Annotated in this window: 46 protein-coding genes and 1 riboswitch (1 of these 47 cut by a window edge); of the genes, 24 read left to right on the top strand and 22 right to left on the bottom strand. The window is 65.8% G+C overall.

The window, feature by feature from the left end:
* Window positions 1-1977: the 5' portion of an NADP-dependent malic enzyme gene (locus tag QMB55_RS02070; RefSeq protein ID WP_497587048.1), read on the bottom strand. 297 nt of this gene lie to the left of the window's left edge; the window shows 1977 of its 2274 coding nt (coding positions 1-1977); its start codon is at window positions 1975-1977; its stop codon lies beyond the left edge, outside the window.
* A gap of 287 nt (window positions 1978-2264) precedes the next feature.
* Here QMB55_RS02070 and QMB55_RS02075 point away from each other — a divergent pair, with 287 nt between their 5' ends.
* Window positions 2265-3971, top strand: coding sequence for a diphosphate--fructose-6-phosphate 1-phosphotransferase (locus QMB55_RS02075; protein ID WP_497587004.1), 1707 nt, complete (start codon window positions 2265-2267; stop codon window positions 3969-3971).
* Window positions 3972-4061: 90 nt separating this feature from the next.
* On the top strand, window positions 4062-4637 hold the full coding sequence (locus tag QMB55_RS02080) for a DUF4337 domain-containing protein (protein ID WP_497587005.1): 576 nt from the start codon (window positions 4062-4064) through the stop codon (window positions 4635-4637).
* A 61-nt stretch (window positions 4638-4698) separates the two neighbouring features.
* Here the strand turns inward: QMB55_RS02080 and QMB55_RS02085 are convergent, their stop codons facing one another.
* From QMB55_RS02085 to QMB55_RS02095, 3 genes are read right to left on the bottom strand one after another with little or no spacing between them, the layout of a single operon-like run.
* A complete protein-coding gene (locus QMB55_RS02085) occupies window positions 4699-5139 on the bottom strand; it encodes a surface-adhesin E family protein (protein WP_497587006.1) in 441 nt (146 codons plus the stop codon).
* A gap of 50 nt (window positions 5140-5189) precedes the next feature.
* On the bottom strand, window positions 5190-6164 hold the full coding sequence (locus QMB55_RS02090) for a CapA family protein (protein WP_497587007.1): 975 nt from the start codon (window positions 6162-6164) through the stop codon (window positions 5190-5192).
* A 35-nt stretch (window positions 6165-6199) separates the two neighbouring features.
* Window positions 6200-6595: a hypothetical protein gene (locus QMB55_RS02095; RefSeq protein WP_497587008.1), complete on the bottom strand. Its 396-nt coding sequence runs from the start codon at window positions 6593-6595 to the stop codon at window positions 6200-6202.
* A 219-nt stretch (window positions 6596-6814) separates the two neighbouring features.
* Between QMB55_RS02095 and QMB55_RS02100 the strand changes: the two genes are divergently transcribed.
* Window positions 6815-7042: a hypothetical protein gene (locus tag QMB55_RS02100; protein ID WP_497587009.1), complete on the top strand. Its 228-nt coding sequence runs from the start codon at window positions 6815-6817 to the stop codon at window positions 7040-7042.
* Between the two features lie 72 nt (window positions 7043-7114).
* Window positions 7115-8065 carry an AraC family transcriptional regulator gene (locus QMB55_RS02105; RefSeq protein WP_497587010.1) on the top strand — a complete coding sequence of 317 codons (951 nt, stop codon included), beginning with the start codon at window positions 7115-7117 and terminating at the stop codon, window positions 8063-8065.
* A gap of 114 nt (window positions 8066-8179) precedes the next feature.
* On the opposite strand, the gene QMB55_RS02110 is transcribed toward QMB55_RS02105, so the two are convergent.
* Both QMB55_RS02110 and QMB55_RS02115 read right to left on the bottom strand, forming a co-directional pair.
* Entirely contained in the window at window positions 8180-8554 is a 375-nt protein-coding gene (locus QMB55_RS02110) for a c-type cytochrome domain-containing protein (RefSeq protein WP_497587011.1), read from the bottom strand.
* 100 nt (window positions 8555-8654) lie between these two features.
* Entirely contained in the window at window positions 8655-9116 is a 462-nt protein-coding gene (locus QMB55_RS02115; RefSeq protein WP_497587012.1) for an Lrp/AsnC family transcriptional regulator, read from the bottom strand.
* A 172-nt stretch (window positions 9117-9288) separates the two neighbouring features.
* Here QMB55_RS02115 and leuA point away from each other — a divergent pair, with 172 nt between their 5' ends.
* From leuA to hprK, 15 genes are all read left to right on the top strand, one after another.
* Window positions 9289-10950 carry a 2-isopropylmalate synthase gene (gene leuA, locus QMB55_RS02120; protein ID WP_497587013.1) on the top strand — a complete coding sequence of 554 codons (1662 nt, stop codon included), beginning with the start codon at window positions 9289-9291 and terminating at the stop codon, window positions 10948-10950.
* A 113-nt stretch (window positions 10951-11063) separates the two neighbouring features.
* A complete protein-coding gene (locus tag QMB55_RS02125) occupies window positions 11064-11699 on the top strand; it encodes a riboflavin synthase (protein ID WP_497587014.1) in 636 nt (211 codons plus the stop codon).
* Between the two features lies 1 nt (window position 11700).
* Window positions 11701-12828, top strand: a complete 1128-nt coding sequence (gene ribBA, locus QMB55_RS02130) for a bifunctional 3,4-dihydroxy-2-butanone-4-phosphate synthase/GTP cyclohydrolase II (protein ID WP_497587015.1) — start codon at window positions 11701-11703, stop codon at window positions 12826-12828.
* A 23-nt stretch (window positions 12829-12851) separates the two neighbouring features.
* Complete coding sequence (gene ribH, locus QMB55_RS02135) at window positions 12852-13334, top strand: 6,7-dimethyl-8-ribityllumazine synthase (RefSeq protein WP_497587016.1); 483 nt, start codon at window positions 12852-12854, stop codon at window positions 13332-13334.
* Window positions 13331-13828, top strand: a complete 498-nt coding sequence (nusB, locus tag QMB55_RS02140) for a transcription antitermination factor NusB (RefSeq protein WP_497587017.1) — start codon at window positions 13331-13333, stop codon at window positions 13826-13828. The genes ribH and nusB overlap by 4 nt, the downstream gene beginning before the upstream one ends.
* 108 nt (window positions 13829-13936) lie before the next feature.
* Window positions 13937-14911 carry a thiamine-phosphate kinase gene (gene thiL, locus QMB55_RS02145; protein WP_497587018.1) on the top strand — a complete coding sequence of 325 codons (975 nt, stop codon included), beginning with the start codon at window positions 13937-13939 and terminating at the stop codon, window positions 14909-14911.
* Window positions 14895-15392 carry a phosphatidylglycerophosphatase A family protein gene (locus tag QMB55_RS02150; RefSeq protein ID WP_497587019.1) on the top strand — a complete coding sequence of 166 codons (498 nt, stop codon included), beginning with the start codon at window positions 14895-14897 and terminating at the stop codon, window positions 15390-15392. The genes thiL and QMB55_RS02150 overlap by 17 nt, the downstream gene beginning before the upstream one ends.
* A complete protein-coding gene (locus QMB55_RS02155) occupies window positions 15389-15898 on the top strand; it encodes a CinA family protein (RefSeq protein WP_497587020.1) in 510 nt (169 codons plus the stop codon). Before QMB55_RS02150 ends, QMB55_RS02155 begins: the two co-directional genes overlap by 4 nt.
* A gap of 130 nt (window positions 15899-16028) precedes the next feature.
* Complete coding sequence (recA, locus tag QMB55_RS02160; protein WP_497587021.1) at window positions 16029-17048, top strand: recombinase RecA; 1020 nt, start codon at window positions 16029-16031, stop codon at window positions 17046-17048.
* A 22-nt stretch (window positions 17049-17070) separates the two neighbouring features.
* Window positions 17071-17517: a recombination regulator RecX gene (gene recX / locus QMB55_RS02165; RefSeq protein WP_497587022.1), complete on the top strand. Its 447-nt coding sequence runs from the start codon at window positions 17071-17073 to the stop codon at window positions 17515-17517.
* A 3-nt stretch (window positions 17518-17520) separates the two neighbouring features.
* On the top strand, window positions 17521-18273 hold the full coding sequence (gene lptB / locus QMB55_RS02170; protein ID WP_497587023.1) for an LPS export ABC transporter ATP-binding protein: 753 nt from the start codon (window positions 17521-17523) through the stop codon (window positions 18271-18273).
* Window positions 18274-18348: 75 nt separating this feature from the next.
* Window positions 18349-19764: an RNA polymerase factor sigma-54 gene (locus QMB55_RS02175; protein WP_497587024.1), complete on the top strand. Its 1416-nt coding sequence runs from the start codon at window positions 18349-18351 to the stop codon at window positions 19762-19764.
* A gap of 129 nt (window positions 19765-19893) precedes the next feature.
* On the top strand, window positions 19894-20217 hold the full coding sequence (hpf, locus tag QMB55_RS02180; RefSeq protein WP_497587025.1) for a ribosome hibernation-promoting factor, HPF/YfiA family: 324 nt from the start codon (window positions 19894-19896) through the stop codon (window positions 20215-20217).
* A 73-nt stretch (window positions 20218-20290) separates the two neighbouring features.
* Window positions 20291-20737, top strand: coding sequence for a PTS IIA-like nitrogen regulatory protein PtsN (gene ptsN, locus QMB55_RS02185; RefSeq protein WP_497587026.1), 447 nt, complete (start codon window positions 20291-20293; stop codon window positions 20735-20737).
* A gap of 16 nt (window positions 20738-20753) precedes the next feature.
* The gene (hprK, locus tag QMB55_RS02190; protein ID WP_497587027.1) at window positions 20754-21698 is read left to right on the top strand and encodes an HPr(Ser) kinase/phosphatase; all 945 of its coding nucleotides are present in this window, start codon (window positions 20754-20756) and stop codon (window positions 21696-21698) included.
* Window positions 21699-21707: 9 nt separating this feature from the next.
* On the opposite strand, the gene QMB55_RS02195 is transcribed toward hprK, so the two are convergent.
* The 3 genes from QMB55_RS02195 to QMB55_RS02205 form a co-directional block, all read right to left on the bottom strand.
* On the bottom strand, window positions 21708-22676 hold the full coding sequence (locus tag QMB55_RS02195) for an FHA domain-containing protein (protein WP_497587028.1): 969 nt from the start codon (window positions 22674-22676) through the stop codon (window positions 21708-21710).
* A 149-nt stretch (window positions 22677-22825) separates the two neighbouring features.
* Entirely contained in the window at window positions 22826-23776 is a 951-nt protein-coding gene (gene ttcA, locus QMB55_RS02200) for a tRNA 2-thiocytidine(32) synthetase TtcA (protein WP_497587029.1), read from the bottom strand.
* Between the two features lie 17 nt (window positions 23777-23793).
* Window positions 23794-24537, bottom strand: coding sequence for a pteridine reductase (locus QMB55_RS02205; RefSeq protein ID WP_497587030.1), 744 nt, complete (start codon window positions 24535-24537; stop codon window positions 23794-23796).
* Window positions 24538-24650: 113 nt separating this feature from the next.
* On the opposite strand from QMB55_RS02205, the gene QMB55_RS02210 reads away from it, so the two are divergent.
* From QMB55_RS02210 to QMB55_RS02220, 3 genes are all read left to right on the top strand, one after another.
* The gene (locus QMB55_RS02210) at window positions 24651-25688 is read left to right on the top strand and encodes a DUF6929 family protein (protein WP_497587031.1); all 1038 of its coding nucleotides are present in this window, start codon (window positions 24651-24653) and stop codon (window positions 25686-25688) included.
* Window positions 25666-26556, top strand: a complete 891-nt coding sequence (locus QMB55_RS02215) for a hypothetical protein (protein ID WP_497587032.1) — start codon at window positions 25666-25668, stop codon at window positions 26554-26556. Before QMB55_RS02210 ends, QMB55_RS02215 begins: the two co-directional genes overlap by 23 nt.
* 147 nt (window positions 26557-26703) lie before the next feature.
* A complete protein-coding gene (locus QMB55_RS02220; RefSeq protein WP_497587049.1) occupies window positions 26704-27576 on the top strand; it encodes a DUF6929 family protein in 873 nt (290 codons plus the stop codon).
* Here QMB55_RS02220 and QMB55_RS02225 read toward each other — a convergent pair.
* The 9 genes from QMB55_RS02225 to bamE form a co-directional block, all read right to left on the bottom strand.
* On the bottom strand, window positions 27566-28723 hold the full coding sequence (locus tag QMB55_RS02225; RefSeq protein WP_497587033.1) for a hypothetical protein: 1158 nt from the start codon (window positions 28721-28723) through the stop codon (window positions 27566-27568). The genes QMB55_RS02220 and QMB55_RS02225 overlap by 11 nt on opposite strands.
* A gap of 22 nt (window positions 28724-28745) precedes the next feature.
* The gene (locus QMB55_RS02230) at window positions 28746-29003 is read right to left on the bottom strand and encodes a DUF2249 domain-containing protein (RefSeq protein WP_497587034.1); all 258 of its coding nucleotides are present in this window, start codon (window positions 29001-29003) and stop codon (window positions 28746-28748) included.
* Between the two features lie 160 nt (window positions 29004-29163).
* Window positions 29164-29646, bottom strand: a complete 483-nt coding sequence (locus tag QMB55_RS02235) for a bacteriohemerythrin (protein WP_497587035.1) — start codon at window positions 29644-29646, stop codon at window positions 29164-29166.
* A gap of 140 nt (window positions 29647-29786) precedes the next feature.
* Window positions 29787-30827, bottom strand: a complete 1041-nt coding sequence (gene murB / locus QMB55_RS02240; RefSeq protein WP_497587036.1) for a UDP-N-acetylmuramate dehydrogenase — start codon at window positions 30825-30827, stop codon at window positions 29787-29789.
* 136 nt (window positions 30828-30963) lie between these two features.
* Window positions 30964-34764, bottom strand: a complete 3801-nt coding sequence (gene metH / locus QMB55_RS02245) for a methionine synthase (RefSeq protein WP_497587037.1) — start codon at window positions 34762-34764, stop codon at window positions 30964-30966.
* 79 nt (window positions 34765-34843) lie between these two features.
* Window positions 34844-34921: riboswitch (SAM riboswitch) on the bottom strand.
* A 102-nt stretch (window positions 34922-35023) separates the two neighbouring features.
* Complete coding sequence (locus QMB55_RS02250) at window positions 35024-36301, bottom strand: TRAP transporter large permease subunit (protein ID WP_497587038.1); 1278 nt, start codon at window positions 36299-36301, stop codon at window positions 35024-35026.
* Between the two features lie 17 nt (window positions 36302-36318).
* Entirely contained in the window at window positions 36319-36858 is a 540-nt protein-coding gene (locus tag QMB55_RS02255) for a TRAP transporter small permease (protein WP_497587039.1), read from the bottom strand.
* A 75-nt stretch (window positions 36859-36933) separates the two neighbouring features.
* Window positions 36934-37962, bottom strand: a complete 1029-nt coding sequence (locus QMB55_RS02260) for a TRAP transporter substrate-binding protein (protein WP_497587040.1) — start codon at window positions 37960-37962, stop codon at window positions 36934-36936.
* 160 nt (window positions 37963-38122) lie between these two features.
* On the bottom strand, window positions 38123-38611 hold the full coding sequence (bamE, locus tag QMB55_RS02265) for an outer membrane protein assembly factor BamE domain-containing protein (RefSeq protein ID WP_497587041.1): 489 nt from the start codon (window positions 38609-38611) through the stop codon (window positions 38123-38125).
* Between the two features lie 188 nt (window positions 38612-38799).
* Between bamE and QMB55_RS02270 the strand changes: the two genes are divergently transcribed.
* The gene (locus QMB55_RS02270; protein ID WP_497587042.1) at window positions 38800-39681 is read left to right on the top strand and encodes an HDOD domain-containing protein; all 882 of its coding nucleotides are present in this window, start codon (window positions 38800-38802) and stop codon (window positions 39679-39681) included.
* 9 nt (window positions 39682-39690) lie between these two features.
* On the opposite strand, the gene recQ is transcribed toward QMB55_RS02270, so the two are convergent.
* The 4 genes from recQ to QMB55_RS02290 form a co-directional block, all read right to left on the bottom strand.
* The gene (recQ, locus tag QMB55_RS02275) at window positions 39691-41508 is read right to left on the bottom strand and encodes a DNA helicase RecQ (RefSeq protein ID WP_497587043.1); all 1818 of its coding nucleotides are present in this window, start codon (window positions 41506-41508) and stop codon (window positions 39691-39693) included.
* A gap of 145 nt (window positions 41509-41653) precedes the next feature.
* Entirely contained in the window at window positions 41654-43066 is a 1413-nt protein-coding gene (locus QMB55_RS02280) for a sigma 54-interacting transcriptional regulator (RefSeq protein WP_497587044.1), read from the bottom strand.
* Complete coding sequence (locus tag QMB55_RS02285) at window positions 43063-43611, bottom strand: hypothetical protein (RefSeq protein ID WP_497587045.1); 549 nt, start codon at window positions 43609-43611, stop codon at window positions 43063-43065. Before QMB55_RS02285 ends, QMB55_RS02280 begins: the two co-directional genes overlap by 4 nt.
* Window positions 43608-45032 (bottom strand): sensor histidine kinase, encoded by a 1425-nt coding sequence (locus QMB55_RS02290; protein WP_497587046.1) that lies wholly within the window; start codon window positions 45030-45032, stop codon window positions 43608-43610. The genes QMB55_RS02285 and QMB55_RS02290 overlap by 4 nt, the downstream gene beginning before the upstream one ends.
* 390 nt (window positions 45033-45422) lie before the next feature.
* On the opposite strand from QMB55_RS02290, the gene QMB55_RS02295 reads away from it, so the two are divergent.
* Window positions 45423-45691, top strand: a 269-nt coding sequence (locus QMB55_RS02295; protein ID WP_497587047.1) for a hypothetical protein, incomplete at its 3' end; no start/stop codon positions are given.

Consider the following 45691-nt stretch of genomic DNA (forward strand, 5'->3'; position numbering starts at 1 on the left):
CGCCAGGGCCCGGAACAAGCGCGTCGCCTCGGCCATCTTGCGCGCCGACGGCGACTGCGAGATGCCAAAGTTGGAGTGCGAGAGCATCGCCACCCTGGGTTCGATGCCAAAACGACGCACTTCCTCCGACGCCATCAGGGCGATTTCGGCCAACTGTTCGGCGTCGGGATTCTCGTTGACGTGCGTGTCACAGATGAACACCGCGCGTCCGGGCAGAATGAGGTGGTTCATCGCCGCCAGCGTTTTGCGCCCCGGGGCCTTGCCGATGATGTCCTCGACTTGGTTCAGATGGTGGTCGTAACGCCCGGAAAGGCCGCAGATCATGCCATCGGCGTAACCAAGACGAACCAGCATGGCGCCGATCACGGTGCTGTCGTTACGCAGGCTGTCGCGCGCAATGTCGGTGGTCACGCCGCGCCGCTGCATCAGCGCATGGTAAGCCTTCCAGGCTTCCTCATAGCGATCGTCGTGCGCCGGATCGACCACCTCGATGTGCTTGCCGATCTTGAGCGGCGAGCCGATGCGTTCGAGGCGCTCGCGGATCACCTCGGGGCGCCCGACCAGGATCGGCAGCGTCAGCTTTTCGTCGAGGATGATCTGCACCGCGCGCAGGACGCGCTCGTCCTCGCCTTCGGTGTAAACGATGCGCGTCGGCTTGCCGTTGCGCGCCGCGAAGAACACCGAACGCATGCCGACGCCGGTGCGGTAGATGAAGCCTTGCAGCTTCTCGCGGTAGGCGTCCATGTCCAGGATCGGGCGCTTGGCGACGCCCGAGTCCATCGCTGCCTGTGCCACCGCCGGCGCAATGACCAGGATCAGGCGCGGATCGAAAGGCTTGGGAATCAGGTACTCGGGACCGAAGGACAGCGTCTGCCCGGGATAGGCCAGCGCCACTTCGCTCGTCACCACCTCGTGCGCCATCGCGGCAATGGCACGCACGCAGGCAAGCTTCATCTCTTCAGTGATGCGCGTCGCGCCGACGTCGAGCGCGCCGCGGAAGATGAAGGGGAAGCAGAGGACGTTGTTGACCTGGTTGGCGTAGTCCGAACGGCCGGTGGCCATGATCACGTCCGGGCGCACCTGGCGCGCCAGCTCGGGCATGATCTCGGGGGTCGGGTTTGAGAGCGCGAAGACGATGGGCTTGGACGCCATCTTGGCGAGCATCTCGGCTTTCAGCACGCCGGCGGCCGAGAGGCCGAGGAAGATGTCCGCACCGTCGATCGCGTCGGCCAGCGTACGGGCGTCGGTTTCGCGCGCGTACGCGGCCTTGGTCGGCTCCATGTTGGCTTCGCGGCCGACGTAGATCACGCCGCGCGAGTCGCAGACCATCACGTTTTCGCGCCGCACCCCGAGGTCGCACCACAGGTTGAGGCAGGAAATCGCCGCCGCGCCAGCGCCCGAGCAGACCACCTTGACCTGGGCGATGTCCTTGCCCACCACTTGCAGCGCGTTGAGCATCGCCGCAGCCGAAATGATCGCCGTGCCGTGCTGGTCGTCGTGAAAGACCGGGATCGACATCCGCTCCTTGAGCTTGCTCTCGATGTAGAAGCACTCGGGGGCCTTGATGTCTTCGAGGTTCACCCCGCCGAGCGTGGGCTCGAGCGCGGCGATCATGTCGATCAGTTTGTCGGGGTCGTTCTCGGCCAGTTCGATGTCGAACACATCGATGCCGGCGAACTTCTTGAACAGGCAGCCTTTGCCTTCCATCACCGGCTTGCCGGCCAGCGGACCGATGTTGCCGAGACCGAGAACGGCAGTGCCGTTGGTGACCACGCCGACGAGGTTGGCGCGCGAGGTGTAGAGCGCGGCGTTGTTCGGGTCTTCGACGATCGCTTCGCAGGCAAACGCGACGCCGGGCGAGTAGGCCAGTGCCAGGTCGTGCTGGTTGATCAGTGCCTTGGTCGGGCGAACCGAAATCTTGCCGGGCGTCGGGAGGCGGTGATACTCAAGTGCGGCCTCGCGGAGATCGTTGTCCATTTCTTCCATCTGTATTCCTGCTCCTTTGCTGTCTTTTGGCGTGAAAAAATCCAAAATTTTTCAGTCGAGGTAACCAACCAGTATATAGCAAGACCATGGGGGATTAAACTTTGTTCCAGCAAATCTGTCGTACTACCCTTGATGCTGCGGGTCCCGGGGGCTTCGGGTAAAATCGCTCCTCGCTTTGCCGGCCCCGCCCGCCAGCCCGACTGCAGCGGCCCGCCGCCGGCCTCCGCCGGAATCTCCGGCCGCACCGTTTTCCTCCATCTCACCGCAAGGATTTCGTCATGAGCGTCCTGACCGAACAACTGCAAGCCATGGAAGCGCACAACGCGCTTTTCGAAACCGCCGTCCGCGCGCTGCCGCTCCCGACCTGCCCGGCCTTCGGCAACAATGCCGCACCGCAACCGGTCCGCTTCGCGGCCAGCGGCCGCGTGCTCTCGACCCAGGACAGCGCCAGCGTCGCACAAAGCTTCCCCCACTCGGTCAAGGCTTCGGGCAACGCCGTGCTGACCTCGTCCGGTACGAATGCTGCCGCGGTGCAAGGCAAGCGCGTCGCCGTGCTGTTCTCGGGCGGCCCGGCGTCGGGCGGCCACAACGTCGTCGTCGGCTTGAAGCGTGCGCTCGGCGCCGGCAACACCCTGTTCGGCGTCAAGCCGGGGCCAAAGGGCCTGCTCAAGGGCAACCTGTTCGAGATCACCGACGCCGACGTGGCCAAGATCGTTAACACCGGTGGCTTCGACTTCCTCGGCACCGACCGCACCAAGATCAAGACCGACGAGCAGTTCCAGCAGGTCAAGGACACCTGCGTCAAACACAACCTCGACGCCATCGTCATCATCGGCGGCGACGACTCGAACACCAACGCCGCCGTGCTTGCCGAGTACCTGTACACGGGCGTGAAACCCGACGGCTCGGGCGTGCAGGTCATCGGCGTGCCGAAGACGATCGACGGCGACCTGCAGATCGGCGACCTGCTGCCGATCTCCTTCGGCTTTGACACCGCGACGCGCATCTACGCCGAGATGGTCGGCAACATCCTGCAGGACACCCGCTCGTCGCTCAAATACTGGCACTTCGTCAAGCTGATGGGCCGCTCGGCCTCGCACGTCACGCTCGAAGTCGCGCTGCAGACCAAGCCTGCGCTGACCGTCGTCTCGGAAGAAGTCGCCGAGCAGAAGAAATCGCTGGCGACCATCGTCGAAGAGATCGCGCAGACCGTGCTCCAGCGCGCCCAGAAGGGCATGCATCACGGCGTGGTGCTGATCCCGGAGGGGCTGATCGAGTTCATCCCCGAGATGAACACCCTGATCGCCGAACTCAACGACGCGCTGGCGCACCACGCCGACGCCTTCGCCGCCCAGGCCGACGCCGACAAGGCGGCCTTCATCGCCGGCAAGCTCTCGTCCGCCAACGCCGCGCTGCTCGGCTCGCTGCCCGCCTACGTGGTCAAGATGCTGCTCGCCGACCGCGACTCGCACGGCAACCTGCAGGTGTCGCTGATCCCGACCGAGCAACTGCTGGTCGACATGGTCAAGGCACGCCTGAAGCAGATCGACGCCAAGATCCCGTTCGCCACGCATTGCCACTTCCTCGGCTACGAGGGACGCTGCGGCGCGCCGACGCTGTTCGACGCCGCCTACACCTACAACCTGGGCCTCACCGCCGGCTCGCTGATCCTCGACGGGCGCACCGGCTACATGGCCACCGTCACCGGGCTCACCGCCGGCGGCACGCCGCAGGCGATCCCGCTCACCGGCCTGCTCAACATCGAGCGCCGGCACGGCAAGGACGAGTTCGTGATCGAGAAGGCGCTGGTCAAGATGGACGCCCCCGCCATGCGCTACTTCGCCAGCCGCCGCGCCGACTGGGCCGCCGCCGACCGGTTCGCCTCGCCCGGCCCGCGCCAGCTGTGGGGCCCGGCCGCGCAGCAGCAGCCGATCAGCGTCGCCCTGAACTCCGGCGCCGACACGCTGTCTTTCCGCATCGGCTAAGCGCCGCGCTGTCCGTACCCGGCCGCCTGCGGGCGGCCTTTTCATGCGCTTTCACCCCCTCTGAAAAATCATCCCCAGGAGAATTCCACGATGTCCGGTCACGGCTTTCATGTTCACGGCCCGCACGATCACGAAGTCGAGCATGTCGCCCACCACGGTGGCGACGGCTTCACCTCGCGCCTGGCGGTCCTGACCGCCGTCCTGTCGACCATCGGCGCCCTGTTCGGCTACATGGGCGGCCACTCGCAGAACAACGCCCTGCTCTACAAGAACGAGGCGGCGATCCAGAAGACCTCGGCCGCCAACCAGTGGAACTACTACCAGGCCAAAAGCAACAAGCAGAACCTGGCCGAACTCTCGATCACCCTGACCAGCGGCGAAACGCAGGAGAAATACCGCCAGGAAGTCGCGCGCTACAAGGACGAGAAGGCCGAGATCAAGGTCGAGGCGGAAAAGCTCGAAGCCCAGGCCAAGGCCGCCGACGCCAAGAGCGAACTGGAAATGCACGTGCACGAGCGCTGGGCGCTGGCTACCACGCTGCTGCAGATCGCCATCGCCATGTCGGCGATCACCCTGCTCACTCGCAAACGCTGGTTGCTGGTCGGCGTTTATGGCGCGGCGGCGATCGGGGTCGGCGTTGGCGTCATGGGCTACCTGCACCTCTAGCCGCCAGCGCTCACGACACAGCGGTCGCCCGACGGGCGGCCGCTTTTTTATGCGCGAGCGCTCAGGGCTTGCCCGCGTCTGGCGATGCGGGCGGCGCGCCAGGCTCGCGACAGGCGATCCGCCACAGCTTGCCTTCCATCGAGTCGTCGGAAACGCGGTACCACACCGCAACTTCGTCGCTGTCCTTGAGCACGATATCGCCGTCGCCGAGAACGCCGGCGTGGGAGCGCGAACCGAGGTAGCGCTCGAGCTTCTCGGCGCAGTGGTAGGCCGCACGCACCACGGTCGAGCGGTACGGCGGATGGTCGTCACCGGTTTGCGGCTCGGGCCAGCGTACCAGATGCTCGAGCACGCCGATGTCACCCTCGCGTTGCAGGCTGTCGCGGCGCACGTAAACCCGCATCCCGTCGTCGAAACGTTCGATCTCCTCCCAGGCCGCGAAAGCTGGGGCCGCGGCCGAGACGGCGCAGACGGCGAAGAGCAAAGGACGCAAGCGACTCATGACCACCCTCGACAAACGAAACGGGCGCCGATTGTAGCGCGAGCGCCCGTTCACGGATTGACGCACAGGCGGACCTCAGCGTCACCGCGCGCGCCGCAAGGCGTGCGTGCGCCTGAAAGCGGATACGGCGTGCCGGCCTCGTCGATCTGCGCCGCGCGCGTCTCCCAGGCCACGACACCGGCGCGGTCGAGCGTCAGGCGCAGTAGCCAGCCGCGCTTTTCCGACGGCTTGTCGAAACCATCGAAGACGAAGTTGCCGAGGCTGTAGATGATCGGCCGGCCGCGGTACAGTTCGGCGCCCTGGGTCACATGCGGATGGCCGCCGACGACAGCATCGGCACCGGCGTCGATCATTGCCTGTGCCAAGCTGCGCTGGCGCGCGTCCGGGTTCGGCTCGCCCTCCCAACCCCAGTGCATGAAGGGGATCACCAGATCGGCACCGGCCGCGCGTGCCGCACGGATGGCGCCGATGACATGGCTGTCCTCGCTCCAGGCGGCGCCCGGCCAATCCGGCCCGGCCTCGAAGGAACGCGGCTTGTACTCGTTGTAGCCGAGGACCGCGATGCGCAGCCCCTGGCGCTCGATCCACAGCGGCTGATGCGCGGCCGCGAGGTCGCGACCGCCGCCGAAATACGGGATGCCGGCAGCATCGAGGCGATCCATGGTCTCGACAAAGGCCGTCCGGCCGAAGTCGCCCGAGTGATTATTGGCCAGCGACACCGCGTCGAGGCGACCGCGCAACACCTCGAGCACACGCGGATGCGCGCGAAAGGCGAAAATCTTGTTGTCCAGGGCGACGCCGCCCGTGGCAACCGGACATTCGAGGTTGCCAATCGTGAAGTCGGCGTTACGCAACTCGGCCGCAAACGGCGCCAGCGGATCGCCACCAGCGGCGATGGTGCGCCCCGGCCCGTCGTCGAGCATCACGTCGCCGACGAAAACCAAACGCAGGGCCTCGGCCTGCACCGCGAAACTCAACGCGAATCCGGCGGCGAATCCTGCCAAGCGCGTAGCCAGACGCACCATTCCACGCGCCTTCCAGCACCGCTGCAACCCCCGTCTCATGCGCCGTTCCGAGCCTCGGCCGCGCACCAGTACTGGAGCTCGCCGTCGCGCACCGGTTCATAAACGTACTGCAGGCCGGTAAAGCCGTACGCTGCGCCGCGCCGGGGCTGGGGCGGCGGATAGGGAAAAGTCGCCTGGTGCAGCAACAGCGGCCCGCCGTCGCGGTCGGCGTAGGTGTAGATCTTGACCGCGGCGAGGTCCGCCGGCCGGGTCTGCAGCACCACGCGCAACTGGAAGTAGCTGCCGATCACCGTGCCGCGCACGCGCAGCGGATCGTCGGTCGGCGCGGCACGCAGCACCTTCGTCTCGCCGCCGTAGGTGTAGTGGCAAATCACGTCGGCCCGCGCCGGCGCGCCCGCCAAGCCGGCCAAGAGGGCAAGGAGGCCTGCCACGGCCCGCCAAGGAGGAAGGAATCGCACGCTGAACTCGCTGATCGGTCGAAAAGTCGCGAGTATCGCCGCTCACCGCCCCGCTCGCAACGCCGCGCGTCGCCGAGCGTGCGCAGATCGCTACAAACGCTTACAGACGGCGGTCACCGCCGTCCCCCGTCGATGCGTTAGTAGACCTGAGCAGCGCCGTCGGCCTGCCGCTTCGCACCACGGAACATCGCCATGAAACGCTTCATCCTCCTTGCCGCGCCCCTGACAGCCCTGGCCCTCAGCGGCTGCGTCGTCACCTCGGGCTACGTGGCGTACGAACAACCCTATTACGTGCGCCCCTACTACGACCGGCCTCCCCCGGTGTATTACGCCCCGCCGCCCCGTGTTTACTACGCGCCGCCTCCGGCGGTGATCATCGCCCCGCCGCCCCGGCCATACCCGCATCGGCACTGGCGCTGAACTGGGTTGCGCGGCGCCCCGGCGGTCGTCGCGCAGAGTAAACTGGCGCCCTCGCCCTCCCATGCCAGCGCCATGACCGACCATCCACCGGACAACGCCTCACGCCGCGAGTACCAGCGCCGCATCAACCGCGCCCAGGACTACATCGAACAGCACCTCGGCACGCCCTTGACCTTGGCCGAGATCGCCCGCGCCGCCTGCTTTTCCCCCTATCACTTTCACCGCCTCTACACGGCGCTGACCGGGGAGCCGCTGCACGCCTTCATCCGTCGGGTGCGCCTTGAACGCGCCGCCAATCTGCTGCGTCAGCACCCCGAACGCTCGATCACCGACATCGCCCTGCACTGCGGCTTCGCCTCCTCAGCCGCCTTCGCGCGCGCTTTCCGCGCCGCAAGCGGCTGCTCGGCGAGCGAATACCGCAAACACAGTCAAACGGAACGCAAGGGCGGACAAAAGCCGATTCTCTTTTCGACCTACGCTACCGACCTTGTCTTGCCACCGAGGATCCCGCCCATGTCGGCCACGCCGCCCATTCAGCCGCTTTCCCTCAACGTCCGGCCCCTGGCCTCACGCACACTCGCCTACGTTCGCCACGTCGGCCCCTACGCCAGCGACTGCGCCCTTTTTGAGCGCCTGTTCGGCGAAGTTCTGGCCTGGGCCGGGCCGCGCGGGCTGCTGGCCGGACAGCCCGAATTCATCGCCACGTTTCACGACAACCCGGAAATCACCGCCGCCGACAAGCTGCGCCTCAGTGTCGGGGTGACCGTTCCGCCCACCACGCCCGCGCACGGCCGAATCAACCTGCTCGAACTCGCGGCTGGAAACTACGTCTGCGCCCGTTTCGAACTCGACCCGCCGCAATACCCGGCGGCGTGGCGCTACGTGTGTGCGGAATGGTTGCCGCAGAGCGGCTGGCAGCCGGCCGACTTCGGCCTGTGCCACGAAAGCTACCTGAACGATCCCAAGGCCCACCCCGAAGGCAAGCACGTGGTTGAGATTCGCGTCCCCGTTCAGCCGCTGTGAGATTGTGGCCAGGCGGACGCCCGGCCCGCGCGCGAGGCCGAAAGCCCGCCTGGAACACGGCGAGCCTCAGCACTGCGGCGGCTTCGCAAGCCCAGGCTCGCGAAGGGAGTAGGATCAGTTGTTCTTGGCGCCCTGATCGACCCAGGCGCGCAGGATCGCAATCTTGTCCTTGGGGAGTTCGGCCTTGCCGTGCGGCATCTTGATTGCCGGGTTGGCACGCCCTTCGACCAGCATGATCAGCACGCTCGACAGGCTGTCGCCCGGTTTGACGATACTGCCGTAGCGGGTGCCCTTCATCAGGGCGTCGTAGCCGCTCATGTCCAGGCCGCTGGCCAGGGTGCCCTGCCCGCCCGACGCATGGCATTCGAGGCAGTACTGCTTGATGATTGGCTCGACGTCGGCCTTGAAGCCGACCTGCCGCGGACCGCAGGCGACAACCAGCAGCAGTGCGGTCGCCACCAGGCCGGACGTCAGAACAGCGCTTTTCATCTTGCCACTCCTGAAGTGAAGGTCCGGCACCCGTCCTCAACGGTCGGTGCCGCCCTCCATACTAGCCCGCACCTATCGTCTTGTCATCCCGCCGGCCGGCTTACACCGGCAGTGAGGTGCGGTCCACCACGTGACGCAGAACGAAGCTCGAATGCACGCCGGTCACCCCTTCGATGCGGGTGATCCGGTTGAGCAGCAGAGTCTGGAAGGCATCCATGTCCTCGACCACCACCTTGAGCTGGTAGTCCGCGTCCTGGCCGGTGATCAGCAGGCATTCGAGCACTTCGGGCAAAGATAGGACTTCCTGTTCGAAGCGCTGGAAACGCTCGGGCGTGTGCTCGTCCATCGAGATGTGGATCAACGCCATCAGCGTGTAGCCCAAGGCCTTGGCATTCACCAGGGCGCGATAACCGGTCAGGATCCCGGCCTCTTCGAGCGCGCGCACACGGCGCAAACACGGCGAGGGCGAAAGGCCGATGCGGTCGGCCAGATCCTGGTTGCTGATCCGAGCGTTCTCCTGCAGTACGCGCAGGATCATGCGATCGTAGCGGTCAAGTTCCATCAAATTGCCCTCGTTCTAGTATTGATGCAACAAAATATTACGACTAACAAATTATAAGCAATTTTATTGCTCAAAAACCAATAAACGCAACAAAAAACGCAATCTACTGCCTTGCGCTTTTCGTTAAGATTTCCCCAATATCATCGCACAGCCCGCCCGCCAGGAGTCAGTCATGATGCTCAGCACCCCGTCGACCAAGTACGTTGCCTTCCCGCCGGTCAAGCTCGAAGACCGCCAGTGGCCCAGCCGCACGATCACCCGTGCGCCGGCCTGGATGAGCACCGACCTGCGCGACGGCAATCAGGCGCTGTTCGAACCGATGAACGGCGAACGCAAGATGCGCCTGTTCAAGACGCTTTGCGCCGCCGGCTTCAAGGAGATCGAGGTCGCCTTCCCCTCGGCCTCGCAGACCGACTTCGACTTCGTGCGCAAGCTGATCGAGGAAAAACACATCCCCGACGACGTCAGCATCGAGGTTCTCGCCCCGGCGCGCGAAGCGCTGATCCGGCGCACCATCGAATCTCTCGCCGGCGCGCGCCGCGCCATTGTGCACATCTACAACGCCACTTCCAAGCCTTTCCGCGAAATCGTTTTCGGCATGAGCCGCGCCGAAGTGGTGCGCATGGCGGTGGACGCAGTCAAACTGGTCCGCGAACTGACCGACGCGCGGCCTGAAACCGAGTGGGTCCTCGAGTACAGCCCGGAGACCTTCACCGCCACAGAACTCGATTTCGCACTCGAGGTCTGCAACGCCGTCACCGAGGCCTGGGGCGCGACGCCCGAGCGCAAGATCATCCTCAACCTGCCGACCACTGTCGAGGTGGCGACGCCCAACATTTACGCCGACCAGATCGAGTGGATGCACCGCCACCTTGCCAAACGCGACTCGATCCTGATCAGCTTGCACCCGCACAACGACCGCGGTACCGCGGTCGCCGCCGCCGGACACGGGCGGATGGGCGGCGACGACCGCGGCGAAGGCGGGCTGTGCGGCCCCGGCGTGCGCCCCGGTAACGTTGACCTCGTCACCTTGGCGCTCAACCTCTACACCCAGGGCGTTCACCCCGGCCTCGATTTCTCCGACATCAACGCCGTCGCCCGCTGCTACGAGCACTGCACGCAGTTGCCCATCCACCCGCGCCACCCCTACGTCGGCGACCTCGTGTTCACCGCTTTTTCGGGCTCGCACCAGGACGCGATCAAAAAGGGCTTCGCGGTGCAGCAACCGGAAGCGCACTGGAACATGCCTTACCTGCCGATCGACCCCGCTGACCTCGGCCGCGCCTACGACTCGGTGATCCGCATCAACAGCCAGTCGGGCAAAGGCGGCATCGCCTACCTGCTCGAGACCGAATACGGCATCGTCATGCCGCGTCGCCTCCAGGTCGAATTCTCCGGCATTGTCCAACGCCATACCGACGCCCATGGCGGCGAGATCGACGCCGCCAGCATCTGGACCCTGTTCTCCGGGGCCTACCTCGAGACCGCAGCCCCGCTCGCCTACCTCGAACACCAACTGTTCGACGCCGACGGCAAACAGGGCGTCCGCCTGAGCGTGCGTCACCAGGGCGAAATTCGCACGCTCGACGGGGTTGGCAACGGCCCGATCGACGCCGCCGTGCATGCCATCAGCCAGCTCGGCATCCCGCTGCACGTGCGCAGCTACGAGGAACGTTCAATGGGCAAAGGCGAGGACGCCCGCGCTTGCGCCTTTGTCGAAGTGGCGCAGAACGGCGGCGACCGCGAGTGCTACGGCATCGGTATCGACGCCAACATCGTCACCGCCTCGCTGCGCGCGCTGGTCAGCGGTGTCAATCGCCTGGCCTCGCTGTAAACGAAGGCGCCGCCCCCGCGGGTGGCGGTAACCGACGCAGCGTCAAGCCGGCGGGCCGGCGGCCGACGTGGTAGAATCTGCCCCTTCCCGCAGCCATCCGATTGATCTTCAATATGTTCTCCGGAATCATCGGCGCGGTGGGGCGGATCGACGCCCTGACGCCGCGCAACGACGGCACCCCGACCGTCCGCCTCTCGGTCGCTGCCGGCGACCTTGACCTCACCGACGTCGCCCTGGGCGACTCGATCGCCTGCAACGGCGTCTGCCTGACCGTCGTCGACCAGAATGCCACGCACTTCTGCGTCGACGTTTCGCCCGAGACGCTGGCCTGCACCGTCGGCCTCGACGCCCCCGGCCCGATCAACCTGGAAAAGGCACTGCGCCTGGCCGACCGGCTCGGCGGCCACCTCGTCTCCGGCCACGTCGACGGGGTCGGCGAAGTGCTGCGTTTCGACCCGCTGGGCGACAACCGCATCCTGGTCGTCCGCGCCCCGCAACCGCTCGCCCGCTACATCGCGCGCAAGGGCTCGATCACCGTCAACGGCGTCAGCCTGACGACCAACACCGTCGACGGCGCCGACTTCTCGATCAACCTGATTCCGCACACGCTCGCGGCGACGACGCTCGGCGCCCTGCAACCCGGGCATCGCGTCAATCTGGAGATTGACCTGATCGCGCGCTACGTCGAACGCATGCTCTCGGCCGACCAGGCCCAAACCGAAGCTTCCGAAGCCCACGAGGCCCCCTGACATGGCACCCAACCCCCGCTCTTCTGACATCGCCTCGATCGAGGAAATCATCATCGAAATGCGCGCCGGGCGCATGGTCATCCTGGTCGACGAAGAAGACCGCGAAAATGAGGGCGACCTCGTCCTGCCGGCCGAACACGTCACGTCCGAGGCGATCAACTTCATGGTCACCCACGCGCGCGGTCTGGTCTGCCTGACCATCACCGAAGCGCGGGCCAAGCAGATCGGCCTCACCCCGATGGCGCGCGCCAACAACAGCCCCTACAGCACCGCCTTCACGGTCTCGATCGAAGCTGCCGAAGGTGTCACCACCGGCATCTCGGCACAGGACCGGGCGCGTACGATCGAAGTTGCCGTGTCGCGCGAGGCGCGCCCCGAAGACATCGTCCAGCCCGGCCACATCTTCCCCATCGTCGCCCGTCCGGGCGGCGTGCTGGTCCGCGCCGGCCACACCGAAGCCGGTTGCGACCTCGCCCAGATGGCCGGCCTTGAGCCTTCATCGGTGATCTGCGAGATCCTCAAGGAAGACGGGACGATGGCCCGCCTGCCCGATCTGATCGAATTCGCCAAGAAACACGGCCTCAAGATCGGCACCATCGCCGACCTGATCCACTACCGCAGCCGCCACGAATCGCTCGTCGAACGCACGCTGGCCAAGCCGGTGACCACCGCGCACGGCGAATTCACCCTGCACGCCTACACCGACCGCAGCACCGGCGATGTGCACCTCGCGCTGACGCGCGGCGAAATCACCCCGGACACGGAAACGCTGGTGCGCGTGCATGAACCGGTCTCGCTGATCGACTTCCTCGACCGCCAGAGCGCCCGTCACACTTTCTCGCTCGACCAGGCGCAGGCGGCGATCGCCCAAGCCGGCAAAGGCGTCATCGTCATGCTGCGCAGCCACGGCGGTTGCGACGACGTGCTCGCCGCGCTGCGCACCGACCCGCCGGCCCAGCGCCCGGCCGCCAAGTGGGACCCGCGCCTGTACGGCATCGGCGCCCAGATTCTGCGCGACCTCGGCGTGCGCAAGATGAAACTGCTCGCCAGCCCGCGCCGCATGCCCAGCGTCGCCGGCTTCGACCTCGAAGTCACCGGCCACATCGCCTCCCCGGCCGATCTCGCCTGATCCACTTTTTCACGAGCGCCCTCATGCCCCGTTTCGACCCCATCCACGAATACCCCCGCGACCTCGACGGTGAAGCCCTCAGCGTCGGCATCGTCATGAGCCGCTTCAACCCTGACATCTGCGAAGGCCTGCTTGCCGCCTGCGTGGCCGAACTGCAACGCCTGGGCGTGGCCCCCGCGGACATCGAGATCGCCACCGTCCCCGGCGCGCTCGAAATCCCCCTCGCCCTGCAGACGATGGCCCAGAGCGACCGCTTTGACGCCTTGGTCGCCCTCGGCGCGGTGATCCGCGGCGAGACCTATCATTTCGAAGTCGTTTCCAACGATTCCTGTCGCGCGGTGATGGAAGTCCAGCTCGACACCGGCGTCCCGATCGCCAACGGCATCCTCACCTGCGAAGACGACGATCAAGCCCTCGCCCGCATGCGCCAGAAAGGCGAAGACTGCGCCCAGGCCGCGGTCGAGATGGCCAACCTGCTGCGCGCGCTCGGAGAACAATCCGCATGAACACCAAAAGCCCCAACCAAACCGAAGAAGCGGCGCCGCCCGCACCGCCCAAGTCCCCTCGCCGCCGGGCGCGTGAATTCGCTCTGCAGGGCCTTTATCAGCGCCGTCTCGGCGGCCACGACGAAGCCGCGATCGAAGCTCACCTGCAAAGCAGTCCGGGCTTCGACAAGGCCGACCGCAACTTCTTCTGCGAACTGCTGCGTGGCGTGCTGCGCGACCACGATGCGCTGCGCGACCGTCTGCAGCCCTACCTTGACCGGCCGTTCGCCGAACTCTCGCCGATCGAAGCCTGCATCCTGCTCGCTGGCGCCTTCGAGCTGGTCAACCACCCGCAAACGCCGTACCGCGTGGTGATCAACGAAGCCATCGAGCTGACCAAGGGCTTCGGTGGCACCGACGGACACAAATACGTCAATGGAGTCCTCGACAAGCTGGCCGCCGAGCTGCGCCCGGTCGAAGTCGAAGCCAAGCGCGCGGCCCGCAAGGGGCACTGAGCCCTCCGCCCTGAGCCCGGAAGACGTTGCCACACGGTCACTGACACTCCAGCACGCCATTTCCGCCCAGGATTCCGTCGCCTCGCCTGCCGTGGTCGAACCCGCCTCATGCCCTCAGAATTCGAGCTGATCGCGCGCCATTTCGCACGCCCGACCCCGCAAGCCGTACTCGGGCCGGGCGACGACTGCGCCCTGCTTGCCCCCTCGCCGGGCATGGAACTGGCGATCACCACCGACATGCTGGTCGACGGCACACACTTCCTGCCCGACACCGACCCGCAACGCCTCGGCTGGAAAACCCTGGCGGTTAACCTTTCTGACCTCGCGGCGATGGGTGCCCGCCCGCGCTGGGTGCTGCTCGCCGGCAGCCTGCCCACGGCCGACGAGGCCTGGATCGCCGCCTTTGCCGACGGCCTTTTCGCCTGCGCCCGGCGCTTTGGCGTCGATCTCGTCGGCGGCGACACCACGCGCGGACCGCGCAATTTCTGCGTCACGGCCCTCGGCGAAGTGCCCGTGGGCACTGCTTTGCGGCGCGACCGCGCCCGAGCCGGCGACGACCTCTGGGTATCCGGCCAGCCCGGCCTTGCCGCGCTGGGCCTCGCCGCACTGCAAGGCGAATGCACGCTCCCCGAAGCGCTCGCCGCGCGCTGCCGGACGGCGCTCGAACGGCCGCTGCCGCGCGTCGAACTGGGCCTCGCCCTGCGTGAGGAAGGCTTGGCCCACGCCGCGATCGACGTCTCCGACGGCCTGCTCGCCGACCTCGGCCACATCGCCGAGCGCTCTCGCCTGCACCTGGAAATCAACGCTCTGCAGTTGCCTCACCTGCCACCCGGCGTCGATCCGCTGCGCGCCCAACGCTGCCAGCTCGCCGGCGGCGACGATTACGAACTCGCCTTCACCGCCGCGCCTGAAAAACGCCCAGCGCTCGCCACCCTCGCCGCACGCCTGGACCTGCCGCTCTGGCGCATCGGTTGGACGCGCGCCCTGCATGACACGCCGCCCGGCGTGACCGTGCTCGATGCAGACGGCCAGCCGCTCTCCCTCAACCACACCGGATTCGACCATTTTGCTCAAAAAACATAGCCCCCCGCCGCCCTTTTCCTTCGTCTTCTCGCACCCGGCCCATCTCGTCTCCTGCGGTTTCGGCACCGGGCTGGCCAGCAGCGCCCCGGGCACCTGGGCGACCCTGCTCGCCTGGCTGACTTTCCCAGCCATGCGCATGTGGCTGAGCGAATTGGAGCTCGCGCTGTTTCTGATCGTCTGCCTGGTCGGCGGCATCTACGCCATCCAGATCACCGGCAAGGCGCTCGGCGAAGCCGATCACGGCAGCATCGTCTGGGACGAGATCGTGCCTTTCTGGCTGGTCCTCGCGCTCTGTCCCGACGGCTTCAAGTGGCAGGCGGCCGCCTTCCTCCTCTTCCGCGCCTTCGACATCGTCAAACCACCGCCGGCCCGCTATTTCGACCGGCACGTCAAGAACGGCTTCGGGGTGATGGCTGATGACTTGTTCGCCGCCCTCTACACCCTGATCACGCTCTACGCGGTGCAGCACCTCTGGGGATGAACACCACCGACCAAGCCACGCTCGAAGCGCTCGCAGAACGCCTCGGCGTTCTGCTACGCAGCGCCGGGCAGACGGTAGCGACGGCGGAATCGTGCACCGGCGGCTGGGTCGGCCAATGCCTGACCGCCATCCCCGGCAGCTCGGCCTGGTACGACCGCGGCTTCGTCACCTACAGCTACGCGTCCAAGAGCGATTTACTGGGCGTTCCCGCCGACTTGATCGCCACGCGCGGCGCGGTCAGCGAAGCAGTCGCGCTGGCCATGGCCGATGGCGCGCTAAGCCACAGCGTGGCCGACTGGAGCGTGGCGATCACCGGCATTGCCGGACCCGACGGCGGCACCCCGGACAAACCCGTGGGCACGGTCTGCTTTGCCTGGGCCGGGCGCGACGGCACGCGCGCGACCCGCACCTGCTGCTTCGTCGGCCACCGCGCCGAGGTCCGCGCCCAGGCCGTGGCCACGGCCCTCACCGGACTCATCGAACACGCCGGACGACTTCTCGCCTAAAGTTACGCCCGCCCCTCGCCTTTTTTTGCCTACTGTATATAATCACAGTACTCGAACCGGGCGCACCGAACCGCTTGCGCGACGTCGAACATGAGATAATCCCGTCATAGAGAGAGCAAAGGAATCCGCAATGGACGACAACAAGGCCAAAGCCCTCGCCGCCGCCCTGGCGCAGATCGAGAAACAGTTCGGCAAGGGTTCGATCATGAAGATGGGCGACCAGTCGGTCGCCAACGACATCCAGGCAGTGTCGACCGGTTCGCTCGGCCTCGACATCGCGCTCGGCCTCGGCGGCCTGCCGCGCGGCCGGGTGGTCGAAATCTACGGTCCTGAATCGTCGGGTAAGACGACCCTGACCCTGCAGGTCGTCGCCGAAATGCAAAAGCTCGGGGGCACCGCCGCCTTCATCGATGCCGAACACGCGCTCGACCCGACCTACGCCCAGAAGCTCGGGGTCAAGCTCGACGAACTGCTCATCTCGCAACCGGACACCGGCGAACAGGCGCTCGAGATCGCCGACATGCTGGTGCGCTCGGGCAGCGTCGACGTGGTGGTCATCGACTCGGTCGCCGCGCTGGTGCCCAAGGCCGAAATCGAAGGCGAAATGGGCGATTCGCTGCCCGGCCTGCACGCCCGCCTGATGAGCCAGGCGCTGCGCAAGCTCACTGGCAACATCAGCCGCACCAACACCCTGGTCATCTTCATCAACCAGATCCGGATGAAGATCGGCGTCATGTTCGGCAGCCCGGAAACCACCACCGGCGGCAACGCGCTCAAGTTCTACGCCTCGGTGCGCCTCGACATCCGCCGCATCGGCGGCATCAAGAAAGGCGACGAAGTCGTCGGCAACGAAACCCGGGTCAAGATCGTCAAGAACAAGGTCTCGCCCCCGTTCCGCGAAGCCGTCTTCGACATCCTCTACGGCGAGGGCATCTCGCGCGAGGGTGAGATCATCGAACTGGGCGTGAACCACAAGCTGATCGAGAAATCGGGCTCCTGGTATTCCTACAACGGCGACAAGATCGGCCAGGGCAAGGACAACGCGCGCGAATTTCTCAAGGCCAACCCGGCCATCGCCCAGGAAATCGAGGCGCGCATCCGCGCCGCGGTCAACGTCCCGTCGCCGCACGCGGCGGCACCGGACGCCTGAGGTCGCCCGCAGGGAAGGCCGCATGAGCGACACCTTGCGCGTCCGCGCCCTGCAACTTCTGGCCCGGCGTGAGCACGCCCGCGCCGAGCTCGCGCGCAAGCTCGCCCCCCACGCCGAATCGGAAGAGGCGCTCACCGCACTGCTCGACAGACTTCAAAGTGAGCACCTACTCTCTGACGCACGCTATGCCGAAGCCCGGGTGCACACCCGTGGCGCCCGTTACGGCAACGCACGACTGGCGCAGGAATTGCGCATTCAGGGCGTCGGCGACGGGGACGTGGACGCCGCCCTGGATGGGCTCGACGACGAGTTAACACGCGCGCGCCAGGTCTGGGAGCGCAAATTCGGCGCCACAGGCCTGCCGAACGACGCCACCGAACGAGCCCGTCAAACCCGTTTTTTGCTTGGCCGGGGCTTTTCCGGCACCATCATCCGGCGCATACTGCGCGGAAATTTTGAAGACGAATGAACGATGTCCGCCGTCCAAACCTCTAGCCCCGCGCACAGCACCCTGTCGACGCAAAACCTGCGCAAGCGTTACAAGAAGCGCACCGTCGTCCACGATGTCTCCCTCGAGGTCGGCAGCGGCGAGGTTGTCGGTCTGCTCGGCCCCAACGGCGCGGGCAAGACCACCTGCTTCTACATGGTCGTCGGGCTCGTCGCCTGCGATGGCGGCGATGTGCATCTCGACGGCCGCCCGATCACCCACCTGCCCATCCACCAGCGTGCCAAGCTCGGCGTCTCCTACCTGCCGCAGGAGGCCTCGGTCTTCCGCAAGCTCACGGTCACCGAGAACATCAAGTCGGTGCTCGAATTGCAGGGACTCGCGAACAACGAGGTCAATGCCCGCGCCGAGCAGTTGCTTGAAGAACTGCACATCACCCACATCCGCAACAGCCAGGCCGCTTCCCTGTCCGGCGGCGAACGCCGGCGCGTGGAAATCGCCCGGGCGCTATCGACTGACCCGCGCTTCATTCTTCTCGATGAACCCTTCGCCGGCGTCGACCCGATCGCCGTCCTCGACATCCAGAAGATCATCCGCTTCCTCAAGGAACGCAACATCGGGGTGTTGATCACCGACCACAACGTGCGCGAAACGCTGGGCATCTGCGACCACGCCTACATCATGAACGAGGGCAGCGTCCTCGCGGCTGGCCGCCCGGATGAAATCATTTATAATGAAAACGTCCGTAAGGTCTATCTGGGCGAGAACTTCCGCCTCTGACGCGACCGCCCCAACTCGCATCTTGCGAAGACCCTCGCGTTCTTCCTGCCTTATAGGCGGCCGACCCGCTTCCGCATGAAGCCTACACTCCAGCTCAAGCTCTCCCAGCACCTGGCGTTGACCCCACAGCTGCAGCAGTCGATCCGGCTCCTGCAACTGTCGACGCTCGAACTGGAGCAAGAACTCGAGCAAATGCTGCGCGACAACCCGCTGCTTGAGCGGGCCGAAGAAACGCTGTACGCCGCGCCCTCAGATTTGGGCGTCGAAAGCGCAGCGTCCGGCGCCGACGCGCCAGCGGAAGAGCCCGCCCCGGGACGCGAAGAGGACAGCTGGCTCGGCGACGCGGACAACGCCAGCTACGGCAGCACTTCAGGCTCGTTTGACGACGACGACGCTGACCGCAACGACGTCCAGGCGGCAACCACTTCGCTGCGCGAGCACCTCACCTGGCAACTGGGCCTGCTCAATCTGCCGGCGCAAGACCGTTCGCTCGTCCAATGCCTGATCGATGCACTCGACGACGACGGCTACCTGGCTGTTCCTCTCGAGGAGCTGGCCGAGGCCCTGACAACCGACCTGGGCATCGAGCCCGAAGAACTGCAGATCGCCCTGCGCTATCTGCAGAATTTCGACCCGACCGGTGTCGGGGCGCGCTCGGCTCAAGAATGCCTGGCCCTGCAACTGCTCGCCCTGCCCACGGACGCTACCCAGCAGTTGGCGCTGAAAATCGTTCGCGCGCACCTCGACTTGCTGGCCGGACGCGATTTCGTTCGCCTGAAGAAGCTCACCGGCGCCGACGACGAAGCCCTGCGGGCCGCGCAACACCTGATCCGCAGCCTCAACCCGCGCCCCGGCGCGCAATACACGCCGATCGACGCGCGCTACATCACACCCGACGTAGTGGTGCGCAAAGTGCACGGTAAATGGACGGCCTCGATCAACCAGGACGCTTTCCCGCGCCTGCGCATCAACAGCCTGTACGCCAGCATCCTCGGCCAGCAACGCGGCTCGGGCCTGTCTGGACAACTTCAGGAAGCCCGCTGGCTGATCAAGAACGTGCAGCAGCGCTTCGACACCATCTTGCGCGTCGCGCAGGCGATCATCGACCGACAGAAGCAATTCTTCGATTACGGCGAGGTCGCCATGCGCCCGCTCGTCCTGCGCGAAATCGCCGACATCCTTGGTTTGCACGAATCGACGGTCTCCCGCGTCACGACGCAGAAATACATGGCGACGCCGCGCGGGATCTTCGAACTGAAGTATTTCTTTGGCAGCCACGTCGCCACCGAAAGCGGCGGCGCCTGCTCGGCCACGGCGATCCGCGCCTTGATCAAGCAGCTCGTCGGCGCCGAAAATCCGAAGAAACCGCTCTCCGACAGTCAGCTCGCTGACGTTCTGGGCCAACAAGGGATTGTCGTAGCGCGGCGCACCGTCGCCAAGTACCGGGAGTCGCTGAACATCCCCCCGGTTAAACTGCGCAAGGCTTTGTAGCTTGCTGTCTCTGACGAGAACACCACATGGATCGCCGCACCGCCCCCTTCATCCTTCCGCCGCAGCCCTGCGGCGGCGGGGTACCCGAGAGCCGCTCCGGCGGCAATCAACTAGCATAGGAGTCGCATTATGAACCTGCAGATCAGTGGACACCACCTTGAAGTCACGCCGGCCATTCACGACTATGTCACAGGGAAGATCGAGCGCGTCGTTCGCCACTTCGACAACCTGATCGATGTTAACGTCATCCTTTCGGTGGACAAGCTGAAGCAGATCGCGGAAGTCACGGTGCACTTGGCAGGCAAGGACGTGCACGTCGAGGCCGTCGAAGAAGACCTTTACGCGGCCATCGACAGCCTGGCCGACAAGCTCGACCGGCAAATCCAGAAGCACAAGCAGAAGCTGCAGGACCATCATCGCGGCCACAAGCCCAGCCAGACCGCCGCGGAATAAGGAATGAGCGACCGGAGGCGGCGCCTGCAGGCACCGCCTCTCAGCGCATCCACCCGGAGCCACCCTTCGTTTTATGACCCACCTTCATCACCTCCTGGCCCTCGAGAACATCGTCCTCGACCTTGATGCGAGCAGCAAAAAACGCGTCTTCGAGCAGGCCGGACTCCTCTTCGAAAACCATCAGGGCATCGCCCGGAGCACGGTTTTCGACAGTCTTTTCGCGCGCGAGAAGCTCGGTTCGACCGGACTCGGGCGCGGCATCGCCATTCCGCACGGGCGGATCAAGGGCCTCAAGACGGCGTGCGGCGCCTTTCTGCGCTTGCGCACGCCGGTACCCTTCGACGCACCGGACGGCAAACCGGTCGGCCTGTTGTTTGTCCTACTGGTCCCCGAGCAGGCCACCGAACAGCACCTGCAAATCCTGTCCGAACTCGCCGAGCGTTTTTCCGACCCCCGTTGCCGCGACATCCTGAGCAACGCCACGACGGCCGTAGCCGTGCGCGACGCCTTCGCCCACTAGTCCTCCCGAGACGCCCATGAGCGCACAACGCACCTTGAGCATCACCCGGCTGTATGAAGATCACATCGAGAAGCTCAAGCTGTCGTGGGTCGCCGCCATCGGCATCGAACGTCTGGTTGCCCTCGGCGATCAAGAGGTCTACGGGCCCGACATCGTCGGTCACCTCAACCTGATCTACAGCCACCGCGTCCAGGTCATCGGCAAGGCCGAAATGCTCTGGGCCGAGCGCGTCGGAAGCGAGCGCTGGCGACGCCAGATCGAAGACATCATGGCCTCGCGCCCGCCAGCGCTGATCGTCGCAGACGGCCTCGAGGTGCCGGCCGACACGCTGGAACTGTGCGAAGCGACGCAGACCCCGCTTTTCACCAGTCCGAAGCCGTGCTCGGCGGTCATCGACGTGCTGCACCTTTATCTCGCCCGCCGTCTGGCCGATACGGTCAGCGCGCACGGCGTCTTCATGGACGTCTTCGGCATGGGCGTGTTGATCACCGGCGACTCGGGCGTCGGCAAGAGCGAACTGGCGCTCGAACTCATCTCACGCGGTCACGGTCTCGTGGCCGACGACGTGGTCGAACTGGCGCGCGTCGCCCCGACGTCCATCGAGGGGCGCTGTCCGGGCATGCTGCGCGACTATCTGGAAGTGCGCGGACTCGGCCTGCTCAACATCCGCACCATCTTTGGCGAAACCGCGTCGCGCCGAAAGATGAAGCTCAAGCTCATTGTCCATCTGCAGAAACACACGCTGGGCGACCTCTCCCAGCGCCTGCCTTTCGAGAATCAGACGCAGGAAATCCTCGGGGTACCGATCCGCAAGGTCGTCTTCCAGGTCGCGGCGGGACGCAACCTCGCCGTCCTGCTCGAAGCCGCAGTACGCAACTGCATCCTGCAACTGCGCGGCATCGATTCGATGGGCGAATTCATCGCCCGCCAGCAGCAAGCCGTCCTCGACAGCGACAGCTGAGTTCCGGTTTCAGAGCAGCTCGTACTCGACCGTATCAGCGCCGGGCAGGCTCGCCGAGCCGGCGAAGGCGATCCGCCCCTTGCCGGCCAAAGCGCCTTCCGAATGGTGCAGGAAAGTCTCGTTGCGCCCATGCGCATGCAGGTAGGTGCCGTTGGTGCTCGAATCGATGAGCACCCAGCGTCCGCCGGCGCGACGTTCGACGCGCGCGTGATGGCGCGATGCCCGCCGGTCATGGATGACGAAATCGCTCTCCGCATCGCGACCAAAGCTCAGGCGCAATACTTCGTCGGCGATCAAACGCACTTCGCCGCGGTAGCGCAGACACAAGCGCTTCCCGGCAAGATCGGCAGAGGTCGCTGCGACCGCCGGAGCCACCGGTTCGGGCCGCGTGACAACCGCACTTTCAACCGGGCGCAGCCCATAGACGCGCTCGTCGCCGCAGTGCGCATCGCGCGCCTCGGTCGCCTTGCGCCACGCAGGCGACAGCGCCGCCTGGCCCGTTTCCCCGGTCAGCACCTGCCCGGCCCCGGCCATGCCGGCCAAGGCGGCCGCGCGACTGACGACGGCGCCGCAAACACCATCCCCCTCGCGGAAAATCGTGCCGCAGGAAAATGCAGCGCGCACCGCCAGTTTGACGCCCGAGATCGGCGGCAAGTCGGCCACCCTTACCTGCATGTCGATGGCGGCCTGAGCCGCTTCGTCGGCGCGGTCGAAAAGCGCCAGCAACTCGCCATTGAGTTGCTTGACGATCCGCCCGGCGCACCCCAGAACGGCCCGTTCCATCCGCGCCAGACAGCGCTCGACGGCGTGGCTCACCTCGGTCTCGCCGAGTTTCTCGATCAGGCGCGCGCTGCCGCAGATGGCGGCAAAGAGAACGGCACACTCCTCGCCGGCCTCATCCATCGCCAGGGCCACATTGGAAACGACGGTCTGCGATCCGAACAAGGCATCGACGACATCCACTGACATGCTGCTCATACCCCGACCTCACGTAGAAAAGGCAGACACCAAACCAGACCGGCGGAAGGAATGCCTACATCATAGCAAACAAGGAACAAAAAAGATTGTGGATTCCAGAAGCCAACTACGGCACACGCGCAACCATGCTTGCGACACTGGCAAACGGATCAGGCCGAAACGACCGGGATGGTCACCGACGACGACGCGACGGGCGGGAGGTCGCTCAATTCCTCGCCGAAACGCGGCCCGTCGAACACCGTGTCGCCGCCATCCATCGCCGGCGTCAGCGTGTCGCCGACACGCAAGCCCTTGAAATCGAAGAAGGCATTGTCAGCAAGATGGGAAGGGACGATGTTCTGCAGCGCCGAGAACACCGACTCGGTACGCCCCGGATAACGTTTGTCCCACTCGGCCATCATCTCGCGCACCTTCTGGCGCTGGAGGTTGTCCTGCGAGCCACAGAGGTTGCACGGGATGATCGGAAACTTCATTCCGCGGGCATAGCGGGCAATCTCCGCTTCACTGCAATAGGCGAGCGGACGAATGACCACATGCGCGCCGTCATCGGTGAGCAGCTTGGGCGGCATGGCCTTGAGCTTGCCACCGAAGAGGAGGTTGAGGAACAGGGTATGGACGATGTCGTCACGGTGATGTCCGAGGGCGATCTTGTTGGCGCCGAGTTCCTTCGCCGTGCGATAAATGATGCCGCGACGCAGGCGCGAGCAGAGCGAACAGGTCGTCTTGCCTTCGGGAATCTTCTCCTTGACGATCGAATAGGTGTCCTGTTCGACGATGCGGTAATCGATGCCCAGACCGGCGAGGTAGTTCGGCAACACCTCGGCGGGAAAACCGGGCTGCTTCTGGTCGAGGTTCATCGCGATCAGCTTGAACGAGACCGGCGCCTTCTGCTGCAGCGCCATCAGGATCGAGAGCATGGCGTATGAGTCCTTGCCCCCCGAGATGCAGACGAGGACGGTATCGCCGTCCTCGATCATGCTGTAGTCGCCGATCGCCTTGCCGACCTGCCGCTCCAGCCCCTTTTTGATGCGCTGTACGTTTTTCGAGGGTTCGGTCGCGTTCGCGTTTTCCGTTACTGCGGCCTGTTCTGCCAATTCCATGTCATTCCAATCAAGTATCAAAGATGCGCCGTCCGCCCGCCGTCGACGTTCAGCACCTGCCCGGTGACGTAAGTCGCCTCGTCGAGCAGGAAGCGTACGGCACGCGCAATGTCCTGCGGCGCACCACAGCGCTTGAGCAGGGTGTGCTCGACGATCTGCGCCCGTTCGGCTGCGGCAAAGCCCGCCGTTTCGCCTTCGGGCCAGAGGATGGGGCCAGGCGCAACGGCATTGACCCGAACCTGCGGCGCCAGCTCGATGGCCAGTGCCCGGGTCAGCCCAAGCAGACCGGCTTTGGCCGCGCAGTACAGCGGGTAACCGGCCAAGGGCCGTTCGGCATGCACATCGGTGATATTCACCACGGCACCGCGCCGCGCTGCCAGATGCGGTGCCGCCGCCTGGGTGAGAAACAACGGCGCCTTGAGGTTACTGCCGATCAGGTCGTTCCAGGCTGCGTCGTCGATGCTACCGAGCGGCGTCGCAAAAAAACTCGAGGCGCAGTTGACCAGGCCGTCGAGCCGACCGAAACGTGCCAGCACGGCATCGACCAAGGCCGCCGTCGGCGTCGGTTCGCCCAATTCGGCAGCGAAAGCCGCTGCTGAATCCGGACGTGCCGCGTTGAGCTCGGCAATCAGCGCGGCCGCCGCTTCGGCATCGCGCCGGTAATGCACGGCCACATTGGCCCCGGCCGCATGAAGTTCGCGCGCGATCGACCGCCCGACGCGCTTCGCCGCCCCCGTTACCAGCACCGTCTTTCCGATCACGCCCACTCTCCCAACCGCCCGCGAATGCTCATTTTAGCGGATTCGTTCCGTCCCCGTAGTCCTCCCCGGAGAGCAGGCTATACTCCCCCACTTTCAACCGCCCGGACTCCGTCGTGTTTTTTTGCCCTCGCCGCCTGTTCGTCTATCTGTCGCTATTCCTCGTTTCGAACATAAGCTTCGCCGCCCCGCCCGCGCTCGAAATCGGCGTCCCAGTAGTGCGCCGCGACCTTCCTCAAGGCTCAGGATTGGCGCGTTGCGCCGAGGCCTATTACGGCATCAGTGACCTCAACGGTTTGCTCTATGTCCTCGACCGCGATTTTCGCGTCGCGCGCACCCACCCCTTGCGCGTCGAACGTCAGCCCGGCAGCTGGCTGGGACGCAAAATTGATCCCGACTTCGAGTCCATCGCCTGCTTCACGTCCGGGACCGAAGACTGGCTGATCGTCCTGGGCTCCGGCCACCGCACGGGCGTCAGCGACAGCGGCCATTTAGTCTTAGCCGCAGACCCGACGCGCAAATACCACCGTTCGATGGCCCCCCTCTACGCCCAATTGGCCGCCAGCGTCCAAAGCAGCGCCATGCCGCAGCTCAACATTGAAGGGCTGGCGATCGCCGGCGATACCGTCTTTCTTTTTCAGCGCGGAACGCATTTTTTCCGTCTCGCCCTGCCCGAATTGCTCGCCTACTTGCGCGGCGAAAGCGAGACGCCGCCGGCCTTCACCACGTTCAGCGTACTCTTGCCGCCGATCAGCGGCAGCGCTTCCGCCTTCTCCGGCGCCGAATACTGGCCGGAAGCTCAGGCGCTGATTTTCACCGCCTCGGTCGAAGCCAAAGCCCCCGACGCCCCAAAGGGTAAACGTCTGGCGAGCGCGCTCGGTCTGATCGACCTCGACGCGCTGCGTACCGACGCGCCGCTCGACCTGCGCCCGCGGACGACGGTAATGCGCGCGGACGAACGCACATTGCACACGAAAGCAGAATCGCTGATCATCACCCAGAGCAATGCATGCCAGATTCATGGTACGCTGGTCAGCGATAACGACGATGGGAGAAGCGTGTTCCGCGCTTTCACCCTCACGCAGAACGCACCTGCAACAGGACGCGTCACCTGCCCGGAGAGCCGCGAAAATGAGCGACAGCCTCGCCCCTGAAGACGAACCTCTCGACGCCGAAACCCTGCTCGACTTCGCCGAGCGCATCGAGGGCCTGCCGCCGGAAACGGCTGCCTGGGCCGGCCCGCTGTTCCAGGAATGCCTGCGCGCTCGCCTGCGCGAAGCCGAACTGGTGGCCGACGCCGCAACCCCGTCCGCCGACGCACCCGTCCCTGGACGACACCAGAATCAGGACTCGGATTGCGACGCCGAGCTCGCTCAGGTCGCACTGGATGTCGCCGAATGGCTGAAAACCCTTTGGGACGTCGGTTACATGGGCGCCGGCAGCTTCCCGGCCGCGCCGCGCAGCGCCTTTCCTCGCATCGAACTCGACGACGTCTTCCAGTCGGCGCTGTTTGCCCGCATTCGCCAGGGCAAACGTCCGCTGCCGTTTCCGCCGCCAACCCGCCACGGCCGCCCCTGGCACGCGCTGATCGAAGACGAGCGTTTCACCGGAAGCGTCGCAGCCGAGCCAGTGCACGACGCCGACGGTCGCCTGCTCGGCGTACAGATCGAGGCCGATAACGGCTGGCAGTTCGTGGATACCGGCGCAACGTCCGACGCTTCAACTACGATCGTCCAGCACCGCGGTCGCGGGCCGCTGTTCCGGCTCGAGCTGTCCCCGCCGACGTCCCGGCTGACCCGACTGCCGGCGCAGCATCACCAGCCGATCCGCCTGCGCGAACGCGGCGGCATCCGCAGTTTCAGCCTCGAATGGTCTCTCAGCGGAGCGAAGCCAATCGCCGTCCCCCTGCGTGCGGCCACCTGGGAGCGCGCCGAAAGCGAGGCTGCGCACTGGATCGCGACGCAGCACCCTGCCTTGTACGGCCGCGTGGCGTTCCTGCGCGCCGATGACACCACGCCATAAGCCCCAAAACCGCTGAAGGAGCACGCCATGTCGACTCGTTTCGTCCGCCCTCTGCTGCTCATACTCTGCTCGTTCTAGAGTGTCTCCGCTGCGGCCGCCGACCCGGCCTTCAGCCTCCAGCTCGGGCGCGCTGAGCATGTCCAGAGCATTTCCTCGGGCTCGGGCATGGTCCCCTACGGCAACGGCTACCTCGTCGTCGGAGACGACACGCCCTACCTGTTCACGGTCGATCGCCACTTCAGCCTGCGCGACCAGACCCTCCTCAAACCCTACCCGATGAGCTACCGGCGCATCGACAAAGCGATCAAGCCGGACTACGAAGCCATGGCCCGCTTCGTCCACCGGGGCGATGACTGGGTGCTGATACTCGGCTCAGGCAGCAAGAAAAACGTGCGCGAAACCGGCTTCCTGCTTTCCGCCGACCAGCGCGTCGTGATCGAGCGCTCGCTGGCTCCGCTCTATCAACAACTGGCCACGGCTGGCGGGCTACGCGGCAAGCAGACACTCAACGTCGAGGGGCTCGCGGTGGCGGGCGATCAGGTTTTCTTCCTCAACCGCGGCAATTCCGGCCCCAACCTCATCTTCCGCGCCGACCTCGGCGAAGTCGTCGCCTACATGCGCGGCGAACGCGAAGCGCTCTCCCGCATCGAGCGCTACGACGTCCGCTTGCCGGTCGTTCAAGGTTTCGAGGCCACGTTCTCGGGCGCCGACTACTGGCCGCAACTCGACGCTCTGGTGTTCAGCGCCTCGGTCGAGGCAACCGGCGACGCCTACGCCGACGGCGCGGTGCTCGGCAGTTACCTCGGCGTCGTCCGCCTTGAGCAGCTGCGCAGCGGAACGATCAACGACCTGAGCGACACGCTGGTCCGTCTGCGCCAGAAAGGCCGGCCGCTCCTGACCAAGGTCGAATCGGTCGCCATCACCGAAAGCGATGCGCGGCAGGCTAAGGGCGCCCTGGTCAGCGACAACGACGACGGCAGCAGCGTCTTCTTCAACTTCAAACTGACGCTCAAGCGCTGAGCGTCCTGGCGCCGGACAACAGCCCGGCCCGCGCCGCCCGCGCCAGTGCAAGGAGCAGCACGGCCAGCGCAGCACCGGAGAGGGCGAAGGCCCACGCGGTGGCCCCGGCGGCTGCGGCGAACGCGGCCCCCAGGTGCAGCAGGGCGCGCACCGGCCCGGCGTGCGTCAGCTGCGCGCGGCACGCCAGACGTTCGGGCGTCAGCCGACCCGGGTGCGCCCAAACCGGGATCAACTGGCTCAAGGCGCCGCTGACCAACGGCAACATGAAGGCGATGACGAAGACGAGCGGTAGGCGCGTTCCTGCCGACATCGCGCCGAAAACGTCCAGTCCCAGGCAGAGCAAGCTCAGCAGCCAGCCGGCAAGCGCGACGCACAGCAGTAGCGTCACCGCGTCCTCGCCCAGACGACGCCCATAGGCGCGTCCCCAAGCCCAGGCCAGCCGGAGGGCGCAGGCTGCGAGCAGGGCCACGCCGGCCAAACCCACAACGACGCCGTTCGCGGTGGGCATGAACGCTGCGCCGGCCAGCGCCAGCACGCCGCCGACGGCCGGGCCGAGGTCCTGGCGCAAGCGCTGCGCGGTGCGCGGGTCGGGTGCGCCGAAAACGGTCGGCAGAAGCACGTGCAGGGTCCCGAGCGCCGTCAGCCCGACGAAACCGAACAGGTTAAGCCGCACGTGCGCCGCACGCAGCGCCGTGTACTGTTGCGGCCAGAGGTAGGCGGCGACAATCGCCGCCAGTCCGGCCAGCAGGCAGAGCAAGGCCGCCAGATACCAGCGCCAGCCTGGATGCGGCGTCCCGAGGGCCTTCCCGGCCCGTCGCAAGAGCCAGCCGGCGAGGGCTGCGGCGGCGCCCCAGGCCAGCACCGCCGCGCCGTGCAGGACGCCCAGTCCGCCCTGTCCGGCGACAAAAAACAGTGCCAGCAGCCCGGCCCCCTGCAGCACAAACGGCAGCCGCGCAAGTCCCGGCGAAGCACCAGCGCTGCGCGTCAGCACCGGGACGAAATGCAGCATCGCGCTCCCGATCAGCGGCAGCGCACCGACGCCCAGCGCTGCGTGCACAGCCACCGTAGGCGTAACCTCGCCCACGAGCGCGGCCAGCACCGCCAGCGTAAACACGCCGACGGCGCAGATTCCGAGCAAAATCGGCATGCTGGCGTTCAGCCCGATCAACTCACGCCTTTTTCAGGAAGTCGATCACGATGGCGCCGGGCGCCCGCTCCACGTATTCGATCGCGATCGACTCGCCGTAGCGCGCGCGCAATTGCTCGAGCAGCGGCAGCGGGTCATGGTCGTTGCAAAAGCGCATCGTCTCGCCGGGCAGCAAGGCGTCGAAGGCGCCGAAGATCGCGGCGTGACGGAAGCGTTTGGCAATGCCGCGTGCGTCGAAGGAATACAGGGCTTCCGGGGTGGGCAGGCCGCACTTGTGCATGACGGGTTCCTCTCGTGTGTGCAAAAACCCGAGTGTCGGCCTTCCGCCCGCCACTTTCCTTGATCTCGCGCAGCCATCGCCCCAGGCGCAGCAGGGCCATTCTTCGGTGGAGGAAGAAAAGGCCGGCACCGAAAGGCGTAACGCCGGCCTCAGTCGCCCCTCACCAGAACTTCCACCACCAGCGCTTCTTGGCCATCGTCTGCTCGACCTCGCGCGACCATTGGCTGTACTGCCCCAGCCCGGCCTTGTGGAAGTGCGGGCCGAAGCGCTTGTCGCTCTCGTTGATGTGACGCACCAGCCAGTTGCGCAGGAAATGCAGCAGCTCGAAGCTGATCGCCGCGTTCTCGTGATCGAGCTTGTGCTGCAAGGCCTGGACCTGGGCGATCAGGTCCTCGTGCTGCTGCTTGTGCACATCGAAGCCGGGATAATGCGTCAGGCGCATCAGGCTCTCCTCGAGCATGAAATGCGTGCGCGTGTATTCGGCCAGGCGATCGAGAATCTGGCGCGATGCGGCCTTCCCGCGATGCTCGAGGATCGCCGCGTGCAACTCGTTGAGCAAACCGACCAGCACCTTGTGCTGCTCGTCGACCTCCTGGATGTCGACGCTGAACTCGTCCGACCACTGAAACAGGACGTTCTCCATGCTTTCCCTCCTTGAGAAACGCAGCGGAACCCTGATCGTGCGGCCAAGACGGCTCGCACGCCTGTCATTGGTTTTATTCTGGCTTGATCTTACGGGGAAAAGCGGTCGGCCGTCAGCCTGTGGTTAACCTCAGGCGAAGCTCACAGGAAAACCGGCTCGACGTGCAGGTCGACACCGAACGTGGCGCGCACGTCGCGCTGCACGGCGCGCATCAAGGCACGCACGTCGTCGGCCACCGCGCCGCCGCGATTGACGAGCACCAGCGCCTGCTTCTTGTACATCCCGACCGGGCCGAGGTCGCGCCCCTTCCAGCCGGCATGCTCGATCAGCCAGCCAGCGGCCAGCTTGACCCGCCCGTCGGCCTGCGGATAGACCGGCAGCGTCGGGTGCGCGGTGCGCAGACGCCCGGCGAGCGCAGCGTCGACCACCGGGTTCTGGAAGAAGCTGCCGGCGTTGGGAAGCACCGTCGGATCGGGCAATTTGCTGCGACGCACCGCGCAGACGGCATCGAAGACGCGCTGCGGCGAAGGCGGCGCAGCGTCACCCTCTCGCTGCAGGTAGGCCGCCAGATCGGCGTAACCGGTGTTCGGCTGCCAGGCTTTGGGCAGGCGCAGGGTCACGTCGACGATGGCATAGCGTCCGGCGCGCGACCAGCCCTCGGCCTTGAACACGCTGTCGCGGTAGCCGAAGCGGCAAGCGGCGCGATCAAAGCGCAGCAGGTCGCCGGTGTCGAGATCGCAGGCCGTGAGTTCCTGGAAGCGGTCGGCAAGTTCAAGGCCGTAGGCGCCGATGTTCTGGATCGGCGCCGCCCCCACCGTGCCCGGGATCAGGGCCAGGTTCTCCAACCCCGGCCAGCCCTGGGCCAAGGTCCAGGCGACGGCATCGTTCCACACTTCGCCACCGCCCAGGCGCACGTAACGTGCCTCAGCATCCTCGCCCGCGAGCTCGCGCCCGATGACGGCCATATGCACCACCAGCCCGTCGAACTCGCTCGGCAACACGAGGTTGCTGCCACCGCCGAGCACGAAACGCCGACAACCGGCCGGCAACCCCGAGCCCGCCAGCTCGGTGAGCTGGGCGCGCGTTTCGAGGCGTGCGTAATGCGCTGCGCGGCACGGCAAAGCAAGGGTGTTGCAGGCCGACAGGTCGACCCCGGACTGGACGAAGGCTGGGAAATTCACGACAGGCTCAGGAAAGGCAAAAGGGGATTAGACCCGAAAAAGAGGATTCACCACAACGAACACGGCGGGCGCGACGATCAGCACCAAGGCTCTCGCGGCGCGCCGTCGTGTCCGCCGTGCTGCATCGCTCAAGCGCTCAGAGCAGCGGCGCGAGCCAGCGCTCGGCCTCGGCGACCGACATCCCCTTGCGTCCAGCCCAGGCTTCGAGTTGGTCGCGGGCGATCTTGGGGATCGCGAAATAGGCGGACTCGGGGTGGGCGAGGTAGAAACCGGCGACGGAGGCCGCCGGCGTCATCGCGCAGGATTCGGTCAAGCCCATGCCGGCGTTGGCGGGCGCGTCGAGCAGGGTAAACAGCTCGCGCTTGGCGGTGTGATCCGGACACGCCGCATAGCCCGGCGCCGGGCGGATGCCGACGTAGCGCTCGGCGATCAAGGCTTCGTTATCCAGCGATTCTTGCGCCGCGTAGCCCCAGTATTCGGTGCGCACGCGCTGGTGAAGCCACTCGGCCGCCGCTTCGGCGAGGCGGTCGGCAAGCGCCTTGAGCATGATCGAGGAATAATCGTCGTGGGTGGCGGCAAACTCGGCGAGCTTGCTCTCGATGCCCAGCCCTGCGGTCACCGCGAAGGCGCCGGCCCAGTCGGCGACACCGCTCCCGACCGGGGCGACAAAGTCGGCCAGCGCCAAGTTGCGCCGGCCGGCCGGCTGCTTGTGCTGCTGCCGCAGACCGACCCAGCGCCCGCGTTCGGCGCTGCGCGCTTCGTCGGCATAGAAGACGATGTCTTCGCCGACGCTTGCCGCCGGCCACAGCGCGAAAACCGCCCGCGCGCCGACCCAGCGTTCGGCGACCAGCCGCGCGAGCATGGCCTGCGCATCGGCATAAACCTGGCGCGCGGCTTCGCCGACCGTCGGATTATCGAGGATGGCTGGGAAGCGCCCGGCCAGATCCCAGGTCTGGAAGAACGGCGACCAGTCGATGTAGGGCACGAGTTCGGCCAGATCGAGTTCAAGTGCGTGCAGGCCGGGGCGTTGCGGCGCGACGGGGACGTGCGCCGGACGCGCCTCGGCGGCATGTGCCGCGCAGCAGGTCGGCGCCGCGACGGCCGGGCGGAAGGCATTGGCGCGCGCCACCTCGAGCGGCACCAGGGTCATGCCCTTGCGGCCGGCGTGTTCGCTGCGCACGGCTTCGTAGTCGGCGGCAATCTCGGCGACAAAGGTCGCCGACTGTTCGGTAGACAGCAGTTTAGTGACGACGCCGACGGCACGCGAGGCATCGGGCACATAGACCACCGGCCCGGCGTAGTTGGGCGCGATCTTGATCGCGGTGTGGGCACGGCTGGTGGTCGCGCCACCGATCAGCAGCGGCACTGCACTGCCCTTGCTGTTGTCACCTTCTCCGGCAAAGCCCTGGCGCTGCATCTCGGCGGCGACGTGCGCCATCTCTTCGAGCGAGGGAGTGATCAGGCCGGACAGACCGATGGCCTGCGCACCGTGTTCGCGGGCCGCGTGCAGGATCTTGTCGCACGAGACCATGACGCCGAGATCGACGACGTCGTAGCCGTTGCAACCGAGCACCACGCCGACGATGTTCTTTCCGATGTCATGAACGTCGCCCTTCACCGTGGCGACCACGATCTTGCCCTTGCTCGCCGCGCCGGTACGCGCCTTTTCTTCCTCGATGAACGGGATCAGGTGGGCGACGGCTTGCTTCATCACCCGCGCCGACTTCACCACCTGCGGCAGGAACATCTTGCCGGCGCCGAAGAGGTCGCCGACAACGTTCATCCCGCCCATCAGCGGCCCTTCGATCACCGAGAGCGGGGGCCGCCCGGCGGCGGCCAGCGCGGCCCGGCATTCTTCGGTGTCGGCAACGACGAAGTCGGTGATGCCCTTGACGAGGGCGTGCGCCAGACGTGCTTCAACCGGCTGCTCGCGCCAGGAGAGGTCGGGACCGCTTCCTTCCTTGGCTTTGCCTTCCTTGACCGTCTGCGCGAACTCGACGAGCGCTTCGCCGGCCCCCGGATGGCGATTGAGCACCACGTCCTCGACCTTCGCGCGCAGCGTGGGCTCGAGGTCGTCGTAGATGCCGACCATGCCGGCATTGACGATGCCCATGCTCATTCCAGCCTGCACCGCGTGGTAGAGGAAGACGGTGTGGATCGCCTCGCGAACCGGATCGTTGCCGCGGAACGAGAAGGAGACGTTGGAGACGCCGCCCGAAACCTGCGCGTGCGGCAGGTTGGCGCGAATCCAGCGCGTGGCCTCGATGAAGTCGACGGCGTAGTTATCGTGCTCGGCGATGCCGGTGGCGATGGCGAAGATGTTCGGGTCGAAGATGATGTCTTCGGCCGGGAAACCGGCTCCGCCTTGCTCCGGCGATGCCGTCAGCAAGGCATAGGCGCGGGCGCAAATCTCGGTCTTGCGCGCGAAAGTGTCGGCCTGCCCCTGCTCATCGAAGGCCATGACCACCACCGCGGCGCCGTAACGGCGGGCGAGGCGGGCTTGTTCGAGGAATTTGGCCTCGCCTTCCTTCATCGAAATCGAGTTGACGATGCCCTTGCCCTGGATGCACTTGAGGCCGGCCTCAATGACGTCCCATTTCGACGAATCGAGCATCACCGGCACGCGCGCGATGTCGGGTTCGGAGGCGATCAGCTTGAGGAAGCGGTCCATCGCCGCCAACCCGTCGAGCATTGCCTCGTCCATGTTGATGTCGATCACCTGGGCGCCGTTCTCGACCTGGTGCCGCGCAACCGCCAGCGCGTCGTCGTAGCGGCCTTCGAGGATCATCCGCGCGAAGACACGCGAGCCGGTGACGTTGGTGCGCTCGCCGACGTTCACGAACAGCGACTCCGGCCCGACGTTGAAGGGTTCGAGGCCGGACAGGCGCAGCTTTTTCTCAATCGCAGGCAAGGCGCGCGGTACGACGCCGTCGACGGCGCGGGCGATCGCCGCGATGTGTTCGGGCGAGGTGCCGCAGCAACCGCCGAGGATGTTCACATACCCTTGGCGCGCCCAGTCGGCGACTTCGCCGGCCAGTTGCTCGGGCGTCTCGTCATAGCCGCCGAAGGCATTGGGCAGGCCGGCGTTGGGGTGGGCCGAGACGTGGCAATCACAGACGCGCGCCAGCTCCTCGACGTACTGGCGCAGCTCCGGCGCACCGAGCGCGCAATTAAGGCCGAAGGACAGCGGCCGGATGTGGCGCAGCGAATTCCAGAAGGCTTCGGCGGTCTGCCCCGAGAGCGTGCGCCCCGAGGCGTCGGTGATCGTGCCCGAGATCATCACCGGCCAGCGGCGGCCGGCGCGTTCGAAGAACTGTTCGAGGGCGAAGAGCGCCGCCTTGGCATTGAGCGTGTCGAAGATCGTCTCGACGAGCAGCAGGTCGGCACCGCCATCGGTCAGGCCGCGAATGGCTTCGTCGTAGGTGGCGACCAGTTCGTCGAAACTGACGTTGCGGTAGCCCGGATCGTTCACGTCGGGCGAGATCGACGCGGTGCGCGAGGTCGGGCCCAGCACGCCGGCGACGAAGCGCGGCTTGGCCGGCGTCTGCGCCGTAAATTCGTCGCACACCTCGCGCGCCAGGCGTGCACCGGCGAAGTTCAATTCGTAGACGATGGCTTCGAGCCGGTAATCGGCCTGCGAGATTGCCGTCGCGTTGAAGGTGTTGGTTTCGAGGATGTCGGCACCGGCCGCGAGGTATTCGGCGTGGATGCTGCGAATCACATCGGGTCGGGTGAGCAGCAGGAGGTCGTTGTTGCCCTTGACGTCGTGCGCGTGCGCGGCAAAGCGCTCGCCGCGGTAATCGGCCTCCTGCAGGCTGTGGCGTTGGATCATCGTCCCCATCGCCCCGTCGAGGACAAGCACGCGCTGCGCAAGCAGCTTGGCGAGCTCGGAAGAGCGGTCGGGTTGAAGGCAGGGCACCAGGGACGTCGGGGACATGGGGAACCTCAAAATGAAAAAACCCGTTCAGCGGCGACGGCGAACGGGTTTCGAGAGTGGGGCTCAGGAATGCTGGATCGAGCCCGCTTGCACGCCCGCTTTAGCCGGACTTGTAACGCGCCCGCAAGCTGAACTTCAAATCGGCGCGCGCCCGGAGACCGGACGAGGGCGTCAATCTACGCGGCAAGCCCTTGATTGTCAATCCATCGTACCCTGGAGACGTGGCCGGCCCGGAGCGCTCCGGGCCGGCCACGAGAGACTACATGAACCAGCGCAGCGGTCCCATCACCAGGCCGGGGAACATCACCAGCAGGAAGAGCACCACCAGCTCGGCGATCAGGAAGGGCGCCACCCCGACGATGACCTCGTCCATCTTGACCTTGGCCACGCCGCAGATGACGTTGAGCGTGGTGCCGACCGGCGGAGTGATCAGGCCGATGGCGTTGTTGATGATGAACAACACGCCGAAATACACCGGGTCGATCCCCGCCTGCTTGATCACCGGCACCAGCACCGGGGTCAGGATGAGGATGGTCGGCGTCATGTCCATCGCCGTACCGACGACGACGACCATGATCATGATCATCAGCATCAGGAGCTTCGGATCGTCCATGAAGGGTTCAAGCAGGCTGGCGAGTTGCCCCGGCAGGTCGGCCACGGTGATCAGCCACGACGAAACCATCGCCGCCCCAGCGAGCAGCATCACCACCGCAGTCATTTTGCCGGCGCTGAGCAACAGCGGATAAAGGTCGCGGACCTTGATCTCGCGGTAGATCACCATGCCGACGAAGAGCGCGTAGACCGCCGCGACAACCGCCGCCTCGGTCGGGGTGAAGATGCCGAGCTTGAGGCCGAAGATGATGATCAACGGCATGATCAGCGCCCAGCCACCGTCGAGCGCGGCGGCACGCACTTCCTTCCAGCTCTTGCGCGGACGCGGCTCGAGCTTGTCCTTGCGGATTACCCACGCCCAGGCCAGCAGGATGCTGATCCCCATCATCAGGCCGGGGACGATGCCGGCCATGAACAGCTTGGTGATCGACACCTGCGCGACGACGCCGAACATGACGAAGGCGATGCTCGGCGGGATCACCGGCGCGATGATCCCGCCCGCGGCAATCAAGCCTGCCGAACGGGCGACGTTGTAGCCAGCTTCGCGCATCATCGGGATCAGCAGCACGCCGATCGCCGCCGTATCGGCGGCGGCCGAACCGGACAGGCTGGCCATGATGATCGCCGCGAACACGGCGACGTAGCCGAGGCCGCCGCGGATGTGACCGACCAGCGCCATCGCCAGGTTGACGATGCGGCGCGACAGGCCACCGGCGTTCATGAACTCACCGGCAAGGATGAAGAAGGGCACCGACATGAGGACGAAGTTGTCCGCGCCGTCGATGGTGTTCTGGGCGATCAGCTGCGCATCGAACATTCCCATGTGCAGCATCAGCGCAACGCCGCAAACCATCAGGGCAAAGGCGATCGGCATGCCGAGCGCCATGGCGCCGAGCAGCGAAGCGAGAAAAACGGTAACGACCATGTGAATCTACTCCTCGCTCAGCGCTCGCCGGAAGGCGCGCCGTGTTGATCGACTTCTTCCGACTCGCGCGTCTGGACGAGCTCGTCCTCCTGCGCACGGCCGGTCAGGATGCGCCAGCTGTTGGCGACGACGATGATCGCCACGCCAACACTCATCACCAGGCCGACGCCGTAGTGAAAGGCCATGGAGATCCCGGTTGCCGGCTTGATCGTGCCCAAACCAAGCACCGTCTGCGTCCAGCTGCCGACGAAAAAGAGGTAGCACACCCAGAGGATCAGCGCATTGCTCGCCAGGGCGCAGAACACCTTGCCGCCGCGCGGCAAACGAGACACCAGCGTATCGACCCCGAGGTGCGCGTGCTCCTTCATCGCCACCACCGAGCCGACGAAGATCAGCCACAGGAAGAGCAGGCGCGACAGCTCCTCGCTCATCGTGATCCCCGAATTGAAGAGATAGCGCAGGACCACGTTGCCGAAAACCATGATCACCATCAGCGCCAAAGAAACGACCATCGTGCCATGCATGGCATGGTCGAGATACTTTCCGATTGCTTTCATTGCATCCCCCGGCGGACCCGCCGTCCGCCCAAATAAAAAACGCACACCGCGGAGGCGGTGTGCGTTTTCCTGGCCTTACTTGAGGTTCTTGGTGCGCTCGAGTTCGGCGTAGAACGCCTTCACCAGCGCCGGATCAAGCTGGCCAGCATATTTCTCGGTCACCGGCTTGGCCACCGCCTTCATGCGCTCAAGTTCCTTGGCGTCGATCTCGTTGAGCTTCATGCCCGAGTCGGTCAGCTTCTTGCGCGACTTCTCGGTCATCGCCCGCGCGGCCTTGCGCTGCACGTCACGCGCGGCGACCAGGGCTTCGTCGAAGATCTTCTTCTCGTCGGCCGAAAGGCTGTCCCACAGCTTCTTGCTGACCATCAGCATCTGCGGGTTGTAGATGTGACGCGTGCCGCTGAAGAATTTCTGCACTTCGTAGAACTTGTTGGCATCGACCGAGGTTTCCGGGTTTTCCTGGCCGTCGACGGTCTTCATCTCGAGCGCGGTGTAGAGCTCGGGGAAGGGCATCGGCACGGCGTTGGCGCCGAGGGCGTTGAACAGATCGACGTAAAGCGGGTTGAGGATGGTGCGGATCTTCAGGCCCTTGATGTCCTCAAGCTTCTCGATCGGACGCTTGCTGTTGCTGATGCTGCGGTAGCCCTGCTCCATAAAGCCCAGACCGACCCAGCCCTTGGCCGGCATCAGGTCCATCAGCTGGCGACCGAAGGCGCCGTCGAGCACGGCGTCGGCCTGCGCCTCGTTGGCGAACGAGAAGGGGAAGTCGAGGACCACGAACTCCTTGATCGTGCCGACGAGCTGCGCCGGCGACATCATCGAGATTTCGACCGTGCCGCCCTGCATCGCTGCGGCGACCTGCTGCTCGCCGCCCAGCGTGCCGTTCGGGAAAATCTTGACCTTGATCTTGCCGCCGCTCTTCTGACCGACGACGTCGACGAATTTCTGGGCACCCAGGCCTTGCGGATGGTCGATCGCATTGACGATCGGGAACTTGAGGTTGCGCTCCTTGATGTCGGCGGCGAGCCCTTGGCCCGACGCCAGACCCAGCGCGGCGACGATCGCCAGCGGAGCAAACAGTTTGCGAACAAATTGCGTTTTCATGATCGATCCCTCTCCTGTAGAAAAAAACATGCTTGCGGCGCATCCGCCGCGACGCCTGTGCGGCGGCGGTTCGCCGGTCATCCGTTGGTTTTATTTGGATACTAGTATATCCAAGCCGGAAGAGCGGCCGTCAAGACATTGATTTTCAGAGCCAAAAAGATCAGCGCTGCGGTTCGATGTTGCTGCTGGTGTGCGTTACCCGTCCCTGCAGGTCGAAATGCACGTTGAAATAACTGACGGTGCCGGGAACGTCTTCGCGGCGCCAATCCCAGACTTCCTCGCGTTTGAGCGAGAATTCGTAAACGTGCGCCGGCTGCCCGAGCAGGCGTCGGATCTGTTCGCGGGTCATCCCCGGCGTGACCCGCGCCAGGTTCTCGGCGGTCAGCACCTGGCGCACGGCGCGCAGGACGCCGTCGGGCCCGAAATCGAGCATGTAGTTCACCACCCCGTTCGGGGTGCGTGGGTACTCCCAGGTCTGCACGCCGTCGGGATCGCGCCAGGTCATTGTCGGCGGCCCCATCAGATCCTCGACCTCCTGCGTCCGGGTCACCCCCGGTTTGAGCTTGGGCAGAACCAGCGCATCGCAGGCCGGCATCGAAGCGATGACGCCCGAGAGCAGACCGGTGAAAAAGTCACGGATCAGGCTCATCTTCCCGTCCTCCGCCAATCGTCCGCAACCGCCCGGCAAGCGCCGGAAGGCATACAATTCGCAGGAACGATTTTTCCGCTCCTCAACATTCCGCGACTGCGCATGCGTCTTTCCTCCGTGTTCTCGACCCGGCTAGCCTAACCCGCGCCCCCGGAACGCGACAAGACGCCCGCCCTCCACGACCCGCCATGCCCGAACCCGACCTCCAGCCCGCTCCCGATAAACACGGTGCCGAACTCAACGCCCAGCGTTTTGCCATGCTTGAAGACATCGCCAAGGAACTTGCCGGCGAAGTCGTCTTTCCCGTGGATTTCAATGCCACCCTGCGCCTGCGCCAGAGTTTGCAAAACCCTGACCTGCCGACCGGCAAGATCGCCGCCATGGTGGAAACCGAGCCGCTCGTCGCCGCGCGCCTGCTCAAGCTCGCCAACTCGGTACTCTATCGGCGCGACGACACCCCGGTGCGCAACCTCGGCACCGCGGTCACCCGGCTCGGGCTGAAGGTGGTCAAGAGCACCGCACTGGCCATTGCCATGAGCCAGTTGCTGCGCGCCAAGGAGCTGGCCGCGTTCAGCGAGCTGGCCAACCGCCTCTGGCAGCACAGTTTGCGCAGCGCCGTCGCGGCCCGCCTGCTGGTGAAAAGCGAGCCCGGCTGTACGCTCGATCCGGAGGAAGCCTTCCTCGCCGGGCTGGTGCATGACCTCGGCGCCTCCTACATGCTCTACCGCGCCGCCCGCTACGCCGAATTGCGCGAACGCCCGGATACCGCCCGTTACCTGATCCTGCAATGGCACGAAAGCATCGGCGTCGCCCTGCTCAACGCCCTCGGGCTGCCCGAGGAAGTGGTCAATGCCGCCGAAGAGCACGACCAGCCCCGCTCCGAATTGCCGAAGAATCTGCGCAGCCTGGGCGATGCGGTCTACCTCGCCAACCTGCTCGCCGGGGCGCATTTCGAATGGACAGGACTCGAGCGGCAGGTCGATACGACGGACCTGCTCGAGGCGCGCTACGCGCCCCTGCGCGAAGCGATCAACGCCGAAACCCAGGCCCTCTTGGCCGCCTTGAACTGACCCCGGGGCTCACGCCGCGTGCGCGGCGATAATTTCGAGCCAAGCCTCGCCGTAACGCTCGGCTTTGGCCTGGCCGACGCCAGGGATGTCCAGCAAGTCATCCGGATCTTCCGGGCGCTCGGCCGCCAGTGCCGCCAGCGTGCGGTCCACGGCGATGACGTAGGCCGGAACGCCCTGTTCGCGCGCGCGTTCGGCGCGCCAGGCGCGCAACGCGGCATACAACGGAGCGTCTGCGCTGGCCACGCTCGCTGCGGCGGCGCTCGTCCGCAGGGTACGCGCGTTCCCGCCCGCACTGGCGCGCAGCGCACTGCGACGCAGGGTCAGCGTCTGCTCCCCCTTGAGCAGCGGGCGCGCCGCTTCAGTCAGGCGGATCGCCCCGTAGGCATGCACGTCTGATTCGAGGTAACCGGCCGCCAGCAGCTGGCGGAACACCGAACGCCAGGCGTGATCGTCAAGCTCGCGTCCGACGCCGAAGGTCGGCAGCGTGTCGTGCCCATATTCGCGCATTTTCTCGTTCGCCTTGCCGCGCAAGAGGTCGATCAGGTGCCCGGTGCCGAAGCGCTGCCCGGTGCGCAGCGCCGCCGAGAGCGCCTTGCGTGCGGCCAGCGTGCCGTCCCACAGCTCGGGCGGGTCGAGGCAGACGTCGCAGTTGTCGCAGGGCTCGGAGGCCTCGCCGAAATTGGCCAGCAGCACGACGCGCCGACAGCGCGCCGATTCGCAGTAGGCCAGCATCGCGTCGAGCTTGCCGCGCTCGATGCGTTTTTGCTCGTCGGGCGCATTCGAGTCCTCGATCATCTGGCGATGAATGACGACGTCGTTGAGGCCGTAGGTCATCCAGGCCTCGGCCGGCTCGCCGTCGCGTCCGGCGCGGCCGGTTTCCTGGTAATACGCTTCGAGACTCTTGGGCAGGTCGAGGTGGGCGACGAAACGCACGTCGGGCTTGTCGATGCCCATCCCGAAAGCGATCGTCGCCACCATGATCACGCCATCCTCGCGCAGAAAGCGCTGCTGGTGAAAAGTACGCAGCTCGGCCGCCAGTCCGGCGTGGTAAGGCAGTGCGGTCAGGCCCTGGGCGACCAGCCAGGCCGCGGTCTCTTCGACCTTGCGCCGCGACAGGCAATAGACGATGCCCGCCTCGCCGCGTTGATCGCGCAGGAAGGCCAGTAACTGGCGGCGCGGATTGTCACGTTCGACGACGGTGTAACGGATGTTCGGCCGGTCGAAGCTGGAGACGAACTGCGCCGCACCGGCAAGGCCGAGGCGGTCGACGATCTCCTGCCGGGTCGGGGCGTCGGCGGTCGCCGTCAGGGCGATGCGCGGCACCTGCGGGTAACGCTCGTGCAGGGCCGAAAGCTGGATGTACTCGGGGCGGAAATCGTGCCCCCACTGCGAGACACAGTGCGCCTCGTCGATGGCGAAGAGGGCGATCCGCCCTTCGCGATCGAGGCGGTCGAGGAGGCCGAGGAAGCGCTCGCCGAGCAGGCGTTCGGGTGCCACATAGACGAGGTCGAGCTCGCCGGCGAGCAGGCGGCGCTCGGTTTCGCGCAGCGCGTCGAGGTCGAGCGTCGAATTGATGAAGGCCGCGCGCACCCCGGCCTGCAGAAGCGCGTCGACCTGGTCCTGCATCAGCGCGATCAGCGGCGAAACGACGATCCCCACCCCCGGACGCAACAAGGCCGGAATCTGGTAGCACAGCGACTTGCCGCCACCGGTGGGCATCAGCACCAGCGCATCGCCGCCGTTCGCCACGTGCTCGACGATCTCCTCCTGCTGCCCGCGGAAGGAGGAATAGCCGAAAACGCGCTGCAGGATGTCGTGGGCAAGCATGGGGGAGCGGAGTGCCGACGGAGCGGCAGAGAAAAGGGGCGGGGACGGGAGGCGGGGGAAAAACGGCGCGGCCGGGCGAATGGGCCGGGTCGCGGATGTTAGCAGGCTACCGGGCTTTCTCCCAGCCCCTCGGCCCGATGCCGGATCAGGAACTGCCGGCGTCGCTGTCGGCCGGGGCCGCCGCGTCGCGGAACATTCCCGGCGTCAGGCCGTATTTCTGCAACAGGCGGTAGAACTCGGTGCGGTTGCGCTCGGCGATGCGCGCCGCGTCGGCGACGTTGCCGTCGGTCAGCTTGAGCAACTGGACGAGGTAATTGCGCTCGAAACGCTGCTTGGCCTCGGCGTAATTGAGGGCCTCCAGCGTCGGGATGCGCAGCGCGCGCTGGATCAGCGACAGCGGAATCAGCGGCGTCGTCGCCAGGGCGCAGGCCTGTTCGATGACGTTGTAAAGCTGGCGCACGTTGCCCGGCCAGCTCGCGGCGACCAGCATTTCCATGGCCTCGGGCACCAGACCGACAATCCTCTTGTCGTACTTGCGCACCAGTTGCTGCACGAAGTGGTTGGCCAGCAGCGGAATGTCCTCGCGCCGCTCCTCGAGGCGACACAGGGACAGGGAAACAACGTCGAGTCGGTAATAGAGGTCTTCGCGGAACTGCCCTTCGGCCAGTGCCCGGGTCAGGTCGCGGTGAGTGGCCGAAAGCACGCGCACGTCGATCGCGGTCGAGTGCGTCGCGCCGACCGGGCGTACCGCCCGTTCCTGCAACACCCGCAACAGCTTGACCTGCAGGGCGGTCGGCATGTCGCCGATCTCGTCGAGAAACAGCGTGCCGCCGTCGGCGGCCTTGAACAGCCCAACATGGTCGTTGTTGGCGCCGGTGAACGCGCCGCGCACGTGTCCGAAGAGTTCGGATTCGAGCAACTGTTCGGGCATCGCCGCGCAATTGATCGCCACGAACGGCCGCGTCGCGCGCGGACTGGCGCGGTGGATAGCGCGCGCCAGCAGCTCCTTGCCCGTTCCGCTCTCGCCGCGGATCAGGACACTGGCGTCGGAGTTGGCGACCACCTTGGTCTCGGCCATCAACTCGGCCATGCGGCTACTGCGGTAAAGGATGCCGCTACGCCAAGCCTCGCCTTCGACGGCTTGCGCCATCGGCCGCGACAAATGCAGCGCCTCCTTGATCTTGTGGTGCAAGGTCGCGGTGTCGAAAGGCTTGGTGAGGTAGCTGAACACGCCGCGCGTCATCGCCTGCACCGCTTCCGGAATGGTGCCGTGTGCGGTGAGCAAAATCACCGGCAGGGTCGGCCAGCGGGTCTGGATTTCCTCGAACAGCGCCAGCCCGTCCTTGCCCGGCAGACGGATGTCGCTGAGCACGAGGTGCGGCGTATCAACCGCGATCCGCGACAGCCCTTCTTCGGCCGAGGACGCGGTGACCACCCGGTAATCCCAGGCGTTGAGGCGCATGGCGAGCAGACGCAGCAGGTCCGCATCGTCGTCGATGACCAGGATCTGGGCCGCCGGCGTGAGTTCCCGGCCGTCCTTGATGTCGACGACGCTCATCGCACCCCCCGGCCGACGGCCTTGCTCGAATTCGGACGCGGCGGCAACGCCGCCTCGATGCCGGCCATCGCTTCGAGTTTCCCTTGCAGGACCTCGGCTCGGCGCTGGCTCTCGCGCAGCTGCTGCGCCGTTCTCTCACCCTGTGCTTCGAGGCGCAAGCGCTCCTGGTATTGCTTGAGGAGCAGCTGGGCCAAGGGCTGCAAGGGTTGCGCAGGCGGCGTTTCGTCCTTGACCAGCGCCGCGAGCAGCTGCTGCCCCTTGAGCAGATCGCCAGCTTCGAGCGGACTGCCGTAGAGCACCGCGAGGCGCAGCTGAACCCCGGGCCCGGGCTCGGGCGTGGTCAGCAGCGCCCGTTCACGCGCGTTCTCGGCAGGCGAGAAATGCACCGCGTACCGCACGAAGGCCATGAGGTCTTCCAGCGACGCGTTGTCGGCGTGACGCGCCTCGCTGCCCGAAAGACCGGGCCACCGTCCGGCGCAGCCCGACACGGCCAGCATGCCGGCCACCACCAGCAGGAGCGCTCGGCGCCGCAGTCCGCGGTTCATGCGGCCTCCCGCAGGCATGCGTCCCCCACGGGCAGGACGATCTCGAACGCCGCGCCCTTCGCCCCGCGTTCCTGCGGCAAGAGGCGCACGCTGCCGCCCATCGCCAGCACCAGTTCGCGCACGATCGAAAGCCCGACGCCGCTGCCTTGCCGGGGGTTCGGCGGCTGCCGCTGCCCTTGGACGAAAGGCTCGAAGATCCGCTCGGCGTCCACTTCGGCAACCCCGTCGCCGTCGTCCGCGCAGAGGAGCCTCAGGTAGGGGCCGTCGACGCTGGCTTCAAGGCGGATCTGCCCGTATTCCGGGCTGAAGTCGATGGCGTTTGAAAGCAGGTTGTCGAGGACCACCAGCATTTTCTCCTCGTCCAGGGGGCAGGCGCGCTCAGGCGCCGTCGTTGCGACCGTCAGGTTCCGTCCCTGAATCTGCAGGGCCCGGTCCTGAACCGCTTTTTCGAGCAGCGTCGGCAGGTCAATGGCCTGCACGTTGAGGCTGCGGGCCTCGTTGGAGACGGAGTTCAAACGCAGCAAACTCTCGATGTGGCGCTGCAGCGTCACGACGTTATGCTGCAGGATGTCGACGATCTCTTTCTGCGTCGTCCCCAAGGTTCCACCGACCTCGTCCTTGAGCAGCGAGATGCCTTCGCGCAACGCCGTCAGCGGCGTCTTCAATTCATGCGCCACATGCCGCAAGGCGCGCTCGCGCTCAGCCTCCAGATCGCGCAGACGGCGGCGCAGCCACTCGAGACGCTGGCCGATGAGCTGCATGTCGACCGGCCCGTGCACCCGCACCGGCTCCTCCAAACGACTCTCCCCCAGCCGACGGATCGAGCCTTGCAGCTTCTCGACCGGGCGCGAGAGCCACCAGTTCATCGCCAGGGCGATGGCAAAGGCGCCGAGGACGGCGCCCCCGACGATGAAGGCGACATGGACGCGGCTGGCCGCGAGTTCGTCGATCAGCGCCTGGCTGCGGGTATCGACCCAGCGCCGGCCCTGCTGTTCGAGTTCGGCGTTGAGCCGGGTCAGGGCCACCAGGGTGCCGAGCACCGCATTACTGCGCGGCGCCCGCGTCAGCTCCTGGCGCAGCGAGACCAGCGTCGAACGCCAGGCCTCGCTGACACCGGCAAGGGTCGGGCCGGTCATCGTCTCGAGCTGCTGCAACAAGGCGAGACAACGCTGGCCGCTCTCGTCCACGCGCGCCAGCACCGCCGGGTCGCGGAGCACCAGGTATTGGCGCGCCCCGCGTTCCAGATCGACGGTGCGCTCGGCGATTTCCTGAATCGCCGTACTCAGGAGCAGCGCCTGCGCACCGTTGATCCGGCTGCGCTCGACGTGCTGCTCGAGCAGCAGCCAGCTGCGCAACGCGGCCACGCTGAGCAGGGCGGCAATCAGCAGGAAGCCGGCGAGCATGCACTGGCGAAAGGTCATCCTCAGCCGGGGCATTCGCATGACATTTGCACGCACCGATTTCCGATCGTGGGTCGACATGGGCTCGTATTTTCAGGTCGTTCTTGAGGTTTCGCCGCAAGAATAGACCATCTCCGGACCGATCCGCGCAAACGCAAGCGACATTTTTCGTCTGTCGCTTTTTCCCGACAGCGCTGTCCCCGGCACGGCCTCGAAGTGCGTCGGGAAGGCCGAAAAACTGTCGCCAGACAGCGACAGTTTTTCCCTTGCCGGGTCACGACGCAAGCTCGAGAAAAACCGTCAACAGCTCTGCCACAAGGAAAAACGGGCTTTGGCATGTTTTTCGCTAAAGCCGACCCTGGAGGTTTTGTCCCACCGTCGCACCAGTTCAAACAACAGGCAGAGGAAATCATGTCCGATAAAACCCATTCATCCGCCCCCATCACCCGTCGCGAGGTCACCTCGGTGCTGGGGAACGGACGCAAACCGCTGGCCTCGATCGCCAAGGCCCAGGCCTTGCTCAAGGAGCGTGCCGCGGCTGCCGCCGACGGCTACTTTGTTCCCACGGCCAACGTCACGCCGCTCAATTCAAACCCGCTGAACGCCAGGCCCCAGGCCGGAGAATTCGGATCGTGTCCCGGGACGTGGTGTAAGAAGCGTCAGCAGAAGCGGTCAGCGGG

Origin of the sequence: Propionivibrio sp. (assembly GCF_041441355.1) — a bacterium.
Classification (GTDB): domain Bacteria; phylum Pseudomonadota; class Gammaproteobacteria; order Burkholderiales; family Rhodocyclaceae; genus Propionivibrio.

Coding starts and splice junctions, on each gene's coding strand:
- QMB55_RS02270 (WP_497587042.1), top strand. CDS start 38,800: ATGCCCGAACCCGACCTCCAGCCCGCTCCCGATAAACACGGTGCCGAA.
- QMB55_RS02115 (WP_497587012.1), bottom strand. CDS start 9,116: ATGGAACTTGACCGCTACGATCGCATGATCCTGCGCGTACTGCAGGAG.
- ttcA (WP_497587029.1), bottom strand. CDS start 23,776: ATGGAATTGGCAGAACAGGCCGCAGTAACGGAAAACGCGAACGCGACC.
- QMB55_RS02075 (WP_497587004.1), top strand. CDS start 2,265: ATGAGCGTCCTGACCGAACAACTGCAAGCCATGGAAGCGCACAACGCG.
- QMB55_RS02285 (WP_497587045.1), bottom strand. CDS start 43,611: ATGAACCGCGGACTGCGGCGCCGAGCGCTCCTGCTGGTGGTGGCCGGC.
- QMB55_RS02280 (WP_497587044.1), bottom strand. CDS start 43,066: ATGAGCGTCGTCGACATCAAGGACGGCCGGGAACTCACGCCGGCGGCC.
- QMB55_RS02260 (WP_497587040.1), bottom strand. CDS start 37,962: ATGAAAACGCAATTTGTTCGCAAACTGTTTGCTCCGCTGGCGATCGTC.
- QMB55_RS02225 (WP_497587033.1), bottom strand. CDS start 28,723: ATGCCGATTTTGCTCGGAATCTGCGCCGTCGGCGTGTTTACGCTGGCG.
- QMB55_RS02090 (WP_497587007.1), bottom strand. CDS start 6,164: ATGGTGCGTCTGGCTACGCGCTTGGCAGGATTCGCCGCCGGATTCGCG.
- QMB55_RS02080 (WP_497587005.1), top strand. CDS start 4,062: ATGTCCGGTCACGGCTTTCATGTTCACGGCCCGCACGATCACGAAGTC.
- thiL (WP_497587018.1), top strand. CDS start 13,937: ATGCCCTCAGAATTCGAGCTGATCGCGCGCCATTTCGCACGCCCGACC.
- QMB55_RS02250 (WP_497587038.1), bottom strand. CDS start 36,301: ATGGTCGTTACCGTTTTTCTCGCTTCGCTGCTCGGCGCCATGGCGCTC.
- QMB55_RS02105 (WP_497587010.1), top strand. CDS start 7,115: ATGACCGACCATCCACCGGACAACGCCTCACGCCGCGAGTACCAGCGC.
- QMB55_RS02175 (WP_497587024.1), top strand. CDS start 18,349: ATGAAGCCTACACTCCAGCTCAAGCTCTCCCAGCACCTGGCGTTGACC.
- recX (WP_497587022.1), top strand. CDS start 17,071: ATGAGCGACACCTTGCGCGTCCGCGCCCTGCAACTTCTGGCCCGGCGT.
- ribH (WP_497587016.1), top strand. CDS start 12,852: ATGCCCCGTTTCGACCCCATCCACGAATACCCCCGCGACCTCGACGGT.
- QMB55_RS02230 (WP_497587034.1), bottom strand. CDS start 29,003: ATGCACAAGTGCGGCCTGCCCACCCCGGAAGCCCTGTATTCCTTCGAC.
- ptsN (WP_497587026.1), top strand. CDS start 20,291: ATGACCCACCTTCATCACCTCCTGGCCCTCGAGAACATCGTCCTCGAC.
- ribBA (WP_497587015.1), top strand. CDS start 11,701: ATGGCACCCAACCCCCGCTCTTCTGACATCGCCTCGATCGAGGAAATC.
- nusB (WP_497587017.1), top strand. CDS start 13,331: ATGAACACCAAAAGCCCCAACCAAACCGAAGAAGCGGCGCCGCCCGCA.
- QMB55_RS02085 (WP_497587006.1), bottom strand. CDS start 5,139: ATGAGTCGCTTGCGTCCTTTGCTCTTCGCCGTCTGCGCCGTCTCGGCC.
- QMB55_RS02195 (WP_497587028.1), bottom strand. CDS start 22,676: ATGAGCAGCATGTCAGTGGATGTCGTCGATGCCTTGTTCGGATCGCAG.
- lptB (WP_497587023.1), top strand. CDS start 17,521: ATGTCCGCCGTCCAAACCTCTAGCCCCGCGCACAGCACCCTGTCGACG.
- recQ (WP_497587043.1), bottom strand. CDS start 41,508: ATGCTTGCCCACGACATCCTGCAGCGCGTTTTCGGCTATTCCTCCTTC.
- QMB55_RS02155 (WP_497587020.1), top strand. CDS start 15,389: ATGAACACCACCGACCAAGCCACGCTCGAAGCGCTCGCAGAACGCCTC.
- QMB55_RS02110 (WP_497587011.1), bottom strand. CDS start 8,554: ATGAAAAGCGCTGTTCTGACGTCCGGCCTGGTGGCGACCGCACTGCTG.
- metH (WP_497587037.1), bottom strand. CDS start 34,764: ATGTCCCCGACGTCCCTGGTGCCCTGCCTTCAACCCGACCGCTCTTCC.
- hpf (WP_497587025.1), top strand. CDS start 19,894: ATGAACCTGCAGATCAGTGGACACCACCTTGAAGTCACGCCGGCCATT.
- QMB55_RS02125 (WP_497587014.1), top strand. CDS start 11,064: ATGTTCTCCGGAATCATCGGCGCGGTGGGGCGGATCGACGCCCTGACG.
- hprK (WP_497587027.1), top strand. CDS start 20,754: ATGAGCGCACAACGCACCTTGAGCATCACCCGGCTGTATGAAGATCAC.
- QMB55_RS02215 (WP_497587032.1), top strand. CDS start 25,666: ATGAGCGACAGCCTCGCCCCTGAAGACGAACCTCTCGACGCCGAAACC.
- QMB55_RS02100 (WP_497587009.1), top strand. CDS start 6,815: ATGAAACGCTTCATCCTCCTTGCCGCGCCCCTGACAGCCCTGGCCCTC.
- QMB55_RS02235 (WP_497587035.1), bottom strand. CDS start 29,646: ATGGAGAACGTCCTGTTTCAGTGGTCGGACGAGTTCAGCGTCGACATC.
- recA (WP_497587021.1), top strand. CDS start 16,029: ATGGACGACAACAAGGCCAAAGCCCTCGCCGCCGCCCTGGCGCAGATC.
- bamE (WP_497587041.1), bottom strand. CDS start 38,611: ATGAGCCTGATCCGTGACTTTTTCACCGGTCTGCTCTCGGGCGTCATC.
- QMB55_RS02255 (WP_497587039.1), bottom strand. CDS start 36,858: ATGAAAGCAATCGGAAAGTATCTCGACCATGCCATGCATGGCACGATG.
- QMB55_RS02290 (WP_497587046.1), bottom strand. CDS start 45,032: ATGACCTTTCGCCAGTGCATGCTCGCCGGCTTCCTGCTGATTGCCGCC.
- leuA (WP_497587013.1), top strand. CDS start 9,289: ATGATGCTCAGCACCCCGTCGACCAAGTACGTTGCCTTCCCGCCGGTC.